The organism is Actinomyces sp., from assembly GCF_030524025.1.
Classification (GTDB): domain Bacteria; phylum Actinomycetota; class Actinomycetes; order Actinomycetales; family Actinomycetaceae; genus Actinomyces.
Genome location: NZ_JAUNHI010000018.1, coordinates 1 through 48,526 on the forward strand (window position 1 = coordinate 1; position 48,526 = coordinate 48,526).

The 48,526-nt window shown below is 71.2% G+C and carries 35 protein-coding genes, 1 pseudogene and 1 riboswitch; of the genes and pseudogenes, 21 read left to right on the forward strand and 15 right to left on the reverse strand.

Features of this window, described 5'->3' with window-relative positions; all coding sequences use genetic code 11:
- Nucleotides 1-635: 635 nt before the first annotated feature.
- Nucleotides 636-1,919 carry a chloride channel protein gene (locus tag Q4C85_RS07805; RefSeq protein ID WP_368501431.1) on the reverse strand — a complete coding sequence of 428 codons (1,284 nt, stop codon included), beginning with the start codon at nt 1,917-1,919 and terminating at the stop codon, nt 636-638.
- 194 nt (nt 1,920-2,113) lie between these two features.
- Here Q4C85_RS07805 and Q4C85_RS07810 point away from each other — a divergent pair, with 194 nt between their 5' ends.
- Together Q4C85_RS07810 and Q4C85_RS07815 are read left to right on the forward strand one after the other, a co-directional pair.
- A complete protein-coding gene (locus Q4C85_RS07810; RefSeq protein WP_303141095.1) occupies nt 2,114-3,847 on the forward strand; it encodes an ABC transporter ATP-binding protein in 1,734 nt (577 codons plus the stop codon).
- Nucleotides 3,844-5,826 (forward strand): ABC transporter ATP-binding protein, encoded by a 1,983-nt coding sequence (locus Q4C85_RS07815; protein WP_303141096.1) that lies wholly within the window; start codon nt 3,844-3,846, stop codon nt 5,824-5,826. The genes Q4C85_RS07810 and Q4C85_RS07815 overlap by 4 nt, the downstream gene beginning before the upstream one ends.
- 103 nt (nt 5,827-5,929) lie before the next feature.
- On the opposite strand, the gene Q4C85_RS07820 is transcribed toward Q4C85_RS07815, so the two are convergent.
- Nucleotides 5,930-8,287, reverse strand: coding sequence for a 6-phosphofructokinase (locus Q4C85_RS07820; protein WP_303141097.1), 2,358 nt, complete (start codon nt 8,285-8,287; stop codon nt 5,930-5,932).
- Between the two features lie 232 nt (nt 8,288-8,519).
- Here Q4C85_RS07820 and sucC point away from each other — a divergent pair, with 232 nt between their 5' ends.
- From sucC to purN, 4 genes are read left to right on the forward strand one after another with little or no spacing between them, the layout of a single operon-like run.
- A complete protein-coding gene (gene sucC, locus Q4C85_RS07825; protein WP_303141098.1) occupies nt 8,520-9,713 on the forward strand; it encodes an ADP-forming succinate--CoA ligase subunit beta in 1,194 nt (397 codons plus the stop codon).
- A 3-nt stretch (nt 9,714-9,716) separates the two neighbouring features.
- Nucleotides 9,717-10,664 (forward strand): succinate--CoA ligase subunit alpha, encoded by a 948-nt coding sequence (sucD, locus tag Q4C85_RS07830; protein ID WP_303141099.1) that lies wholly within the window; start codon nt 9,717-9,719, stop codon nt 10,662-10,664.
- Complete coding sequence (locus Q4C85_RS07835) at nt 10,661-12,034, forward strand: DUF6350 family protein (protein WP_303141100.1); 1,374 nt, start codon at nt 10,661-10,663, stop codon at nt 12,032-12,034. The genes sucD and Q4C85_RS07835 overlap by 4 nt, the downstream gene beginning before the upstream one ends.
- Entirely contained in the window at nt 12,027-12,617 is a 591-nt protein-coding gene (gene purN, locus Q4C85_RS07840; RefSeq protein ID WP_303141101.1) for a phosphoribosylglycinamide formyltransferase, read from the forward strand. The genes Q4C85_RS07835 and purN overlap by 8 nt, the downstream gene beginning before the upstream one ends.
- Nucleotides 12,618-13,026: 409 nt before the next feature.
- Here the strand turns inward: purN and Q4C85_RS07845 are convergent, their stop codons facing one another.
- Nucleotides 13,027-13,182: a hypothetical protein gene (locus Q4C85_RS07845; protein ID WP_303141102.1), complete on the reverse strand. Its 156-nt coding sequence runs from the start codon at nt 13,180-13,182 to the stop codon at nt 13,027-13,029.
- 640 nt (nt 13,183-13,822) lie between these two features.
- Nucleotides 13,823-14,539 carry a DUF6318 family protein gene (locus Q4C85_RS07850; RefSeq protein WP_368501432.1) on the reverse strand — a complete coding sequence of 239 codons (717 nt, stop codon included), beginning with the start codon at nt 14,537-14,539 and terminating at the stop codon, nt 13,823-13,825.
- A 188-nt stretch (nt 14,540-14,727) separates the two neighbouring features.
- Nucleotides 14,728-14,817, forward strand: a riboswitch (ZMP/ZTP riboswitch).
- Between the two features lie 23 nt (nt 14,818-14,840).
- Between Q4C85_RS07850 and purH the strand changes: the two genes are divergently transcribed.
- The 5 genes from purH to Q4C85_RS07875 all read left to right on the forward strand — a co-directional run bounded on the left by purH (nt 14,841) and on the right by Q4C85_RS07875 (nt 20,127).
- On the forward strand, nt 14,841-16,586 hold the full coding sequence (gene purH / locus Q4C85_RS07855; RefSeq protein WP_303141103.1) for a bifunctional phosphoribosylaminoimidazolecarboxamide formyltransferase/IMP cyclohydrolase: 1,746 nt from the start codon (nt 14,841-14,843) through the stop codon (nt 16,584-16,586).
- Between the two features lie 35 nt (nt 16,587-16,621).
- Nucleotides 16,622-16,978: a DUF3017 domain-containing protein gene (locus Q4C85_RS07860; RefSeq protein WP_368501433.1), complete on the forward strand. Its 357-nt coding sequence runs from the start codon at nt 16,622-16,624 to the stop codon at nt 16,976-16,978.
- Nucleotides 16,979-17,157: 179 nt separating this feature from the next.
- Nucleotides 17,158-18,507 carry a dicarboxylate/amino acid:cation symporter gene (locus Q4C85_RS07865; RefSeq protein WP_303141105.1) on the forward strand — a complete coding sequence of 450 codons (1,350 nt, stop codon included), beginning with the start codon at nt 17,158-17,160 and terminating at the stop codon, nt 18,505-18,507.
- A 194-nt stretch (nt 18,508-18,701) separates the two neighbouring features.
- Entirely contained in the window at nt 18,702-19,688 is a 987-nt protein-coding gene (locus tag Q4C85_RS07870) for a malate dehydrogenase (RefSeq protein ID WP_303141107.1), read from the forward strand.
- A gap of 148 nt (nt 19,689-19,836) precedes the next feature.
- Nucleotides 19,837-20,127: a hypothetical protein gene (locus tag Q4C85_RS07875; protein WP_303141108.1), complete on the forward strand. Its 291-nt coding sequence runs from the start codon at nt 19,837-19,839 to the stop codon at nt 20,125-20,127.
- Nucleotides 20,128-20,144: 17 nt separating this feature from the next.
- Here Q4C85_RS07875 and Q4C85_RS07880 read toward each other — a convergent pair whose 3' ends face one another.
- Complete coding sequence (locus tag Q4C85_RS07880; protein ID WP_303141109.1) at nt 20,145-20,645, reverse strand: hypothetical protein; 501 nt, start codon at nt 20,643-20,645, stop codon at nt 20,145-20,147.
- A gap of 61 nt (nt 20,646-20,706) precedes the next feature.
- Here Q4C85_RS07880 and Q4C85_RS07885 point away from each other — a divergent pair, with 61 nt between their 5' ends.
- Nucleotides 20,707-21,069: a GntR family transcriptional regulator gene (locus Q4C85_RS07885; protein WP_303141110.1), complete on the forward strand. Its 363-nt coding sequence runs from the start codon at nt 20,707-20,709 to the stop codon at nt 21,067-21,069.
- Nucleotides 21,070-21,147: 78 nt separating this feature from the next.
- Here the strand turns inward: Q4C85_RS07885 and Q4C85_RS07890 are convergent, their stop codons facing one another.
- On the reverse strand, nt 21,148-22,764 hold the full coding sequence (locus tag Q4C85_RS07890; RefSeq protein WP_303141111.1) for a DivIVA domain-containing protein: 1,617 nt from the start codon (nt 22,762-22,764) through the stop codon (nt 21,148-21,150).
- Between the two features lie 701 nt (nt 22,765-23,465).
- Between Q4C85_RS07890 and Q4C85_RS07895 the strand changes: the two genes are divergently transcribed.
- The 3 genes from Q4C85_RS07895 (at nt 23,466) to Q4C85_RS07905 (ending at nt 26,920) form a co-directional block, all read left to right on the forward strand.
- Nucleotides 23,466-24,902: a hypothetical protein gene (locus Q4C85_RS07895; protein ID WP_303141112.1), complete on the forward strand. Its 1,437-nt coding sequence runs from the start codon at nt 23,466-23,468 to the stop codon at nt 24,900-24,902.
- Nucleotides 24,899-25,912 (forward strand): hypothetical protein, encoded by a 1,014-nt coding sequence (locus Q4C85_RS07900; RefSeq protein ID WP_303141114.1) that lies wholly within the window; start codon nt 24,899-24,901, stop codon nt 25,910-25,912. The genes Q4C85_RS07895 and Q4C85_RS07900 overlap by 4 nt, the downstream gene beginning before the upstream one ends.
- 90 nt (nt 25,913-26,002) lie before the next feature.
- Entirely contained in the window at nt 26,003-26,920 is a 918-nt protein-coding gene (locus tag Q4C85_RS07905; RefSeq protein ID WP_303141115.1) for a tetratricopeptide repeat protein, read from the forward strand.
- A gap of 129 nt (nt 26,921-27,049) precedes the next feature.
- On the opposite strand, the gene Q4C85_RS07910 is transcribed toward Q4C85_RS07905, so the two are convergent.
- Entirely contained in the window at nt 27,050-29,413 is a 2,364-nt protein-coding gene (locus tag Q4C85_RS07910) for a glycogen/starch/alpha-glucan phosphorylase (protein ID WP_303141117.1), read from the reverse strand.
- A 313-nt stretch (nt 29,414-29,726) separates the two neighbouring features.
- On the opposite strand from Q4C85_RS07910, the gene Q4C85_RS07915 reads away from it, so the two are divergent.
- Nucleotides 29,727-30,980 (forward strand): alpha-amylase family protein, encoded by a 1,254-nt coding sequence (locus Q4C85_RS07915; RefSeq protein ID WP_303141119.1) that lies wholly within the window; start codon nt 29,727-29,729, stop codon nt 30,978-30,980.
- 93 nt (nt 30,981-31,073) lie between these two features.
- On the opposite strand, the gene glgB is transcribed toward Q4C85_RS07915, so the two are convergent.
- The 6 genes from glgB to glgX all read right to left on the reverse strand — a co-directional run bounded on the left by glgB (nt 31,074) and on the right by glgX (nt 42,581).
- On the reverse strand, nt 31,074-33,305 hold the full coding sequence (gene glgB, locus Q4C85_RS07920) for a 1,4-alpha-glucan branching protein GlgB (RefSeq protein WP_303141120.1): 2,232 nt from the start codon (nt 33,303-33,305) through the stop codon (nt 31,074-31,076).
- Nucleotides 33,306-33,418: 113 nt separating this feature from the next.
- Nucleotides 33,419-34,888 (reverse strand): phosphotransferase, encoded by a 1,470-nt coding sequence (locus Q4C85_RS07925; RefSeq protein WP_303141122.1) that lies wholly within the window; start codon nt 34,886-34,888, stop codon nt 33,419-33,421.
- A 2-nt stretch (nt 34,889-34,890) separates the two neighbouring features.
- Nucleotides 34,891-36,615: a maltose alpha-D-glucosyltransferase gene (treS, locus tag Q4C85_RS07930; RefSeq protein WP_303141123.1), complete on the reverse strand. Its 1,725-nt coding sequence runs from the start codon at nt 36,613-36,615 to the stop codon at nt 34,891-34,893.
- Between the two features lie 151 nt (nt 36,616-36,766).
- The gene (locus Q4C85_RS07935) at nt 36,767-38,842 is read right to left on the reverse strand and encodes an alpha-1,4-glucan--maltose-1-phosphate maltosyltransferase (RefSeq protein ID WP_303141134.1); all 2,076 of its coding nucleotides are present in this window, start codon (nt 38,840-38,842) and stop codon (nt 36,767-36,769) included.
- 202 nt (nt 38,843-39,044) lie between these two features.
- Entirely contained in the window at nt 39,045-40,175 is a 1,131-nt protein-coding gene (trpS, locus tag Q4C85_RS07940) for a tryptophan--tRNA ligase (RefSeq protein WP_303141124.1), read from the reverse strand.
- 84 nt (nt 40,176-40,259) lie between these two features.
- Nucleotides 40,260-42,581: a glycogen debranching protein GlgX gene (gene glgX / locus Q4C85_RS07945; protein ID WP_303141125.1), complete on the reverse strand. Its 2,322-nt coding sequence runs from the start codon at nt 42,579-42,581 to the stop codon at nt 40,260-40,262.
- Nucleotides 42,582-42,709: 128 nt separating this feature from the next.
- Here glgX and Q4C85_RS07950 point away from each other — a divergent pair, with 128 nt between their 5' ends.
- The 4 genes and pseudogenes from Q4C85_RS07950 to Q4C85_RS07965 all read left to right on the forward strand — a co-directional run bounded on the left by Q4C85_RS07950 (nt 42,710) and on the right by Q4C85_RS07965 (nt 45,422).
- On the forward strand, nt 42,710-43,468 hold the full coding sequence (locus Q4C85_RS07950) for an electron transfer flavoprotein subunit beta/FixA family protein (protein ID WP_303141126.1): 759 nt from the start codon (nt 42,710-42,712) through the stop codon (nt 43,466-43,468).
- Between the two features lie 16 nt (nt 43,469-43,484).
- Nucleotides 43,485-44,471 carry an electron transfer flavoprotein subunit alpha/FixB family protein gene (locus Q4C85_RS07955; protein WP_303141127.1) on the forward strand — a complete coding sequence of 329 codons (987 nt, stop codon included), beginning with the start codon at nt 43,485-43,487 and terminating at the stop codon, nt 44,469-44,471.
- A gap of 325 nt (nt 44,472-44,796) precedes the next feature.
- Nucleotides 44,797-45,174, forward strand: a pseudogene (locus Q4C85_RS07960) (ATP-binding cassette domain-containing protein); the annotation flags it as partial.
- Nucleotides 45,174-45,422 (forward strand): hypothetical protein, encoded by a 249-nt coding sequence (locus Q4C85_RS07965; RefSeq protein WP_303141128.1) that lies wholly within the window; start codon nt 45,174-45,176, stop codon nt 45,420-45,422. The pseudogene Q4C85_RS07960 and the gene Q4C85_RS07965, both read left to right, overlap by 1 nt.
- Before the next feature lie 12 nt (nt 45,423-45,434).
- On the opposite strand, the gene mnmA is transcribed toward Q4C85_RS07965, so the two are convergent.
- On the reverse strand, nt 45,435-46,562 hold the full coding sequence (mnmA, locus tag Q4C85_RS07970) for a tRNA 2-thiouridine(34) synthase MnmA (protein ID WP_303141129.1): 1,128 nt from the start codon (nt 46,560-46,562) through the stop codon (nt 45,435-45,437).
- 83 nt (nt 46,563-46,645) lie between these two features.
- A complete protein-coding gene (locus Q4C85_RS07975; RefSeq protein ID WP_303141130.1) occupies nt 46,646-47,950 on the reverse strand; it encodes a cysteine desulfurase family protein in 1,305 nt (434 codons plus the stop codon).
- 325 nt (nt 47,951-48,275) lie between these two features.
- Here Q4C85_RS07975 and Q4C85_RS07980 point away from each other — a divergent pair.
- Nucleotides 48,276-48,526 (forward strand): hypothetical protein (locus Q4C85_RS07980; protein ID WP_303141131.1); only part of this gene is annotated, 251 nt, incomplete at its 3' end.

Consider the following 48,526-nt stretch of genomic DNA (forward strand, 5'->3'; position numbering starts at 1 on the left):
ACTAGACCGGTGAGGTCGCCACTTGGCGGGTGAGGTCGCATGCCCGGCGTACGACCTCACCGGTCTAGTGGCGACCCGACGAGCTTCCCGAGGTGGCCCGGGCCGTGCCATCCGACGCGCGCAGGTGCCGCAGGCGTGGTGCTCCAGTGCGCCCAGCCCCACGCCGGACACGTGCGACGGAACCTGCTTCAATCAACGTGAGGTGTGATACACTTACGTACCGCACCCAGAAATGGTGTTGGAACGATCCGCAACCTGCGTGGATATCGGGTTTCTTCGTATGTGTGGGGAGCTGTAGTCGGCAACCAGCGTCTTGAGATCATTTCAAGTTGGCAAGGTCGTCTCAGCTGGGGTCTGAGTACTGTCGGACAAGGGGTGACATCATCTCAGTATCTTCAGGTAAATCTAGGTCGTAATGGAGCAGCCTATGTAACCGCGAAATGATTGATTATAGATCTTCGTGCAGTCTTTTGGCTGTGCCAACTAGAAAGGGAGCATTGCCATGGCATTGTCTTTGACCCACATTGTCGTGCTGGGAACATTCGTTGCTTTGATCGCCCTGGTTGTCGTAGTCGTCATCGCGTTCATGGGGCGCGGCAAGTAAGGGTGCTCCACGCCGGGCGGTCCGGGCCGTGTCACTCCGAGTCGGTGCGGCGGCGCAGGCGGCCTGAGGCCAACCACCACACCGGTAGGGAGATGAGCGCCATCAGCACGAGGGTCCACAGGGGCGTGCGCACGATCTCCCACACGAACACCACCCCGAAGCGGGGCGCGCTGGGTGACCGCCAGGACGGCGCCGGCCCCGACGACGGCGAGCACGGGACGCTGGTCTCCCAGCCCGCCAGACCGAGTGCGACCGCAACGGCGCTCCCCGCGCTGGCGCCCAGGGCGAAGGAGGGCGCCAGGAGGCCGCCCGTGGCGCCCGCCCCCAGGGTCAGCCCCGTGAGGAGGGGCTTGAGCACGGCGACGGCGAGCAGGGTGACCAAGGCGGAGGTCGTCGCCGGTGCCCGGAGAGCCGCCTCGAAGGCGTCCCGGCCGTTGCCCGGCAGGACCGGGAGCCACAGGGAGGCCGTGCCCGTCAGCGCCCCCGCGGCGCCGATGCCCAGGGGAAGGGTCCAGGTGTCGGTGAGCCGGTGGTTCTTGAACCACGACCACAGCCGCCGCGCCCCCACGCCGAGGCCGAGGGCCACGGGTGCCACCAGCAGGGTCCCCGTCACCGTGGCGGCATTGGGCTCCTCAACGGTCAGCTCGATCGCGGGCCCGGTGCCGGCGTGCAGCCAGGACACGGCGGTGGCGATCAGGCCCACCGGCACAGCCAGGAGCAGGCCTCGCCGTCGGGTCCCGGCCACCATCGTCATCTCGACGGCGAAGACGGCCCCTCCCAGCGGAGCGTTGTACATGGCGGCCAGCCCCGCCCCCGCGGCGGAGGCCAGTAGCAGCGCCGTCATCCCGGTGTCCAGGCCCAGCGCGGAGGAGATCCGGGCGGCCGCGGCCCCAGCGATGATCCGCGGGGCGCCCTCCCGGCCCACCGAGTTTCCCGCCCCGACCGTGAGCACCTGCACGACGCCGTCGAGGACCGGACGCACCAGGACCATCCGTCGCGCGCTCCCACCCGAGGGGTCGGCCACCGCCGCCTCGACACTGACGACGCCGCCGGTGGCCCGGAGCCACCACCACAGGAGCCCGGCCACGATCCCACCGAACACAGGGGCCGCCACCCGGCGCCACGGCGGCGCCGCCGCGACTCGCTCGGGAAGGCTCCCCGCATCGACCCCGTAGAAGATCCGCTCGATGCCCTCCAGCAGCAGGGCCATCGCCGTGCCCGCCACCCCCGCCGCGATCCCCGCCACAACCACCCCGAGGCACAGCCGTGCCCAGGAGGGCCGTGGGGCGGCTGACGGGCAGGTCGCGGAGAACATCGGCTCGACGATATGCCGGTCGCCCGCACCTGGCGACCCTCCTCATCGGATCCCCGCGTTGGTGCGAGCAGTCGTGGGCGGCGGGCGGCTGGAACGTGACCGGCGCCCCGCCGCCCAGCGGCTCTCACGGCGGTGCGAGGTTGGTAGAGTCGTGGAGTTTTCGGCAACGTGCCCCCTATCCGGACCGGAGTCCCATGCTCGTCAGTCTTCTACGCACCCGTCTACGTCCGTACCGCCTCCTGCTGGTTGGAGTCCTCGTCCTGCAGTTCGTGCAGGTGATGGCCTCCCTGTACCTCCCGAACCTCAACGCGGACATCATCGACGTCGGGGTGGCGCAGGGAGACACGGGGTACATCTGGCGCACCGGAGCACTCATGCTGGGCGTGGCCCTCGTGCAGGGCGTGTGCGCCGTCGGGGCCACCTGGTTGGCGGCGCGCTCGGCGCTGGGCATGGGCCGCGACCTGCGAGGCCTCGTCTTCCGCCGGGTCGGGGACTTCTCGGAGCGGGAGGTCTCGGCCTTCGGGGCGGGCTCCCTCATCACCCGGACAACCAACGACGTCCAACAGGTGCAGATGCTCGTGCTCATGAGCTGCACGATGCTCGTGACGGCGCCGCTGCTGGCCGTTGGCGGCGTCATCATGGCGGTGACCCATGCCCCGTCGCTGTCCTGGCTCATCGCCGTGGCGGTGCCGGTGCTGTTGGTCATTGTGGGCCTGACGATCTCGCGGATGGTGCCGCTGTTCCGCTCCTACCAGGAGAGGCTGGACGGGATCAACCGGGTCATGCGCGAGCAGCTGACCGGGATCAGGGTCGTGCGGGCCTTCGTGCGCGAGGAGGTCGAGGCCGAGCGCTTCGAGGTGGCCAACCGGGAGATCTCCACCGTCGGGGAGCGGATCGGGCGGCTGTTCATCTTCCTGTTCCCGGCTGTCATGTTCGTCCTGGACGTCACGATGGTCGGGGTCATCTGGTTCGGCGGTCACCAGGTCGGCCAGGGCGATGTCGAGGTCGGCACGCTCGTGGCCTTCATGACCTACCTCATGCAGATCCTCATGGGGATCGTCATGGCCAGCTTCATGACCATGATGATCCCGCGCGCGGCGGTGTGCGCCGAGCGCATCAGCGAGGTGCTGGCCACCGAAACCTCGCTGACGGTGCCCGCCGACGCCCAGGAGGTCTTCCCCGAGCCCGGCACGCTCGAGCTGCGTGCCGTGCGCTTCACCTACCCCGGAGCCCAGGAGCCCGTGCTCGACGACATCAGCTTCACGGCCCGTCCGGGCATGACCGTGGCCGTCGTGGGATCGACCGGCGCCGGCAAGACGACCCTGGTCAACCTGGTGGCCCGCCTGCTGGAGGTCACCAGCGGTGAGGTGATGGTCGGCGGGATCGACGTGCGCCGGGCCGAGCCCGAGGCGCTGTGGTCCCAGCTGGGCATCGTGCCCCAAAAGCCCTTCCTGTTCGCGGGCTCCGTGGCCTCCAACCTCCGGCTGGGGCGCCAGGAGGCCACTGACAAGGAGCTGTGGGAGGCTCTCGAGCTCGCCCAGGCGGCCGACTTCGTCAAGGCGATGGACGGGGGCCTGGAGGCCGAGATCGCCCAGGGCGGCACGAATGTCTCGGGCGGCCAGCGCCAGCGCCTGGCCATCGCCCGGGCGATCGTGCGCCGGCCCGCGGTGCTCGTCTTCGACGACTCCTTCTCGGCCCTGGACGTGGCCACCGACGCCCGCCTGCGCGCCGCCCTGTGGCCGGCGACCCGCGGCATCACCAAGCTCGTCGTGGCCCAGCGGGTCTCAACGATCACCGACGCCGACCTCATCGTCGTCCTCGACGACGGCAGGCTCGTCGGCTCGGGCCGGCACAAGGATCTGCTGGCCGACAACGAGACCTACCGCGAGATCGTCACCTCCCAGCTCGGAAGCGAGGCACTGGCATGAGCGCCACCGACCGCACCGCCCCCGAGGGGACCACCGCCGAGGACGATGCCCTGGCCACCGAGGCGCTGGCCTCCTCCAACGACTGGATGAACGGGCCGCCCCCGGGCAAGGCCAACGCCTTCTGGCCGTCCTTCACCCGGATGCTGGGCCTGCTGGCGCCCTTCAAGATCTCGCTGGCTGTCGCCGGGGTCTCCACGGTGGCCTCGGTGGTGCTGGCGGTCATCGCCCCCAAGGTCCTGGGCCGGGCCACCAACCTCGTGTTCGAGGGCGCCATCAGCGCCCGGATGCCCGCCGGGGTGACCAAGGACCAGGTGGTCGCGACCCTGGAGGCCCAGGGGCAGGACCAGATGGCCGACATGCTACGGGCCATGGACCTCGTGCCCGGGGCCGGGATCGACTTCGGCGCACTGGGCCGGGTCCTGCTCCTCGTGCTCGTCCTCTACACCTTCGCCTTCCTGCTGGCCTGGCTCGAGGGCTTCATCCTCAACCGCGTCATGATCAAGGCCATGTACCGGCTGCGCGCCGAGGTCGAGGCCAAGATCCACCGCCTGCCGCTGTCCTACTTCGACCGTGTCCAGCGCGGCGAGCTGCTCAGCCGGGTGACCAACGACATCGACAATGTCGCCAACACCCTCCAGCAGTCGCTGGCCAGCGCCCTCAGCTCGATCCTGACGGTGCTGGGCGTGCTGGTCATGATGCTGTCGATCTCCTGGCGCCTGACCCTGGTCGCGCTCATCGTCCTGCCGCTCATGGCCGTGCTCTTCGGGATCATCGGGCCGCGCTCCCAGAAGGCCTTCACCGTCCAGTGGGCCAAGACCGGCCGGCTCAACTCCCGTGTCGAGGAGTCCTTCTCCGGCCACGCCCTGGTGCGCACCTACGGTCGGACCGCCGAGTCCCGTGCCGAGTTCGACCAGGACAACGAGGACCTGTACCGGGCCAGCCTGCGCGCCCAGTTCCTCTCGGGCATCATGATGCCGATCATGCAGGTCGTCGGAAACCTCGCCTACGTGGCCATCGCCGTCGTGGGTGGCTACATGGTGGCCGGCGGCAGCCTGCGCCTGGGCGACGTCCAGGCATTCATCCAGTACTCCCAGCAGTTCTCCCAGCCCCTGGCCCAGCTCGGCGGCATGGCCACGGCCGTGCAGTCCGGCACCGCCAGCGCCGAGCGCATCTTCGACCTGCTCGACGCCGACGAGCAGCGCCCCGACACCGTCCCGGCCACCGGGGCCGGCACCGGCGGGGCCGGGATCATCGAGATGGAGCACGTGCGCTTCTCCTACGACCCCGACGCCGAGCTCATCCGCGACCTGTCGCTGCGCGTCGAGCCGGGCCAGACCGTGGCCATCGTCGGGCCGACCGGAGCGGGCAAGACCACCCTGGTCAACCTCCTCATGCGCTTCTACGAGATCGACTCCGGGCGCATCACCCTCGACGGGACCGACATCGCGGCCATGAACCGCCGCGACGTGCGCGCCCGCACCGGCATGGTCCTCCAGGACCCCTGGCTCTTCCAGGGCACGATCCGGGAGAACATCCGCTACGGGCGCCCCGGCGCCACCGACGAGGAGGTGGAGGAGGCCGCCCGCGCCTGCTACGTCGACCACATCGTGCGCGCCCTGCCCGAGGGCTACGACACGGTCCTGGACGAGGAGGCCGCCAACGTCTCGGCCGGGGAGCGCCAGCTGCTCACGATCGCCCGGGCCTTCATCGCCGACCCCGCCGTCCTCATCCTCGACGAGGCCACCAGCTCGGTGGACACCCGCACCGAGCTGCTCGTCCAGAACGCGATGGCCGCCCTGCGCCACGGACGCACGAGCTTCGTCATCGCCCACCGCCTGTCGACCATCCGCGACGCCGACACGATCCTCGTCATGGAGCACGGCGACATCGTCGAGCAGGGCACCCACGCCGAGCTCCTCGAGCGCGACGGCGCCTACGCCCGCCTCCACGCCGCGCAGTTCGCCCAGGCAGCCGTGTGACCCCGTGCCGGTGGGGCGGTGCGGACCGACACCGCCCCACCGGCACCGGTGAGCACCGGACGGTAGCGGCCGGATCCTGTCGCGACCCGGCCGCCGGCGTCCGTCAGTCCGCCTGCTCCTTTGCCGCCTGCTCGACCAGGGCGTGGAAGTCGGGGGCGTCCTCGACGGCGATGGGCCCGGTGTCGAGGTTGACCAGCCCGATCGCGTCGCGCAGCCCCATCCACCACTGGTGGCGCGGGCGGCGGGCCGCCAGGTCGAGCTCCTCGTCCATGCGCTCGAGGCGGTGGTGGGTGATGCGCCCCCCGATGAGGCCCACATAGCTGGAGTGCCACGAGCCCGCCTCCAGCTGGTCGGCGATGAGCTCCAGGGCGTGGGCCACCAGCTTGGTGGCCATGATCCGGTCGAAGGCCGAGGGGTCACCGCCCTGCTGGAGGTGGCCGATCGCCGCCTCCCGCACGTCGTAGAGGCCCGAGCCCTCCTCGGAGAAGATCCGGGCGAGCACCTCGCGGGTGTAGTTCTCGCTGGCCCGCTCGTTGCGCACGACGAGGTAGAGCCTGCGGCCGGCGCGGAAGGCCTCGACCATGCGATCGGTGTCCTCCCGCAGCCCGGCCAGCGTGACACCGTCCTCATTGAGGTAGACGAGCTCGGCCCCCGTGGCGATGCCGCTCATGAGCGCCAGGTAGCCGCAGCGGCGGCCCATCGTCTCGGTGACGAAGCACCGGTGCGAGGCGGCGGCTGACTGCTTGATCGAGTCCAGGGCGTGGACGGCGTTGTTGAGTGCCGTGTCCGCCCCCACGCTCAGCTCGGAGCCGGGCAGGTTGTTGTCGATGGTGGCCGGCACGCACACGATCGGGATCTTGAAGGCGGGGTAGCGGTCGCGCTCGGTGACGAGCTTGTGCGCGGCGAGGTAGGCGTTGAATCCGCCGATGACCAGCAGGGCGTCGATCTCATGGGACTCGATCGAACGGCCCAGGGCGTAGAGCTGTTCGATGGTGGGGATCTCCCGACGCGTGCCGAGCTCGGCGCCGCCGTTGCCCACCCAGCCCTCGACGTCGTCCCAGGACAGCTCACGGACATCACCGTCCAGCAGGCCGGGGAAGCCGCCGTAGACGCCCAGCATCGTAAAGTCGTGGTCGAGGCCCAGGCGGACGGCGGCACGGGCCGCCGTGTTCATCCCCGGGGCCAGGCCGCCGGCGTGGATGATCGCCACCCGCTTGTTGCGCTGGCCCTCCTTGGGCTTGGGCACGCCATAGAGGGAGGGGGGCGTGGACATGTTCTCGAAGAGCACGAGCATCTGGCCGAAGCTGGTGCCCCGCGCCTGGACCGCGCCGAGGTAGTCCCCGGCGGCCACGAGGTCCTTGACCGCCTGGGTGGCGCGGATCTGCTCCATCATCGGCAGGCGCTGGATGCGGTTGTGCCGCTCGGCGATGATGCACGGCTCGGTGCCCGCCTCGGCCGTGAGCACCTCACGGGCGGCCGTGCAGCCCAGGAGGGTCGACATCCAGCGGTCGTAGGCGCTGGGCTTGCCGCCCCGCTGGACATGACCGAGGATCGTCACGCGCGCCTTCTCCCCGAGGCGGTCGGCCAGGACCTGCTTGACGTCCTCCGCGGTGATCCTGTTGCCGGCCCGGTCCGTGGCCCCCTCGGCGACGATGACCATGGACTCGCGCCGCCCCGCCTCCCGGCCATGGGAGAGCTTGCGGCACATGTCGTCCTCCCAGCCGTCGGCCGGGGGCAGCTCGGGCACGAGCACGTAGTCGCAGCCCCCGGCCACGGCCGCCATGAGCGCCAGGTAGCCGCAGTGGCGGCCCATGACCTCGACGATGAAGGTCCGCTGGTGGGAGGCCGCGGTGGAGGAGATGTCGTCGATGGCCTCGAGTATCCGGTGGAGGGCCGAGTCGGTGCCGATGGTCATGTCGGCGCCGACGAGGTCGTTGTCGATGGAGCCCACGATGCCCGTGACGATGAGGCTCGGGTGCGCCGCGGCGGTCTCCGGGGTGATCTCGCCGGCCTCGACGAGCTCGGCGAGCAGGCCCGGCCAGTTCTTGCGGAACTCGTTGGTGCCGGTCAGCGACCCGTCCCCGCCGATGACGACGAGGCGGTCGATGCCGTGCTCGAGCAGGTGGAGGGCGGCGGCGCGCTGCCCCTCCCTCTCGCGGAACTCCGGGCAGCGGGCGGTGCCGATGATCGTGCCTCCCCGGTGCAGCACGGAGCCCACGGCGTCCCAGCCCAGGGGCCGGATGGACTCCCCACCGGCCACGGCCCCGGCCCAGCCCTCCATGACGGCGTAGGGGCGTGCCCCCATGCGCAGGGCGGTGCGCACGACCGCGCGCACGGCGGCGTTCATGCCCTGGGCGTCACCCCCGGAGGTCAGTACCCCGATGCGCACCGGGTCGTCGGGCTCCTGGCTCGGGCTCGCGCCGTCGGCCTGCGTGGGGATGAGGGCTGGACTATCGGTCATGGCGGGGTCCTTCCGTGTGCGTGCCCCTATTGTGGTCCGTTCCCGAGACCCGAGTCACGCCCCGTGGGCCCGTCATCCGTACCTGGATGCCCCCGTCCCGTCCCGTCCCGCGCCGGCCGACGGCGCTTCGTCACCGTCGCGTGGGCCGCGTCGCGTTAGGCTCGTGCCGGATGCCGCGACGGCCCGCTCCACGGGCCCGGACGCGGGTGGAACCGTGGGAGGAACGAGCCGGATGGACCTGTACGAGTACCAGGCGCGAGAGCTGTTCAGCGAGCACGGGGTGCCCGTGCTCGACGGCGGCACGGCCACGACCGCCCAGGAGGCCCGGGAGGTGGCCGAGCGCATGCTCGCCGCCGGCTCGACCCTCCTGGTCGTCAAGGCGCAGGTCAAGACCGGGGGCCGCGGTAAGGCCGGTGGGGTCAAGCTCGCCCGCAGCGCCGAGGAGGCCCAGGAGCGCGCCGCCGAGATCCTGGGCATGGACATCAAGGGACACACGGTGCGCACCGTCCTTATCGCCGACGGAGCCGACATCGACGAGGAGTTCTACGTCTCGATCCTCCTGGACCGCGCCGAGCGCCGCTACCTGGCCATGTGCTCCCGGCAGGGCGGGATGGACATCGAGGCCCTCGCCAAGGAGCACCCCGAGGCCCTGGCCCGCGTGCCCATCGACCCGCTCGAGGGCGTGACACCCGCGGTGGCCGCGCGGATCGTGGCCGAGGCCGGCTTCCCCGACGAGGGGCCGCAGGGCACGGCCGCCCGCGTGGCGGCCGTCATCGAGACGCTCTGGGAGGTCTTCACCAGCCAGGACGCCACCCTGGTCGAGGTCAACCCGCTGGTCACCACACCCGACGGCACGGTCCTTGCCCTGGACGGCAAGGTGAGCCTGGACGACAACGCCTCCTTCCGCCACCCCGAGCACGCCGCCCTGCGCGAGGCCCAGGAGGCCGACCCCCTGGAGGCGCGGGCCAAGGAGGCCGGGCTCAACTACGTGCGCCTGGATGGGCAGATCGGAGTCCTGGGCAATGGCGCCGGCCTGGTCATGTCCACCCTCGACGTCGTGGCCGGGGCGGGGGAGGGCCACGGCGGCATGCGCCCGGCCAATTTCCTGGACCTGGGCGGCGGCTCCTCGGCCGAGGAGATGGCCACCGGCCTGGAGGTGGTCGCCTCCGACCCGCAGGTGCGCGCCATCCTCGTCAACGTCTTCGGTGGCATCACCTCCTGCGACACCGTGGCCAACGGCATCGTCGCCGCCGTGGGCGCCCTCGAGGACCTCGACAAGCCGATCGTCGTGCGCCTCGACGGCAACAACGCCGAGCTCGGCCGCCAGATCCTGGCCGAGGCGGCACTGGACGGGGTCACCGTCGTCGAGACCATGGACGGCGCAGCCGACGTCGTCACCGCCATCGCCGAGAAGCTGGGGGCCTGAGCCATGAGCATCTTCCTCACCGAGACCGACAGGGTCCTCGTCCAGGGCATGACCGGGGCCGAGGGACGCAAGCACACCCGCCGGATGCTCAGCGCCGGCACGAAGGTCGTCGCCGGGGTCAACCCCCGCAAGGCGGGCACCGCCGTGGCCTTCGACATCGAGCCGATCGGACCGGGAGCGACGGGAGTGGGAGCCGGCACCGTGGAGGTGCCGGTCCACGGCAGCGTCGAGGAGGCCGTGCGGGCCACCGGTGCGCAGGTGTCGGTCGTCTTCGTCCCGCCCGCCTTCGCCAAGGACGCCGTCATCGAGGCCGTCGACGCCGCCGTGCGCCTCATCGTCGTCATCACCGAGGGCATCCCCGTGGCCGACGCCACCTACATGCGCGCCTACGCCGCCTCCCGCGGGGTGCAGATCATCGGCCCCAACTGCCCGGGCATCATCTCCCCGGGGCGCTCCAACGTCGGCATCACCCCGCCCGACATCACGGGGCCGGGCCCGATCGGCCTGGTCTCGAAGTCCGGCACCCTGACCTACCAGCTCATGCACGAGCTGCGCGACCTGGGGTTCACCACCTGCATCGGCATCGGGGGCGACCCCGTGGTCGGCACGACCCACATCGACGCCCTGGCCGCCTTCGAGGCCGACCCCGACACGCGCCTGGTCGTCATGATCGGAGAGATCGGCGGCGATGCCGAGGAGCGGGCCGCCGCCTACATCGCCGAGCACATGACCACGCCGGTGGTCGGCTACGTCGCCGGCTTCACCGCCCCCGAGGGCAAGACCATGGGCCACGCAGGCGCCATCGTCTCGGGGTCTGCCGGGACCGCGGCCGCCAAGAAGACCGCCCTTGAGGCCGCCGGGGTGCGGGTGGGACGCACGCCCACCGAGACGGCCAAGATCGCCCGCGCCCTGTACCGCGAGATCAGCGGTGCTGCGGTGCAGCCGGCGTGAGCGCGATCGTCGGCATGACGGCGCCCGGCGGCCGCGAGGCGGGCGGGCGGATCGTTCCCGCCGACTGGCCCTACGCTCTGCGAGCGGGCATCGAGTCGGTCATGGCGGGGTGGCTGGTCGTCGTCGTGCCCACCCTGGCCGTGTTCGTGGCGACCTCCTCGATGGATGCCGCCGCCGCGCTGTCCCTGGGCGCTGCGGTGCGCACCGGCACGGGGCTGTGGTCCCTGGCCTTCGGCGGCTCCTGGGGCGCCCAGGGATCCCCGGACGGCGTCCTGGGACTGCCGCTGCTGGGCATGACCTGCCTCCAGGTGCTCCTGACCGGCTGGTCGGTGCGGCGCTCGCGGCTGACCGGCCCGCTGGCCTGGGCCTGGACGGTCGGAGCGGCCGCGCTCACCGCGACCGTTCTCGTCGCCGCCGGCCCCGACGGGTCGCGCACCTGGCCGGCGGTGCTCGGCCTGGGGCTGATCACCGCCGTCGTCGCCGCCCGCCGGCTCCACACCACGGGCCGCGGGTGGCCCGCGGTGACGCGCCGGTGGCAGGACAGGCCCGACTGGGCGTGGGCCGCCGGCCTGCTCGCCCGGGACATGGCTGTGGCGCTGTCCGTGCTCGTCGCCGCGGTGTCGGTGGCGGCGGTGGTCGCCGGGGCCGGTCGGGTCTCCCTGTTGCATGACGCGCTGTCCTCCGGGGGCGTCATCGCGGTGCTCGGCCTGGCGCTCCTCCAACTCGGATGGGTGCCGACGATGTGCGTGTGGGCGCTGGCGTGGCTGGCGGGCCCGGGCTTCGCCGTCGGGCAGGGCACCCTGTTCGCCCCTGACCTGGTCGTGCCCGGCCAGGTGCCGGCCGTCCCCCTGCTCGGCCTGCTCCCGACAACCTCGCTGGGGACGGCCGGGCTCTACCTGCCGCTGGTCATCACGGTCGCAGCCATGGTGGTGGCCTGGCGCCGTCGTGAGGACCTGCGCGCCCTGACCCCGCGGCAGGCCCTGGGCGCCGCGGCGGCGACGGCGCTTATCGTGGCAGTCCTCGCACTGTTGATCATGTGGGCGGCCTCGGGCCCGATCGGCCCGGGCCGCATGGCGCAGGTCGGACCGAACCTGGTCCAGGCGCCGGCCTTCCTCGGGCTCGAGGTCGGCGTCGGCCTCCTCATCGTGGCGGCGCTCACCCACCCCGACGCCCGTGAGCTCGTGGGCCGTGGCGCCGCCGCGACCACCGGTGCGGTCGGGGCGGCCGCGCAGGAGGCCCGGCGCCGGGCCGCGGCGCCAACGGATCGGCAGAGGCCGCCGGTCGGGGGAGAGCCCGACGCGGTCACCGAGCCCCTCACCAAGGTCACGACGCCCGGCGCCCCGGGTGCCAGGAAGGACCGACATGACTGACATCCCGCCCGCCCGCCTCGTCGTCCTCGTCTCGGGGACGGGCTCGAACCTCGCTGCTTTGGTGGACGCGTGCCAGGACCCCGACTATGGCGCGCACGTCGTGGGGGTTGTGGCCGACAAGGACTGCGCGGGCCTGGAGCATGCGCGCCGGGCCGGTATCGAGGCCGCGGTGGTCGCCCTGCGCGACTACCCGACCCGCGGGCACTGGGACATCGCGCTGGCCGAGAGGGTCGGTGCTTTCGAGCCGGAGCTGATCGTGTGCGCGGGCTTCATGAGGCTGCTCGGTCGGACCTTCCTGGAGCGGTTCCCTTCGATGGTCGTCAACACCCACCCCTCGCTGCTGCCCGACTTCCCCGGTGCGCACGCGGTGCGCGACGCCTTGGCTGCCGGCGCCCTCCGCGCCGGGGCGACCATGTTCTGGGTTGACGAGGGGGTCGACACCGGCCAGCACATCGCGCAGGTCGAGGTCCCGGTCCTTCCGGGAGATGACGAGGAGAGCCTGACCGCCCGGATCAAGGCGGCTGAGACCCCCCAGCTCGTCGAGCAGGTGGGGCTCCTTGCCCGATCCCTGCGTCCCGCGTGAGCCCGGCACAGACTGACGTGCGCCGCGCCGGGAGCCGGCGGGTGGGTGCGGAGATCTGTGCTGATTCCGGGGCCGGGAGCCCCGCTTGGACCGCGCAGCCCCGCAAATGACCTACCCGGCCCCGAAATCATGTGCCTTTCTCGCCAGAGTGTGACGGTTGACGGGTGTGGATCGTTGGGGTGGTGCGGGAAGGTGGGTGTGTCGTAGGCGGGAGGCCACTGCGCCCCAGTCGACGACCGGTCAGGGGGGGACGTCGCGTTCGTACCTTGTGCGTCCAGCTCGCACGATCAACCTCCGGTCTGGAGGCAGAAGGCACGAACTCGGCGGCCGAGCGCCTGGTGAGAAAGGCTCAATGTGCCCAGGCTCGGGATGTCTGCCTCGCCTCGGTGTCGTTGCCGCGGTCTACGTCTCAGTGGCCTTGGGCTTCTTCGGCGTCGTCGGTCAGGTAGGTCACGGTGCGCACGAGGTCGAAGGGTGGGGCGCTGGAGGTGGTGGTGATGGTGCCGGTGACGTCCTGGGTGGTGCCGCCCTCGGGGGTGAAGGTGGCCTCCCAGGTGGTGGTCACCGAGATGACGACGTCGCTGCGGGTGCCGCTGTAGTCGTGGTAGACGGTGTGGTTGGGGTACGGGGCCCCCGGATCAGTGGTTCGCGTGGCCGTGCCGTCCCCCAGTGGTAGCGGTAGGACACCGGCGTGGCGGTCACTGAGATCGGTACACCGGCCACGGTCGTGGACAGCGTGCGCTGCTCGGAGCTGGTGTAGACGATGACGATCTTGTCCACCCGCGCCTCCGGGCCAGGAGGCTGGCGCCACAAACCCGACCCATCGACCAGGAGCCGCGAGACATCTGAGGCCGTTACCACCACCTGCGCAGGCTCGGAAGCCTCTGGAGCATCAACGCATTTCCAGAGTTGGTTCCCCGAAGAATTCGGATCCGGCACGCGGGACATCAGAACCATGCCGTCGCGACACAGCGCGCTCCCTGAACGATATACGAGCGACCCAGGCTGACCCGGCTCGCTTGAACCTGAGTTAGGGTCAGAAGCGGATGACTCGATTTCGCGCGACGAACCTTGCGTCGATATGCTAATCGAGTTGCCCGATCCCTCTGCATCATAATCAAACCCCGCACCAACTTCAGTGCACGCTGCGGCAGGCACAATTAGTGCAGTTAGTGTTATTGTGGTCGCAATCGAGATCGATCTCCTCACTGGACATCCCCTTCTTCAACAATCCAGTGACCCTCGCTCCAGTAGACCTGAACGTTGATCACGGTCTCCCCTCCCGCGACCGTGTGCGGCGCAATAGGGAGACCACTATACGCGGTCCGGTCAGGCGTGGCGATATGCGTCTCGAATACGAGGCGCGACGAATCGGAGGGGTCGTAACCGTAGGAGACCACCGTTATCTCCTGCTGCCAGTAGTCAGACCAGCCGCCGCTATTGTGTAACTCAGTAACGTTATCAATGACGGAACTGCAGAATATGCAGTCATCGCCACTAATCTCCCTCCATGCCGCCAGATCCCCCGTAGCGTAGACGTAAGGATAGAGGTTGAGAAAGTATCCCACCGCCTGTGACGCACCGTACGGCGAATTCTCATCCATGCCCTCCAGGCGAGTGGGCTCAGGGGTGGCCAGAGCCGCATCTCGAGCAGCCTGCTCATCGTCCGAGAGCGGCGGCACCCATGAGGGCGGGGTCGATTCGGTGTCCCCGGCAGAGGGCTGCCCCGAGGTCCCCGCCGCGGGAGAACCCGAGGCGGCCGCCGCCGTCGTGGCCGCACCGCTCACTCGGGCCTTCGGCGAGGCGGTCGCAGCCCCGCCGCCCTCATCGGCGCAACCCGCCACGCCCGCCGCCAGGACAAGTGCGCACGCGAGCGCACCCACCTGCCACCGAGGGCTCATCTTCCATGAGGACCAGAACATCAGACCACCACCATCGGGGATCAGGACGAAGCAGGGACACGCCTCACGTATGCGACGACACTGTAGGCGATCTAAGACTACACGTGACGTCGCGGCCGCGCCACCCCCGATGTGACGTCGAGAACAACCGGATGGCGTCAGCGCACCCGGCTGCCGAAGGCCGGCCCGGGGGTGAGGGTTGTAGAGTTCGGTGCGGCCGCGACTGGCGAGGGTGGAACACCACCGGGGAGCGGCCGCCGATCCATCGGAACGGGACGTCGCCCGCCTGGGCGTCCCGCCAACAGATCGCACAGGAGCGCCCGTGAGCAGCACATCCGCCCCCGCCACCGTCATCCCCACCACCCCCGTCTCCACCGATGGACTGGTCAACCCCGAGCGGGTGCCGATCGCCCGGGCGCTCGTGTCCGTGTACGACAAGACCGGGCTGGTCGACCTCGCCTCGACGCTGGTCGATGCGGGGGTCGAGATCCTGTCCACCGGCTCGACCGCCGCCACCATCGCCGCTGCGGGCCTGCCCGTCACCCCGGTCGAGGAGGTGACCGGGTTCCCCGAGTGCCTCGAGGGACGTGTCAAGACCCTTCATCCCCACGTCCACGCGGGCATCCTGGCCGACCGCCGCAAGCCCGACCACCTCGCCCAGCTCGACCGGCTCGGGATCGCCCCCATCGACCTCGTCGTCGTCAATCTCTACCCCTTCACCAGCACGGTCGCCTCGGGGTCCCCCTTCGACGCCTGTGTCGAGCAGATCGACATCGGCGGGCCCTCAATGCTGCGTGCCGCGGCGAAGAACCACCCCGGCGTCGCCGTCATCACCGACCCGCAGGACTACGGACAGCTCGCCCAGGCCCTGGCGGAGGGCGGCTTCACCCTGGCCCAGCGCCGGGCCCTGGCCGCCCGGGCCTTCGCCCACACCGCCGCCTACGACGCAGCCGTGGCCACCTGGTTCGCCCAGCAGGAGGCCGCCGCGGCCCAGGATCCCGCCGGCACCACGCCCCTGCCCGCTTATGTCGGCGCCGGGTACCGCCGCCTCGACATCCTGCGCTACGGGGAGAATCCCCACCAGCGCGCCGCCGTCTACACGCTGCCCGGCGTCGGCGGGGGAGTGGCCGGGGCCCGACAGCTCCACGGCAAGGCCATGAGCTTCAACAACTACACCGACACCGACGCCGCGCTGAGGGCCGCCTACGACCACGGGTCGGTCGTGGCCGTCGCCGTGGTCAAGCACGCCAACCCCTGCGGCATCGCCGTGTCGACCGCAGGCGATGTCGCCGAGGCCCACCGCAAGGCGCATGCCTGCGACCCCGTGTCCGCCTACGGCGGCGTCATCGCCGCCAACACGACCGTCACCGCCGCCATGGCCCGTCAGATCGCGCCGGTGTTCACCGAGGTCGTCGCCGCACCCGCCTTCGAGGCCGAGGCTGTCGAGATCCTGTCGGCCAAAAAGAACCTGCGCCTGCTCGTCGTCGAGCCACCCAGCGTCGAGGGCTACGAGATCAAGCCGGTCTCCGGCGGCGCGGTCATCCAGGAGCGGGACGCCTTCCAGGCCGGCGACGCCGATCCCTCCACCTGGACCCTGGTCGCCGGCGAGCCCGCCGACCCGGGCACCCTGACCGACCTGGTCTTCGCCTGGCGTGCCGTGCGCTCCGTGCGCTCCAACGCCATCCTCCTGGCCTCCGAGGGCGCCACCGTGGGCGTCGGCATGGGGCAGGTCAACCGCGTCGACTCCTGCCGCCTGGCCGTCGAGCGCGCCAACACCCTGGGCGCTCGAGCGACCGGCGACGCCGCCGGCTCGGCCGAGCGCGGTGCGGTGGGTGGCGCCGCGGCGGCCGAGGTGCTCACCGAGGCCGCACCCGAGCGCGCCCGTGGCGCCGTGGCGGCATCGGACGCCTTCTTCCCCTTCGCCGATGGGCTGCAGGTCCTCATCGACGCCGGGGTGCGCGCAGTGGTCCAGCCCGGCGGCTCCATCCGCGACGAGGAGGTCATCGCCGCCGCCCAGGGCGCCGGGGTGACGATGTACCTGACCGGTGCCAGGCACTTCGCCCACTGACCGGGGGCGCCCCGGGCAGCCGCTACAGTGTGCACGTGACCCAGGACCCCAGCACCGGTGAGGACTACGGCGTCCGCCCGGCGGACCCGCTCGCCGGGATCACCCCACTTCCCCAGGGTGAGCGCCGGCTCGCGCCCTACCGGAGCGTCGGCGTCGTCCTGGTTGCCTGTGCGTTGGCCGCGGTTCCCGCCCTGGCTCTCCTGGACCACGGTCGCTGGGCCGTCACCTGGCTCGGGCTAGTCGTGGCGGTCCTGGCCCTTCTGCGCCTCCAAAGACCCGAGGGGACCTGGATCGCCGCACGCGAACGACGCTTCGACGTCGTGGCGGGCCTGCTCATCGCGGCAGCCCTCCTGCTCCTGGCGCAGTACGCAGACCTTCCGCGCGTGCTGTGAGCCCCGCGGGGCCACGGCGACCCGGGGGATCTCATGCCTGGTGGCCGGTGCCCGGCCGGGAGCGGCGGACGGAGGCGGCGCTGGTACGTCTCGGCGTCACAGCCACGCCTGTGGCATGCTGCCGTGGCAAGACGACGGCGTGCCGTCGCCGTCTCCCTTCCCGCCGAAAGACCTGAGCCATGTCGAAACTCCGCGCCCACCCGGCCAAGGGCGGCATCCTCGTCTGGGTGCTGCTCGCCATCGTCCTCGCGCTGGCCCTGGGAGCCATCAAGATCGATGGCAACCATCTGGTCCCAGTCCAGATGGGCAGGATCTTCGCCACCTTCTCGGACCTGTTCAGCCAGTTCCTCTCCTTCTCCATCCCGCTGATCATCATCGGTCTGGTCACTCCCGCCATCGCCGACCTGGGGCGGGGCGCCGGCAAATGGCTGGGCGTGACAGCGGCCATCGCCTACGGATCGACCCTGTTCGCAGGATTCGTCACCTACCTCGCCTGCGCCGCGTTCCTGCCGCGGCTGCTCGCCGGGTCGACGCTGGCCGACGTCGCCGAGCCGGGTGCGTCCCTGACGACCTACTTCACCATCGAGATGCCGCCGGTCGTCCCGGTCATGACGGCGCTCCTGCTGTCCTTCGTCCTGGGCATCGGGCTCGCCATGGTGCCCCGTGGCGTCCTGCGCAAGGGAGCTATCGAGTTTCGCGCCATCATCACCCGGCTCATCGAGACGATCATCATCCCGCTCCTCCCGCTGCACATCTTCGGGATCTTCCTCAACCTCACCTACACCGGCGAGGCGTGGAGCATCATGAAGACACTCGTGCGGGTCGTCGTCCTCGTCCTGGTGCTCGAGGTCGTCATCCTCCTGCTCCAGTACATCTTCGCCGGGGTGGTCGCGCGCAAGAACCCGTTCCGCGCCCTGGTGACGATGATGCCCGCCTACCTCACCGCTCTGGGCACCTCGTCATCGGCGGCCACGATCCCCGTGACCCTCCGCCAGGCCAAGCGCGCCGGGATCTCCGACGCCGTCGCCTCCTTCACGATCCCGTTGTGCGCCACCATCCACCTGGCCGGGTCGACCTCGAAGATCTTCGCCTTCGCTTATGCCATCGCCCTGACCCAGGGCGTGGGGGTCTCCGGTGTCCACTGGATCGGCTTCATCTTCATGCTCGGCATCACCATGGTTGCCGCCCCCGGGGTCCCCGGCGGGGCGATCATGGCCGCCACCGGCCTGCTGTCGAGCATGCTGGGCTTCACCGAGGCGCAGGTCGGGCTCATGATCGCCACCTACATCGCCATGGACTCCTTCGGCACCGCCACGAATGTCACCGGCGATGCCTCGATCGCCATCATCCTGGACAGGCTGACCGGCGGCAGAATCGGACAGGAGGGCGACCCCGACAACGTGCGCGAGCTGTCCTTCGATGGAATGGCCTACCTCGATGAGGTCAGCATCGAGGGGGTCGTCAGCCCCGAAGAGCTGGAGGCGTCCTCACAGGCCGCAGGCTCGGCGAGGCCGTCTGCGACCAGCTGAGCCCGCTCCAGGGCGCCGTGCTCCCGACTACCACCGGCCGTCAAGCCCCGCGCAGGCCGGGGTGTCGCGTGGATTACACCACGCGGCTCCGGCTCTCCAGCCGATCGTCCTGGGCAGCGCCCCGGTCATGCCCGTAGGCTCGAGCCATGGGCTGCGCCCGTGCGGCCTCAGCAACGTCCCGAAGGAGTCCTTACATGGCCAACGCCCCCGTCAACGTCACCGTCACCGGTGCCGCCGGCAATATCGGTTACGCACTGCTCTTCCGCATCGCCTCGGGCGCCCTGCTCGGGCCCGACCAGCGCATCAACCTGCGCCTGCTCGAGATCCCGCAGGCGGTCAAGGCCGCCGAGGGCACGGCCATGGAGCTATTCGACGCCGCCTTCCCGACCCTGGGCTCGGTGGACATCTTCGATGACCCGACCCAGGCCTTCGAGGGCGCTAACATCGCCTTCCTCGTCGGGTCGATGCCCCGGAAGGCGGGCATGGAGCGCGCCGACCTGCTGTCGGCCAACGGCGGCATCTTCGGTCCTCAGGGTGAGGCGCTCAACGCGGGCGCGGCCGACGACGTCAAGGTCCTGGTCGTGGGCAACCCGGCCAACACCAACGCCCTCATCGCCGCCTCCCACGCCCCGGACATCCCCTCCTCCCGCTTCACCGCGATGACGCGCCTGGACCACAACCGGGCCCTGGCCCAGTTGGCCGTCAAGGCCGGCTGCCACGTCTCGGAGATCGACAAGGTCACCGTGTGGGGCAACCACTCGACGACCCAGTACCCCGACCTCACCCACGCGACCATCAACGGCGCCCCGATCCCTGAGATCCTGGCAGACCGCGCCTGGGTCGAGGAGGACTTCATCCCCACCGTCGCCAAGCGCGGGGCGGCCATCATCGCCGCACGCGGCGCCTCCTCGGCGGCCTCGGCGGCCGCGGCCGCCATCGACCACGTGCGCGACTGGTGCCAGGGCACGAGCGCGTCGTGGACCTCCTCTTCGATCATGTCCGACGGCTCCTACGGCGTGCCCGAGGGCATCATCTCCTCCTTCCCCTGCACGGCGGTCGACGGCGAGTGGAGGATCGTCGAGGGCCTGGAGATCGACGACTTCTCCCGCGCCAAGATCGACGCCTCGGCGGCCGAGCTCCTCGACGAGCGCTCCGCCGTCGCCGAGATGGGCCTCATCTGAGGCGCCACCACCCGTCAGGAGGGGCCCGTCCCTCCGGCCACCGGGGCCCGTCCGCCGCACACGACCCGCGGTGGACGGGCCCCGGACGCGCATCAGGAGCGCGCCGCGGCGGGCGGGCGAGCAGGCGCAGGAGGGATAGGGTCAACCCATGGCACGCCGCTCCTCCAGGCGCCCCTACGGGGCAGAACACCGCCCTCTTGACCTGAGGCGGCTGTCGTCGATGCCCAGGACCCAGACCGGTCCCGGCGGTGCGGAGTTCACGGTGCGCCACGTGCGCGGGAGCGACAAGCCCTACACCTGCCCGGGGTGCCACCGCATCATCGCGCCCGGCACCCCGCACGTGGTGGCCTGGAGCAACGAGTCGCTCTTCGGTGCCGACCGCGGCCTGGAGGAGCGCAGGCACTGGCACACCTCATGCTGGGAACGGGGTCTGTGGTGAGTCGGTGAGCCGGGCGCTCAGGCCAGCGGCTCCGCGGCGCGCTCCTCCCAGCCCGGCAGCAGGCGGTCCAAGGCCATGCGCAACGGCATGACGTCCCCGTCCCGGCCGCCCTCTCCCAGGGTCATGGGCACCGGTTCGCTTCTCGGTGCCGCCCCCAGGAGGCGCTCGCGCAGCCCCAGGGCCTGGACGAGCACGTAGAAGCGCCCCTCGACGTCGATCGCCACCGACCTGTCGGTGCGCAGGTACCAGCCGGTCAGGGCCGTACGCGCCGTGCCCCCGCTGTAGCCGCGAACCCGCAGGGGAACGGGCTCCAGCCCCTCGGCGCGGGCGACCTCAACGAACAGGGCGACGATCCGCGCGGCCCGCCGGTGCTCGGCGTCCTGCCGCGCCTGCAGCATCCGGGCGCGCTCGGCCGCGGCCTGGCGGCGTCGCGACGACCACTGCCCCGAGTCCGTGGCTGCGGCCGCCTGCTCGCCCGACGGGCTATGAGCGGACGGCGAGGGCGAAGGAGAGGACATGGTGTCAGCCTACGTCTCGGTTCAGGGTGCCGTGCGCCGGGAGGTGTCGCAGACTAGAAGCATGACCACCTCCGCCCGGCTGCGCATCTCCCTCGACTCGAGCTCCCCCGAGCCCGTGTTCTCGCAGGTATGCTCGGCGATCAGCTCCGAGGTCGCCTTCGGCCGGCTCCAGCCCGGAATGCGGCTGCCGACGACCCGTGCGCTGGCCGCCCAGCTGCAGGTGGCCGTCAACACCGTCGCCAAGGCCTACCGCGAGCTGGAGATCGCCGGGGTCGTCGAGGGCCGGGGACGCCAGGGGACCTTCATCGTCGACCAGTCCGGGACGGCGGGGGAGCGGGAGGCGCTGCGCTTCGCCACCTCGATGCGCGACCTGGGCATGACCCGGGAGCAGGCCCTCGCCCTCGTCGAACGCGCCTGGGGCTGATGCCTGAGTCCAACGCGCGTGCCCTCCGGTGGTCACGGGAGGGCACGCGCGTCAGTGGGTTGTGGCAGGGTGGCGGCGTCAGCGCCGGGCCGATGAGCCCCGGGGCGGGCGGGGAGCGGAGCCGCCGGAGCGCCGGCCGGAGGAGGCCTGGCGGGTGGCCGTCGTCTTCGCCGCCGCAGGTGCTGCCGACGGCGAGGAGGCCGCGGACTCGTCCTCGGCCGAGGGCGGGGGCGCAGGGCTCTCCTCGGCCGCGGCGTCCTCCGTGGATGCCTCCGCCTCGGTCGAGGCCTCCCCGTCTCCGGGAGCCTCGGCGTCTGCCTCGTCGGCGGGGTCCTGCCCGGCGTCCTGCCCGTCACCGGAGTGATCCTCGGCCTTGTCCTGGCTGGAGGGCGAGGAGGAGTCGAGGGCCTCGGAGATGACGTCGGAGAAGACCGACACGTGCGGCAGGACGTTGCCCAGGATGCCGCGCATCTCCTCAAGGTAGTTGGTCACCGAGTCGCGCTGGCGCTCCAGCTCCTCGACCTGCCTCGCCGCGGCCGACACCTCGGCGTCGGCGTCCACGCGGGCGTCGGCCATGATGCGGGTGGCCTCCTCGCGGGCCTCACGCAGCGTGTCCTCGGCCTGCCGCGTCGCCGCCTCCTGCCGGGCGCGAACCGCCTGGTCGGTCTCGGCCCGCACGGTCTCTGCCCGCGCCAGGGCCTGCTCGAGGCGCTGCTCGGCGTCGGCCGCCTGCTCCTCGGCCTTCTGCGTCATCTCCGCGAGCCTGGTGCGCGTGGCCTCGTGCGCCTCGGCATCCTCTCGCGCCGCCGTCTCCCGGGCCGCGGCGACCTCGAGGGCGGCCTGCTGGCGCAGCTCGGTGGCCTCGGTCCGGGCGGCGTCGGCCTCGGCGGCGGCCGAGCGGCGCAGGGACTCGGCCTCGTAACGTGCCGCGGACAGCAGGGTGTCCGCCTCGGCCCGCGCCTTGTCGAGGGTGAGGCGCGCCTCCTCCTCAGCGGTGGACACGGTGGCCTCGGCCTGCTCGGTCGAGGAGCGGCGCAGCTCCTCGGCCTCGGCCGCCGCGGCCTCCCGCAGGGCCGTGGCCTCGCGCTCGCTGGAGACCTCCAGCTCCGTGGCGGTCTTCTTGGCCTGGGCCACGATGAGCTGGGCGTCGCGCTCGGCCGAGGACCTCGCCTCGGCCGCCGTCGTGGAGACCTCGGAGGTCAGCTGGGCCGCACGACGCTCAGCAGTGATGACGAGCTCATTGGCGCGGGCCTCGGCGTTGGCCAGGGTCGTGGCGGCCTCGGCCTCCGAGCGTGTCCGCAGCTCGGAGGCGTCGCGCCGGGCGTCGGACAGGAGCGTGGCGGCCTCGGTGGCGCTGCGCTCTGCCAGGTGGCGGGCGTTGGAGCGCGTGCGGCTGAGCAGGGCGTTGGCCTCGGAATTGGCCTTGGACAAGATGGCGGCCGACTGCTCCTCGGCGCTGCGCAGCAGCTGCTCGATCCGGGATCCCAGCCCGGCGTAGGTGGGCTTGTCCGACTCGCGCAGACGACGCTGGGCATCAGCGAGCTCACCGGCCAGCGTCATGGCGCGCTGGTCCAGGCTGGCCACCTCCCTGCGTGCGTCGGCCAACTGCCTGCTCAGCGCCTCCAGGCGCTGGTCGACCTGGGCGCGGTCGTAACCGCGCATGGTGATGGCGAACTCCTCAGTGCCCTCAGCCACGTCACTCCTCCTCCTGGCGGGCCGAAGCGGCGCCGCTCACCGGGCAAGGTTATCTCGCTGACAGGCGTGCTTGAACCGCCTTGGCAAGGACGATGAGAGGTCGCAGGGCGCTCCTGGGCGCGGCGACGGCGCCTCGGCACCCCGGGATCCGGCGGTGATCCGCAGGCGATCTGGCCCAGGTGGCGCCGAGACTGCACGGAGACCAAGCGGATACGGCGCGGATGCCGCACGGCGACTGCGCGGAGTGCGCCGGGTGACCTGACCTGCGCCGGGGGCCCGCAGGGGCGCCGAGCCACGGACGGCGCATGGCGACCGTGACCAAACTGTGACCCTGCATGGTGGAGGTCCTTACGGGCTCCCGTCACAACAGCCACTCCAGCCACGACAGTGACCACGGTGGCGGTCGCCATGACACTCGGGCGGGCGGTTTTCGGCGCGGAGCGAGGCCCGGGCTGCAGGGCTGTTGGTGCCCGGCGGGAGAGCGCCGATCCGAGCGGGAGAGCATTGAGGAGGCCGTCCTATCGCTTCCGCTGACGGCGCAGGAACCTGTGATCTTTGCCCGGAACGGTGCGTCGAGGTCGGGGGGCGTGGGATTCTGGCGGCAGATCGTGCCGCAGCAGCGGTCGCCACTGCTTGGTGGCCGGGCACGGACCGGTAGCCACCCGGTCAGCCATGTCCACAACCACGAGGAGAGCCGCGTCGTGAACCGACGGATCCTGAGCATGATCATCGCCGTACTCGGCCTGATCGCCATCGCCCTGGCAGTGTGCTCGGCCACCATCTGGCGGCCCAGCTCCACGGCCCAGGCGAGCCTTGCCGCCGCGCCCACCCAGAACTACGTCGTCACCGAGCCCGGTGTCCTCAGCCTGGTCGACTCCGACGTCACGGTCACCGCCACTGCCTCGTCGGCCGACCAGGACGTCGTCATCGCCGTCGGACACTCCAGTGACGTCAAGGCGTGGCTGGCCACCGACCCCTACGTCTCGGTCACCGGTCTGACGGACTGGGAGAAGCTGAAGTCCTCGGAGATCACGACCACCTGCCAGATCGCCTCCGCCCAGCCCACTGCGGCAGCGACGCCGGGTGCGACGGATGCCGCCACCGGGGCCGCGACTGACGCGGCCACGCCGGCCGCCACCTCGGGGGACTGCGCCGCGCTGGAGAGCAGTGGCGCCGACCCGACAGCCTCCGACCTGTGGCTGGCGACCGAGACCGGTACGGGCAGTGCGACCCTCGAGCTCGACGCCACGGACGCCGACCTCGTCGTTCTCGTGGCAACCAACGGCTCCGAGCCCGCCCCGCAGATCTCACTGTCCTGGCCCAGGTCGGTGTCCACCCCATGGCTGGTGCCCGGCCTGGTCGTCGGCGGCCTGCTGCTGCTGGCCGGGGTCTTCCTCTTCCTCATCGACATCCAGGTCCGGCATGCCGACGCACAGCGCCGCGCCCGGGCCGCCGAGCGCGCCGCCCGCCTGGCTAGCGCCGACTCCGTTTCCACCGCTGGCATCCCGCAGGTCGCCGACCCCGACCGTCCGTTGAGCAGGCGGGAGCTGCGCGATAAGGAGCGCGCGGAGGCCGCCGGCGAGGAGTGGATCGACCCCCGCACCGGCCAGGTCTACCGCGACGGCGTGCAGGTGCCCGCAGTGCCGCAGGCTCCGCCCTTCGACGCCGAGGCGACCTCGACGTTCAACGCCGACGGGACCGCTTTCGACGTCGAGGCGACCTCCGCCTTCGATGCCGACGCCGCCTGGGCGGGCCCAGCGACACCGGCCACAGGAGCCACGCCCGCATCGCCGGGCGGTCCGGTTATGCCGGTACCCTCCCCGGGTGGGCCCGTCATGCCGGCCCTTTCGACGGGCAGCCCGGTCATGCCCGCACCTTCGACGGGCAGCCCGGTCTACCCCGTCCCGGCACCGGGGGACCAGGTGCCTGCGGACAGCTGGGTGGGTCCGGCCCGGGGAAGCGCCGTCGTGCCCGGGCTGACCGAGCAGGCGGCCGCCGCCTACCGCGCCGGCCGCATCGCTCCTCAGGCGCCGTTCTCGGTGTCCGACCAGGGGATCGAGGCGCAGGACACCCAGACGATGAGTCAGGCCGCCGACCCGGCGCCGTCCACCGACCCCTCCGAGGAGGAGCACGCATGATGACCAGCCGCCGAGCACTGCTCACCGGTGCCGCCGCGACGGCCGTCGCGGCCGCCCTGGCCGCCTGCAGCAACGAGGTGCCCGCGACCTCGGCCGCCACGACCAGCCCGTCGGCTCAGCCGGTGCTCGACTCCGAGCGCCTGACCGCCATCCTGGAGCGGATCCAGAAGGGGATGGACGCCGCCGACGCCGAGAAGTCCACCGACGCCCTCAAGGGCTACCTCGTCGGTCCGGCCTCCCGGGTCCGCGGCGAGCAGTACACCATTGCCACGGCGACCGGTGACGACACCCGGGTGCACACCTTCACGACCACCCCGAAGGCGGGGACCGTGGGCCTGACCGCGGAGTTCCCCCGCACCGCCATGGCCGTCACCGAGGTCGCCGAAGGGGACTCGGTCGAGTACCTCCTCGCCCTGACCCAGGACTCCGCGCGGGACGACTTTCAGCTGTGGGGGTGGGCCCGCCTGTTCGCCGGTGTCGTCGTGCCCGCCACCGCTGCGCCCTCCGTGGGCGCCGAGCAGGTCGATGCCGACGCCGCGGGGCTGGTGGCCACGCCGCAGGAGGTCCTGGACCGCTACGTCGACGCTCTCAACAACCCCGAGGGCGACAACGGCAAGGCCTTCGCCGATGACCTCCTGCGCCAGACCGTCGCCAACGCGCGCGCCACCGACTTCTCCGGGATGGGGGAGGCCAGCGTGACGGCAACGGCGGGCGCCGACGGGTTCAAGGGGCTGCGGACCGCCGACGGCGGCGCGCTGGTCATGACCACCCTGCGCTATGACCGCGTCTACAAGAACACGGTGGCCGGCTCGACGATCAGCGTCGATGACGCCGCAGGCGCCCTCATGGGGGACAACAAGACGGTGGTGGGCACCGTGACGACCTCCTACGACGTCATCATCGCCTTCTCCATCCCGCCCGAGGGCTCCGACACCAACGCGGTCGCGCTGGGTATGGACAGCGTCATCGCGGGCGTCACCCGCGATGACTCACAGGCGCCTACCGGCTGACCACCGACCCTGCCGCGCCCGTCCCGCAGCGCGGGGCGGGCGCGCACCTCTCCTCGAACACCCGGGCCCCGCCCGAGAAAGGTTGTGTCCATGTCCATGTTCGGAGCCGTCGACCTGTCCTCCTTGACTCCGGCGCCTGCGTCGGCGGCGCCGGCAGGCGCGCCGAAGGCCGGGACGGCCGAGCAGGACGCCCTGCCGGCGCCCCTGGTCGTCGACGTCGACGCGACCTCGCTGCGGGACGTCGCCGAGGTCTCCACCCAGGTCCCCGTTGTCGTGGTCGTGCACTCCGCCCGCTCCCAGGCCTCGGTCGAGCTCGCCGCCATGCTCGAGCGGCTCACGCGCGAGCACGCCGGCGCCTTCGAGCTCGCCCGTGTCGACGCCGACGCGGCCCCCGAGGTGGCCCAGGCCCTCCAGGTCCAGGCCGTCCCGACCGTCCTGGCGCTGCTGGCGGGGCAACCGGTTCCGATCTTCCAGGGGATGATCGCCGAGGACGAGCTGCGTGGAGTCCTCGACCAGCTCCTCCAGCTCGCGGCGCGCAACGGGGTGACCGGACGCATCCGCGTGGACGGTGAGCCCGTTGACGCCTCCGAGGAGGAGACCGAGGTCGAGAGCGAGGCCCGGCGGGCCATCGAGCGCGGTGACTGGGCCGGCGCCGAGGCCGTCTACGACAAGGCCATCACGCTGAGCCCGGGTGACTCCCAGCTCGTCGTGGCCCGCGATCAGGTCCGCCTCATGCACCGGCTCGACGGCCAGGACCCGCAGGCCCTCCTGGCCGCCGCCCAGGCCGACCCCGCCGATCTCGACGCGGCGCTGGCGGCCGCCGACGCCGCCCTGGCCCTGGGCGACGTCGAGGGCGCCCTCGACCGGGTCCTCGAGGCCGTGCGCACCCACACCGGAGCCGAGCGGGACCGGGCCCGCCTGCGAGCCCTCGAGCTCTTCGGCGTCATCGGTGCGGGAACCCCCGAGGTGGCGCGGGCCCGACGCCGCCTGTCCACCCTCCTGTTCTGACCGCGCCCATCGGCCCGCGCGGGCCCGGGGCGGAGAGCGCCGGCCCGTGCCCGCGCCCGAAGCTCGTAGACGCGGCGGGGCCGGCACCGTCATGAGGCAGTACCGGCCCCGCCGCGTCCACTGGGCTGATCAGGCGATCGGCTGAGGGCTGATCCGCCACACCTCGGCGTAGTCGCGGATCGTGCGGTCCGAGGAGAAGCGGCCCGAACCGGTGATGTTGACCCAGGCCTTGCGCTGCCAGGCGCGCTGGTCGGCATAGTCGGCGGCCATCGCGTCCTTGGTCCGGCGGTAGGCGTCGAAGTCCCCCAGGACGTAGTAGACGTCGGCCGCCTCATGACTCGACTCGAGCAGGCTGCGGCGCAGGTCGGCGAACCAGCCCGAGCCGTTGTCGTCCAGCGTTCCGTCGGTGAAGGCGTCGAGGACCCGCTTGAGCCCGGGGACGGACTCGTAGACGGCCCGCGGGTCATAGGTCTCGCGCAGAGCGGGCAGCTCGTCCTCGGTCGCTCCGAAGATGTAGGCGTTGTCGTGACCCACGGCCTCCAGGATCTCGACGTTCGCGCCGTCGAGCGTGCCCAGGGTCAGGGCGCCGTTCATCATGAACTTCATGTTCGAGGTGCCCGAGGCCTCCTTGCCGGCCATCGAGATCTGCTCGGAGACGTCGGCCGCCGGGATGATGTGCTCGGCGGGGGAGACGTTGTAGTTGTGGATGAACACGACCTTGAGGGTCTGGGAGACCACCGGGTCGTCGTTGACCAGCTCGGCCACGGCGTTGATGAGCTTGATGACGGCCTTGGCGCGAATGTATCCCGGGGCCGCCTTGGCCCCGAAGACGAAGACCCGCGGAGGCACGACGAGCGAGGGGTCCTCCTTCATGCGGAAGTAGAGGTCGAGGACATAGATCGCGTTGAGCAGCTGGCGCTTGTACTCGTGAAGACGCTTAATCTGGACGTCGAAGATGGCGTCGGGGTCGATCTCGACCCCCTCGCGCTGGGCCACCCAGGCCGCGAAGTCCACCTTGTTGGCGTGCTTGATCTCAGCCAGGCGGTCCAAAACGGTCTCGTCGGCGGCGTCGACGTAGTCGGCCAGGACCGACAGGTCCGTCACCCAGGTGTCGGAGCCCGTCACCTCGTCGAGCAGGGCGGACAGGCGGGGGTTGCACTGGCGCAGCCAGCGGCGGGGGGTCACGCCGTTGGTCTTGTTGTTGAAGCGCTCGGGCCAGATCGCGTACCAGTCCTTGAGGGTGTCGCGCTTGAGGATCTCGGTGTGCAGCGCGGCGACGCCGTTGATCGAGTACGAGGCATAGCAGGCGATCCAGGCCATCCGGACCTTGTCGCCGCTGACGGGGGCGATGTAGTCGATCGTGGACTGGTCCACGCCCCGGTCGGCGAGGTCGGTGCGGAAACGGCGGTCGATCTCCCGGACGATCTCGAGGATCCGCGGGAAGAGGCGCTCGAAGATGGAGATCTCCCAGGTCTCCAGGGCCTCGGCCAGGACCGTGTGGTTGGTGTAGGCGAAGGTGGCCGTCACCACCGCCCAGGCCTCCTCCCAGCCCAGGGAGTGCTCGTCCATGAGCAGGCGCATGAGCTCGGGGATGGCCAGCACCGGGTGGGTGTCGTTGAGCTGGACGGAGTTGAACTCGGCGAAACCGGTCAGGTCGGTGCCGTGCTGGGCGACGTAGTTATCGACGATCTCCTGGAGAGAGGCCGAGCAGAAGAAGTACTGCTGGCGGACGCGCAGGACCTTGCCCTCATAGGTCGTGTCGTTGGGGTAGAGGACTCGCGAGATGTCGGCGGTGCGCTCGCGCTCGACGATGGCGTCGGTGAAGCGCTGGGAGTTGAAGGCGTCGTAGTCGAACTCCTCCATGGGCTCGGCCTTCCACAGCCGCAGGGTGTTGACGTTGCGGGTGCCGTAGCCGGTGATCGGCATGTCATGCGGCACCGCGCGCACGGTCAGGTCGGCGTAGCGCACGATGCGCTGGGCCTCCTCACGGCGCAGGACGAAGGGATAGCCCTCCTCCATCCACGGGTCGGGGTGCTCAGTCTGGAAGCCGTCGTTGAACAGCTGCTTGAACAGCCCGTAGCGGTAGAGGATCCCGTAGCCGGCCACCGGCAGGTCGAGGGTGGCGCAGGAGTCCAGGAAACAGGCGGCCAGGCGGCCCAGCCCGCCGTTGCCCAGCGCGGCGTCAGGCTCCTCCTCGAGGATCTCCGAGAGGTTCTGCCCGAAGGAGCCCAGTGCCTGGCGCGCCTGGTCGACCAGGCCCAGGTTGCTCAGGTTGTTGAGCAGCGCGCGCCCCATGAGGAACTCCGCGGAGAAGTAGTGCTCCATCCGGCCGGCGCGGTATCGCTGCTCGGTGGCGTACCAGTCGTCCGCGATGGCATCGACGACGGCGGCGGACAGGCCCTGCCACACCTCCATCGGTGTCGAGGCTCCGGCGGGGTGACCGGAGACCGCCCTGACCTGTGAGGGCACGGTGGCGACCAGGTTCTGCGTCATTCTTCTTCCCTTGTCAGACTCTGTGGTCGGGTCGCAGTCTGGCTGCGGCCGTGTCAGCGCATGACGGGGCCGACGGCCCCATGGGAACAGGTGCCCTGACGACCGGGCCCATTCGCGGACATGGTCGAGCCTACCGGCCACGGACCCCGACCGCGCGCCGGGCTGCTGTCATTCCGGACACGACCGGGCCCGGGCGCAGGTACGTGGACGACACGTTGACGGTGCCCAAGGGCGGGCCTAGCCTTTTGCCGTCGGGCCGTGTCCACTCATGACCGGTCCGGTGGGCATGCAGATACGCGACGAGGACCTGATCATGAGCGCCTGGATTCGTCATTGTGTGTGGTGGCACGTGTATCCGCTGGGTTTCGCCGGGGTGCGGATCCGTCCGGAGGCCGACGGCGGGGGCGGCACCGAGAACCACGGCGCCTCAGCCGGCCTGGACTCCCTGGGCCCCTGGCTCGACTACCTCATCGGCCTGGGCGCCAACGGCCTGGCGCTCGGACCCGTTTTCAGGTCGCAGACCCACGGCTACGACACCGTGGACTACTACGCGATCGATCCCCGGCTCGGGGACGACGCAGCCTTCGACCGCCTCATCTCCGGATGCCACGACCGTGGGATCGCGGTCATGCTCGACGGGGTGTTCAACCACGTGGGCACCGGCCACCCTCTGTTCCGCGCGGCGATGGAGGGCGACGAGGCCGCCGGGTCCATGTTCCACCTCTCCGGGGAGGGCGTGGCGCGGGACTACCGCGACTTCGAGGGGCACCGAGGGCTGGCGGCCCTCAACCACGACTCGCCGCGGGTGGCCGAGCTCGTCGCCGACGTCATGCGCCACTGGCTGCGCCGCGGCGCCTCGGCCTGGAGGCTCGACGCCGCCTACGCCGTCGCCCCCGAGTTCTGGAACCGCGTGCTGCCGCAGGTGCGCAGGGAGTTCCCCGAGGCCTGGTTCGTCGGGGAGGTGATCCACGGCGACTACGCCGACCTCGTCCAGCGGTCAGGCATCGACTCCGTCACGCAGTACGAGCTGTGGAAGGCCATCTGGAGCTCGCTGGCCGACGGCAACTTCTACGAGCTCGACTGGTGCCTGAAGCGGCACAACGAGCTCCTCGAGACGATGGTCCCCATGACCTTCGTCGGCAACCACGATGTCACCCGCATCGCCAGCAGGATCGGCGAGGAGGCGACCCGCCTGGCGGTGGCCGTGCTGCTGACCGTCGGGGGGATCCCCTCGGTCTACTACGGCGACGAGCGGGGCCTGAGGGGCGTCAAGAGGGACGAGCTCGGCGGCGACGACGAGGTGCGGCCCGCCTTCCCGGCCGGCCCCGAGTACCTGGACCCCTCGGGCGAGCCGATGATGCGGCTGCACCAGGAGCTCCTCGCGCTGCGCCGTCGGCAGCCGTGGCTGACCGCCGCCAGGACCGAGACCCGCCACCTGGACAACCGTGCCTACGAGTACGAGGCGGTCGGAGCCGACGGGCAGGGGCTGGTCGTCGACCTGCGTCTGGACCCACACCCCTCGGCGACGATCTCCCCGCCCGACGAGCCCGTCATCCGGATCGGTTGAGGGCGCGGCCGCGCCAGGGCACGGCTCCCGGACGCCCGGGATGCCGGGAGCGGGTCCCTGGCGCAGCCGCCCCCGGCGCCCGTCTCGGCCCGCTCAGTCGCGCGTCGGGCGGAGGAAGATCGCCCCCATGGGGGGCACGCGCAGGCGCACCGAGGCGGGGCGGCCGTTCCAGGGCAGCTCCTCGGCCTCGACGTGCCCGAGATTGCCCACGCCCGACCCGCCGTACTCCGGGGAGTCGGTGTTGATGACCTCGTCCCAGCCGCCCGCGAAGGGCAGGCCCACGCGGTAGCCCTCGTGCGGGGTGCCGGCGAAGTTGATGATCGCCACGACCAGGTCTGCCCGGCCGTCGGCTCCGGTGCCCTTGCGCAGGTAGGACAGCACGTTGTGGTCCCCGTCGCCGGCCTCGATCCACTCGAAGCCCCGGTGGGAGAAGTCGTCGGCCCACATGGCCGGGGACTCCCGGTAGAAGGCGTTGAGGTCGCTGACGAGCTTGAGCAGGCCCTGGTGACCGGGGTCCTCCAGGATCCACCAGTCCAGGGAGTGGTCGGAGTTCCACTCGGCACCCTGACCGAACTCCTGGCCCATGAACAGCAGCTGCTTGCCGGGGTGGGACCACTGGTAGGCGTACAGGGCGCGCAGGCCGGCCAGCTCCTGCCAGGCGTCACCGGGCATCTTGGACAGCAGAGAGCCCTTGCCGTGGACGACCTCGTCGTGGCTCAGCGGCAGGACGAACTGCTCGGAGAAGGCGTAGACGAGGGAGAAGGTGAGCTCGCCGTGGTGGTAGCGGCGGTTGATCGGCAGCTCGTCGAGGTAACGCAGCGTGTCGTTCATCCAGCCCATGTTCCACTTCAGCCCGAATCCCAGGCCGCCGTACTCGGTGGGGGCGGTCACCCCGGGCCAGGCGGTGGACTCCTCGGCGATCATGACGGTGCCGGGGTTCTTGCGGTAGGCGGTGGCGGTGGCCTCCTGGAGGAAGCTGATGGCCTCGAGGTTCTCCCGGCCGCCGAACTGGTTGGGGTGCCACTGGCCCTCCTCGCGCGAGTAGTCGAGGTAGAGCATCGAGGCGACAGCGTCGACGCGCAGCCCGTCGATGTGGAACTCGCTGAGCCAGTACAGGGCGTTGGCCACAAGGAAGTTGCGGACCTCGTTGCGGCCGAAGTTGAAGATGTAGGTGCCCCAGTCCGGGTGCTCGCCGCGCTGGGGGTCGGGGTCCTCGTACAGCGCGGTGCCGTCGAAGCGGGCCAGCGCCCACTCGTCCTTGGGGAAGTGGGCGGGCACCCAGTCCAGGATGATGCCGATGCCGGCCTGGTGGAACTGGTCGATGAGGTACTTGAAGTCGTCGGGCGTGCCGAAGCGGGACGTCGGGGCGTAGTAGCCGGTGACCTGGTAACCCCAGGACCCGCCGAAGGGGTGCTCGGCCACGGGCAGGAACTCCACGTGGGTGAAGCCGGCCTCCTTGACGTAGGGGACGAGCTCCTCGGCCAGCCCCCGGTAGCCCAGGCCCTGGCGCCAGGAGCCGATATGGACCTCGTAGATGCTCATGGGGCCGGCGTGCGGGTCTGTCGTGGCCCGACGCTCCATCCACTCCTGGTCGCCCCACTCGTGGACGGCATCGGTGACCACCGAGGCCGTGGCCGGGGGGACCTCGGAGGCGCGGGCCATCGGGTCCGCCTTCTGGTGCCAGGACCCGTCGGCGAAGCACAGCTCGAACTTGTAGCGGGCGCCCACGCCCACGCCGGGGATGAACAGCTCCCAGACCCCGGAGTGGCCCAGGGAGCGCATGGCCGAGCCAGTGCCGTCCCAGTAGTTGAAGTCGCCCACGACGCGCACGGCACGGGCGTTGGGCGCCCACACGGCGAAGGCGACGCCCTCGACGGCGCCCATGGGGCCGGAGTAGCGCTTGATGTGCGCCCCCAGCACCTCCCACAGCTCCTCGTGGCGGCCCTCGGAGATGAGGTAGGTGTCCATCTCGCCCAGGGTGGGCAGAAAGCGGTAGGGGTCGTCGACAATCGTCGTGTCCTCGCCATAGGTCACGGCGATGCGGTAGTCGGGGATGGCCTCACCGGGGACGACGGCCACCCAGACCCCGTCCTGCTCGTGCTGGGCGGGGAAGGTGCCCTCGGCGGTGACGACGGCGACGGCATCGGCGAGGTGGCGCACGGTCCGCACCGTGACCCCGCCGGGGCTCACGTGGGCGCCGAGCACCTCGTGGGGATTGTGGTAGCGCGCGTAGGCGACGTCGGCGAGGACCCAGGGGTCGACGTGGGCGGCGGTCGGCTCGGTGGCGGAGTCGGGGGCGGGCTCGGGGTGCGTGGCGTCGGTCATGTGCTCAACTCTCCCATGGGCGTAGACGGTGGCGGGGGACTTTGTTCGGCTCGGATCGAAGGCAACCGAAGGGGTGGTCGTTAGTGAGTGAATAAAGTGTTTTTCAATCAATATCAATCGTTCAGTGGTGTGGTGAGGAGCCTCAGCGCCCTGACCGGGATCTCCAGCCAGTCGGGGCGGTTGCGGGCCTCGTAGACGGCCTCGTAGAGAGCCTTGTCGAGCTCGAGGGCCGCCAGGAGCGTGTCGGTGCGCGCCCCGCCCTGCGCCTGCTCCGTGCGCGGTTGGGAGCCCGCGGTCCGGGCGCGGGTGTACCCGGAGCGGAAGGCGGCGCGGACCGCAGGCAACCAGTCCTCGTGCCGGGCGCCCCCCACGGCGGCGGCGTAGTCGAAGGAGCGGAGCATCCCCGCCACGTCCCGCAGCGGCTGGTCGGGCTCGGAGCGCTCTGCCAGGGGGCGCAGGGGCTCCCCCTCGAAGTCCAGGACGTACCAGCGTCCCGGCTCGCCGACCTCCCGCAAGACCTGACCCAGGTGGTAGTCGCCGTGGACCCGGCTGGCCCGCTCCAGACGCGGCAGCGCCTCGAGGGCCTCCAGGACCCTGCTCACTCCCTCCTCCAGCCCCGGGACGGCCTCGCCCAGGGCCGGCACCTCCCGGCGGGCCCAGTCGGCCCGCTGCCTGAGGGCCCCGGCCAGAGCCTGGGGGGACTGCGGCTCGAAGTCACCCAGCGCGCGGGCCAGCCGCTCGTGCATCAAGGCGGTCGTCCTCCCCAGGCCCTGCGCCAGGTCCACGGCGCGGTCGCGCACCGGGCCGTCGGCGTCGTCATCGGCGGCCAGGGCGCAGAACAGCTCGAAGCCGTCGTCGGCCACCGGGATGAAGGTGCAGGCCACGGCGGAGTCGGAGGCGGCCGGCGCCCCGGTGGCGGGGTCGGTCCATGCCAGGGTCGACCAGGCCACGGGGCGGCGCACATGCTCCCAGCCCAGGCGGGCCAGGGCCACCGAGACCTCGACATCCGGGTTGCGTCCGTGCGCCAGGACCCGGAAGACCTTGACGATGAGGTCCTCGTCCAGCTCGTCCCCGCCCTCGGGCGCGGGCAGGACAACGCTGGTGTTGGACTGCTCCCCGGTGGTCACCCGCAGGTGGGCGGCCCGTGCGGCCACCGCCCGCGGCCCGGCCGGGCCCAGGCTCGTCCCGGCCCGCTCGGCGGCACCGGCCCAGGCGCGCCAGAAGGCAGGGTGGTGCGGCCCGTCGACCAGGGCCACCGGGCCGGCCGGGGTGGTGACCACGGTGCCCGCCGCTCCGGGCGGCTCCCCGTCCACCGCGTAGCGTTCGAGCGCCTCAGGTGCCTCGAGGACGAGCGGGACGTGGAGGAGCAGCGGACCCGGGCCACGGGGGCGCGGGACCGCCACGACGAGATCGCGCACGCCCGGGGCGATGGCCTCGTCGGCCACGATGCTCAACCCTTCGGGCTCGGGGGCCTTCCCGCCCTTGAGGGGGAACCAGCGCCGCCCGGCCATCCAGCCGGCCAGCGCACCGAGAAGGGCGTCGTCCTCGGGCCAGCGGACTGCCAGTGGGGGCTGGGCGCTCATCGTCATGCCTCCGGGGCCGGCTCGACCGACAGCCAGTAGTAGCCGCGCGCACCCAGGGTCAGGCTGATGCGCCCCTCCTCGTCGAGGGCGGGGAAGACGCCGCCGCCGAGGATCTCCGTCGTGCTCCGCCCGGCCAGCTCGGGAACCACGATGGTCACCGCGCGAGGGGCGTCGGCCAGGTTGGCCACGCACAGCAGCGTCTCGCCGCCGTGCTCGGGCGAGTCAGTGCGCGTGTGGGCCAGGACGGCGTCGTCGGAGGTGTCGCACAGCCGGAAGGACCCGCGGCCCAGCACCGGGTGCTGGCGGCGCAGGTGGAGCAGCCTGCGGGTGAAGTGCAGCAGCGAGGAGGGGGTGGCCAGCGCGTCGGCAACGGTGCGCTGGGCGTAGCCGGGGGAGTCGATGAGCGGCAGGGTCAGCTCCTCGGGGTCCTCGCAAGTCGAGAAGCCCATGTGCTCGGTATGGTCCCACTGCATGGGTGTGCGCACGGCGTCGCGGTCGGCCAGCCAGATGTTCTCCCCCATACCGATCTCGTCGCCGTAGTACAGGCACGGCGAGCCCGGCAGGGACAGCAGTAGGGCGTGGGCGAGCTCGAGCTCGGCGCGCGAGTCCCCCAGCAAGGGGGTCAGCCGGCGGCGGATGCCGATGTTGGCGCGCATCCGGTCCTCGGGGGCGTACCAGCCGTACATGGTGGCGCGCTCCTCGTCGGTGACCATCTCGAGGGTCAGCTCGTCGTGGTTGCGCAGGAAGGTGCCCCACTGGCCGTGGGCCGGGATCTGCGGGGTGGCCTGGAGGACCTCGCGCACCGCCCGGGAGGACTCCTCGCGCAGGGCGTAGAAGATGCGGGGCATGACCGGGAAGTGGAAGCACATCGTGCACTCGGGGGCATCGTCGGTGCCGAAGTACTCCACGACGTCCTCGGGCCACTGGTTGGCCTCGGCGATCGTGATGACCCCGGGGAACTCCCGGTCGAGCATCTCGCGCAGCCCCGCGATGACCGCGTGGGTGCCCGGCAGGTTCTCGCAGTTGGTCCCCTCGGACTCGATGAGGTAGGGGATGGCGTCGAGGCGGAACCCGTCGACCCCGGTGCGCGCCCAGAAGCGGATGACCTCGTGGATCGCTTCGATGACGTCGGGATTGTCATAGTTGAGGTCGGGCTGGTGAGCGAAGAATCGGTGCCAGTAGTACTGACCACGCACCTCGTCATAGCTCCAGTTCGACGGCTCGGTGTCGATGAAGATGATGCGCGTGTCGGCGTAGCCGGAGTCGTCGTCGGCCCACACGTAGAAGTCCCCGAAGGGGCCGGTGGGGTCGTGCCGGGAGGCCTGGAACCAGGGGTGGGCGTCCGAGGTGTGGTTGACGACCATGTCGATGACGATGCGGATGCCTCGGGCGTGGGCCTCGGCCACCAGGCTCCTGAAGTCCTCCATCGTCCCGTAGCGCGGGTCGATGCCGGTGTAGTCGGAGATGTCATAGCCCCCGTCGCGCATGGGCGAGGGGTAGAAGGGCGGGATCCAGATCGCGTCCACCCCGAGCCAGGCCAGGTAGTTCAGCCTCGAGGCCAGGCCCGCGAAGTCCCCGACGCCGTCTCCATCGGAGTCGGCGTAGGAGCGCAGGAGCGCCTCGTAGAACACGGCGGTGCGGAACCACTCGGGGTCCTCGGTCAGACCGGGCCGCGGCTGTGCGGGCAGGTCGGGGACCCCGGGAACGGCTGAGACGGAGGCGATCACGCAATGACCTCTCTTGATGGTGCGGGCGGGCGGGGCGCGCGCCCCGCTGCGGGGTCCGCGCCCTCCCGGTGGGGTGGGGGCAGAGCCGGCGTGCGCCGACGGGTGCCGGCGTGCGGGGCGGCCGGGTGGTGCCGGCGGCCCCGCACGCCGGTCACAGGGGCTCGACGCTGAGCACGTGCGCGACCTGGCCGCCGAAGGGGTCGAGCCGCACATAGTTCGTCCCGCTCCAGTCGTAGGTGCTGCCGGTCAGCTCGTCGGTGACGCGCAGGACCGGGCGGGACCCGTCGGTGCCCGGCGGCAGGCCGAGCTGGTCGAGGTTGAGGAAGACCTCCCCCTCCTGGGCCCGGTGGGGGTCGAGGTTGACCACGGTCAGGACGACGTCCTCGCTCCCGGTGGGGCTGTGGGCCGCGTCGAGGCGCTTGGAGTAGGCAATGAGCGCGTCGTTGCTCGTGGGGTGGAACCAGATGTCCCGCAGCTGCTGGAGGGCGGGGTGCGCGGCGCGGGCGGCGTTGAGGCGGGTGAGGAGGTCCTCGATGCCGTTGGCGCGGGCGGCGGCGAAGTCACGCGGCTTGTACTCGTACTTCTCGTTGTCGATCTGCTCCTCGTAGCCCGGGCGCGGCGTGGACTCGGCCAGCTCGTAGCCCGAGTAGATGCCCCAGGTCGGCGACAGCGTGGACGCCAGGACGGCGCGCAGCTTGAAGGCGGCCACCTTCCCGTTGGTCATGAAGGGCGTGAGGATGTCGTGGGTGGTGGGCCAGAAGGCGGGGCGCAGGACGTGGGCCGTGTCCTGGGAGAGCTCGACCATGTAGTCGGTCAGCTCCTCCTTGGTGTTGCGCCAGGCGAAGTAGGTGTAGCTCTGGCTGAAGCCGATCTTGCCCAGCGTGCGCATCATGGCCGGGCGGGTGAAGGCCTCGGCGAGGAAGAGCACCTCGGGGTGGGAGGCGCGCACCTCCCGGATGAGGCGCTGCCAGAACGGCAGCGGCTTGGTGTGCGGGTTGTCGACGCGGAAGATCGTCACGCCGTGCTCGACCCATGTCATGACCACCTCGAGGATGGCGCGGTAGATGCCCTCGGGGTCGTTGTCGAAGTTGAGGGGGTAGATGTCCTGGTACTTCTTCGGCGGGTTCTCAGCGTAGGCGATGGAGCCGTCGGCCAGGACCGTGAACCACTCGGGGTGCTCGCTGACCCACGGGTGGTCCGGGGAGCACTGGAGGGCCAGGTCGAGGGCGACCTCCAACCCCAGCTCCCCGGCGCGCGCCACGAGGGCGTCGAAGTCCTCGAAGGTGCCCAGGTCGGGGTGGATGGCATCGTGCCCGCCGTCGGACGAGCCGATACCGTAGGGGGAGCCCGGGTCGCCGGGGCGGGCGGTCAACGTGTTGTTCCTGCCCTTGCGGTTGGTCGTCCCGATGGGGGAGATCGGGGTCAGGTAGAGCACGTCGAAGCCCATGGCGGCGATCCGGTCCAGGCGCGCCGTGGCGGTGCGCAGGGTCCCGGAGTGCCAGATCCCCCCGGAGTCGGTGCCCGCGCCCAGGGAGCGGGGGAAGATCTCGTACCAGGAGCCGACCAGAGCCCTGCGCCGGTCGACCTGGAGGGGGTAGGTGGCCGAGGGCGAGACGAGGTCGCGCAGGGGCAGGCGGTCCAGGACCGAGACGACGGACTCGTCCAGGCCCGCGGCGAGCCGGGAGCCTGCGGGGGCCGAGCTGTCGCGCAGCGCGGCGGCCGCGGCGGTCAGGACCGCGGCGTCCTGGTCGGGGCGGCCCTCGACCCCGGCGGCGCGCTCGAGGACCCGGGCGCCCTCCTCGAGCATGAGCTCGACGTCGACCCCCGCGGGGACCTTGATGCCGGCGTCATGGGCCCAGGTGGCGTAGGGGTCCGACCAGCCCTCGACCCTCAGGCCCCAGTCGCCGGGCTCCTCGGGAGCAAGACGGGCCTCGTAGAGGTCAAGGCCGGGGGCGATCTCCCGCATGCGCGCACTGGGGCCGTCGCTCCCGTCGGGGCGGACCAGGACGGCGGTGGCGCCGAAGCGGTCGTGTCCCTCGCGGAAGACCGTGGCGCGCACGGGAATGACCTCCCCGGGCACGGCCTTGGCCGGCCATCGACCGTCCTCGACGACGGGGAACACCTCGGTGACGGGGATCCGTCCCACCGGGGAGTACGGGGCGGGACGGGGGAACACGGTTTCGGGCGCGGGGCCCTGGGACGGCGAGGTCGGGGCGTTGGACGGCATGGTCTTCACGGCGGCCTTTCGTGTGGACGCCGTGCGGCGGCGCGGCGTGCTGGGGGTCACATGACAAGCGTACGGCTCGGACGCGGGTCAGTCACATTTGTCGGACCATGCCGGGGCGCCGCGCCGGGGCGCGGTGCCGGGAGCAGCAGCCCTGGGGCCATGACCGGCTCCGGGCCCTGGGCTCCGGTGGGCGCGGAGCCGGTCAGTAGTCCATGTGCATGGCGCTGCGCACCGCGTCCAGGGTGGTCTGGGCGACCTCCCGGGCGCGGTCGTTGCCCTCGCGCAGGACGGAGCGCAGATGAGCCTCGTCGGCGACGAGCTCGGCCCGGCGGGCGCGGATGGGCGCGAAGTACTCGTTGACCGCCTCGGTGGTCAGCCTCTTGAGGGCGCCCGCCCCCGCGTCGCCGATGCGCTCGGCGATCTGCTCGGGCGTGCCCGCCCCGCACAGGGAGGCGAGGGTCAGCAGGTTGGACACCTCGGGACGGCCCACCGGGTCGTAGGTGATGAGCCGCTCGGAGTCGGTCTTGGCCTTCCTCAGCGCGGCTGCCGTCTCATCGGCGCTCATCCGCAGCTCGATGGTGTTGCGGCGCGACTTGCTCATCTTCTCCCCGTCCAGGCCCAGCAGGAGGGGGGCCTCGGACAAAAGCGCCTCGGGGCGGCGGAACACCGGGTGCTTCGCGAGGGCCCGTCCGTAGCGCTTGTCGAAGCGCTGGGCGATGAGGCGCGCCTGCTCGAGGTGGGGGAGCTGGTCCTTGCCCACCGGGACCAGGTTGGCCTGGCAGAACAGGATATCGGCGGCCTGGTGGACGGGGTAGGTCAGGAGCAGGCCGCTCATGGCCCGTCCGCCGGTGGCCTCCAGCTCGGCCTTGACCGTGGGGTTGCGATGCAGCTCGGACTCGGTGACCAGGGACAGGAAGGGCAGCATGAGTTGGTTGGCGGCGGGCACGGCCGAGTGGACGAAGACGGTCGAGCGCGCCGGGTCGACCCCCACGGCCAGGGTGTCGGCCACGAGCGACAGGACGCGTTCGCGCAGGGGGCCCACGCCGTCGCGATCGGTGATGACCTGGTAGTCGGCCACGAGGATCCAGGTGTCGACACCGCGGTCCTGGATCGACTTCCACGAGTGCATCGTCCCGAAGTAGTGGCCCAGGTGCATGTTGCCCGTCGGGCGCGCGCCGGTGAGCATGCGGTAGCGGCCCGGGTTGACCTCGAGGTCGGCCTGGATCTCGGCGCTGCGGGCCAGGGTGCGGGCCAGGGATGCCTCGTCGGTGGAGCGGGCCAGGGCGTCCTCGGCGCTCGAGGGTGTCGCCGCGGTGGGGTTCTGCTGGGTCATGCGCGTCATCCTAAGCGCGGTCGCAGCGGTCATCGTCCGCAGGTCGCGGTGTGGGGACCGGCCCGGCGTCAGGGGCACGCCGACTCACTGACCCAACGGCTCGCCCAAAGGCTCCCCGGAGAAGTAGATCCGCATCGACAGCGGGTCCAGGGTGGTCGTGTCTCCGGGCCGGTCCTGGCGGCAGTCAGCGCCGCCGCGCTCGGCACGTCTGGCCGGCGGGGGAGCGGGCCCGCGCCGCACACGCCGGGCCAGGGCGAAAGCCGAGGTCTGCGGCCGCGGCACAGCCCAGGTGGAGTCCCACACGAGGTGCCAGTCGGTGGTGTGGCCCTCGGGCAGCACGACGTCGACCTGGTCGAGCGTGCCGTTGATGACCACGAGCAGGTCATCGTCGTCCAAGGGCCGGCCGTTGCGCAGCATCTGGACCACCCGGGTGCCGGCGTCGTGCCACGCCCCGGAGTCCATGGGCGTGCCGCTCGCCTGGAACCACGCCAAGTCGGGGATGGTGTCGCCCTCGGGAACCGCGCCGGTGGCGAAGGAGGTGGGACGCAGGACCGGGTGCTCGTTGCGCAGGGAGATGAGGAACCGGGTCGTGGCGATGAGGTCGCGCTGCCAGGTCGACAGCTCCCAGTTGAACCAGGAGATCTCCGAGTCCTGGCAGTAGGAGTTGTTGTTGCCCTGCTGGGTGCGGCCCATCTCGTCCCCGCCCAGGATCATGGGCGTGCCGGCCGAGATGAACAGGGTGCCCAGAACGTTGCGCGAGGACCGGCGCCGCAGGACCTCGATGGGCCCGCCGCCCATGCCCTCGGGCACCGGCCCCTCGAAGCCGTGGTTCCAGGAACGGTTGTCGTCGGTGCCGTCCCGGTTGTCCTCCCCGTTGGCCAGGTTGTGCTTGTGGTCATAGCTGACCAGGTCGCGCAGGGTGAAGCCGTCGTGGGCGGTGACGAAGTTGACCGAGCCCAAGGGGCCCCGGCCCCCGGGGTACTCCCCGTAGGAGAACATGTCGGCGCTGCCCGACAGGCGTGTGGCCAGGTCGCGCAGGTCCATGCCGTGGCGCCCCTTGGACATCTCCATGGCGTCGCGCAGCCAGAAGGAGCGCACCGTGCCGCGGTAGCGGTCGTTCCAGTCGTGGAAGGGCGAGGGGAACTCGCCGGTGCGCCAGCCGCCCGGCCCGATGTCCCATGGCTCGGCGATGAGCTTGACCCGCTGGAGGACGGGGTCGGTGGCGATGCCGATGAGCAGGGGGTGGCGCGCGTGGAACTCACTGGCGTCCCGCCCCAGGGTGACGGCCAGGTCGAAGCGGAACCCGTCGATGCCCACCTCGGTGACCCAGTAGCGCAGGGAGTCCAGGGTGAGCTGGACCGCACGCGTGGAGCGGAAGTCGACCGTGTTGCCGGTACCGGTGACGTCGACGTACTGGGCCGGACGGTGGTTGGCGTGCAGGTAGTACTCGAGGTTGTCCAGTCCGCGCAGGGACAGCGTCGGCCCGTCGACGCCGGACTCGCAGGTGTGGTTGTAGACCACGTCCATGATGACCTCGAGCCCCGCCTCGTGCAGCAGCGAGACCATGCCGCGGACCTCGTCGAGAACCGCCTGCGGCCCCCGCCTCCTGGCTGCTGCCGTGGCGTAGGTGGGCTCCGGGGCGAAGTAGGACAGGGTCGAGTAGCCCCAGTAGTTGGTCCGGCCCCGCTGAAGGAGGAAGGCCTCGGAAAAGCCCGCGTGGATGGGCAGGAGCTCGACAGAGGTCACCCCCAGGGACTTGAGGTGGGTGATCGCCGCGGGATGGGCCAGGCCGGCGTAGGTGCCCCGCAGCTCGGCGGGTATCTCGGGCATGTCGTGGGTCATGCCTTTGACGTGGGTCTCGTAGATGACCGTGCGGTCCATGGGGACCCGTGGTCCGGGGACGATGGGGAACTGCGCACCGACGACGACGCCTCGCGCGGCGTCGTCGGCCGAGTCCAGGTCCGAGGGCATGAGGGGAAAGCCGGTGGGCTCGAGATCCTGGGTGACCGCGTGGGCGAACAGCGAGGGGCTGAGCCGGGGCGTGGTGTCGATGGCCCGGGCGTAAGGGTCCAGGAGCAGCTTGCGGGGGTTGAACAGCAGGCCCTCGGAGGGGTTCCACGCACCGTGCACCCGGTACCCGTAGCGCTGGCCCGCGCCGACGCCCTCGACATGTGCGCTCCAGGCCCCCCGCGACGGGCCGTGCATGCCCACCCGCTGCTCGGAGACGACGCGTCCCTGCGCGTCGGTCTCCACCAGGCACAGGTCCACCGCGTGCGCCCGGGGCGCGACCACGGCGAAGTCGGCGCCGTCCGCGACAAGGGTGGCCCCCAGGCGCGTGGGGTCGAGGGCGCTGGAGGCGGCGAGGGGTGCCGGCTCCGACGTGGGCAGGACGGACATGTCACCCATTGTCCGACCACTGCCCGATGAGCGACAACCGGTGGAAGGCGACAGTGGTCACCTTCAGGACGGCTGAGCGGGCAGACGTGAGACAGCACTCACCGGAGCCTGCAGAGAGATATGGCAACCTTGTCGGCATGAAAATCGTGGTCTGCATCAAGCACGTCCCCGACGTGCAGTCCGAGCGGCGGCTTGAGGACGGCCGCCTCGTGCGCGGTGAGGACGACGTCCTCAACGAGCTCGACGAGAACGCCGTCGAGGCGGCCGTCAGCCTCGTGGATGACCACGGGGGCGAGGTGGTCGCCCTGACCATGGGGCCCGAGGATGCTGAGGACGGTGTGCGCCGCGCCCTGCAGATGGGTGCCGACTCCGGGGTGATCGTGAGCGACGCCGCCTTGGAGGGGGCCGATGTCGTGACCACCGCACGGGCCTTGGCGGCGGCGATCACCCGCGTCGGCGGGGTGGACCTCGTCATCACGGGCATGGCCTCGCTGGACGCGATGACCTCGATGCTGCCCGGAGCGCTGGCCGCAGCGCTGGGACTCCCCGCCCTGACCCTGGCCAACGGGCTCGAGGTCGACGCGGGCACGGTGAGTGTGACCCGCTCGGTGGGCGCGGTCCGCGAGGTGCTCTCCTGCCCCCTGCCCGCCCTGGTCTCCGTGACCGACCAGGCCAACGAGCCCCGTTACCCCAACTTCGCGGCGATGCGCGCCGCCAAGAAGAAGCCGGTGGAGACCTGGTCCGCCGCCGACATCGGCCTTGAGGTGCCCTCGCCCGGGGTGGCGGTTGTCGACTCCCAGGCCAGGCCCGCCCGCCAGGCCGGCACGATCCGCACCGACGCCGGCCAGGCGGGCCGCGAGCTCGCTGCCTGGCTCGTCGAGTCCAAGCTCGTCTAAGGAAGAAGACACGACCATGATCGACGCACCCGTCCTCGTCCTCGCCGACCTCGACGCGGCAGGGGCCCCCACCGCACCCGCCCTGGAGCTGATCAGCGCGGCCCGAACCCTGACCAGCGGTGAGGTCACCGCCCTCGTGCTGGCCGGCCCCGACCAGGCGGCCGCGGCCGGCCCCGCGCTGAGCGGCTGCGGTGCTGTCCGGGTGCTCGCGGTCGACCCGGCCGCCGCGGTCACGGCGGCCGGCGCGGCCGATGCCGTCGTCGCGGCCGTCGGCGCCTACGCCCCGGGGGTCGTGCTCGTCACCAGCGACTACCGCGGTAAGGAGATCGCCGGGCGCGCCGCAGTCCTTCTGGACTCGGCCTGCGCCAGCGATGTCGCCGACCTCGAGATCGTCGGCGAGGAGCTGCGCGCCTCCAAGCTCGTCCTGTCGGGCTCGTGGACGACGACCCTGGCGGTGGCGCCCGGCACGGGTCGTGTCCCGGTCGTCGCGGTGCGCCCCGGCGCCGTCGAGGCCGCCCCGGTGCCTGCCCCCTCTCCGGCGCCCGTCGAGCAGCTGGCCGTCGAGCTGTCCCCGGAGGCCTCGGCCGTCACCCTCGTTTCGAGTGAGCAGACCACCGTGGCTGCGGGCCCCGACCTCGTCGAGGCGCGCACCGTCGTCGTCGGCGGGCGGGGCGTCGACGGCGACTTCGACCTCGTCCGCTCGCTGGCCGAGCCCCTCGGCGCCGCGGTCGGCGCGACCCGGGTGGCCTGCGACGAGGGGTGGATCGAGCGCAGCGCCCAGGTGGGACAGACCGGCGTGTCCATCGCGCCGCGCCTCTACATCGGTCTGGGCGTCTCGGGCGCCGTGCACCACACGAGCGGTATCCAGGGCGCGGGGACGATCGTGGCCATCTGTGACGACTCCGAGGCGCCGATCTTCGAGATGGCCGACTTCGGTGTCGTCGGCGACGTCACCCAGGTCGTGCCCCAGCTGGTCGAGGAGCTCGAGCGGCTGCGCCCCTGAGTGCCCCTGGCCGGGGCGCCGAGTAGTGCCCCATGCCAACAGGCGGCTGAACCAGCTCGCAGGATGCGACCGTGCCCCCCGGCGGGGACTGGCTGCTGCGCATTGTCGAGGCCGAACCATGCCCCCGAGCTCCGTGTCGAGCTCGGGGGCCGTTCGTCGGACTGGTCGTCGACCATCCGGGCATCGAAGCCCGTGCTCCCTCCACTGTTGCAGGACATGACGACGATCCCACGGGCCGGGAGTCGACGGTCCCGGAGGGCACCTCGTCGACGACTTCCGTCTGCGGATCGTCTCGGGCCAGTGGCCCGCCGGCGGGCCGGATCGTGGCCTCATGGGTGCCAACGGCTGCGGCAAGACCACCCTGCTCAAGATCCTTGCCGGCGTCCTGGCGGACTACGACGGCACGGTCACCATCGCCGGCCACCGCCCCGGGCACCAGAGCAAGGCACTCGCATCCTTCCTGCCCGATGCCTCCTTCCTCGACTCCGATCTCACCGCGACCCGCGCGGTGGACCTGTTCGCCCGGCTCTTCGCCGATTTCGACCCGGCCAAGGCCACCCACCTCATCTCCGACGTCGAGCCGATCATCGACTCGGTGGTCTTCATCAAGGATGGGCGTCTGCTGTTGGCGGGCGACGCCGACGACCTGCGCCAGGCCCACGGCATGAGCCTGGACGCCCTGTTCCGAAATGAGTACCGCTGATGCTGCGCACGCTGTTCGTCCAGGAGGTCCGCACCCAGGCGCCCCGCAACGCCGCCGTCCTCGGCGTGGACATGACCACCGGCGATCTGACCACCCGCATCATGTGGCCCGAGTTCCTGGAGGCCGTGAGGACCGGTGTCGATCCGACCGTTGTGGGTGCCGGCAGCGTGCTCGTCGGCCCACTGCTGGCGGCGGTACTGGTGTGGTGGGCGGTGCGCGCGATCGAGCGGCACAACTGCCTGCGCTGAGCCGGCGCGCCCTCAGGTGATGGTGGCCTGGGCCAGGACCCGGTCGCCGTCACACGGGGGCGCGCTGTCGTAGATGACGACCGACTGTCCCGCCGCGACCCCGCGCACCGGCTCGTTCAGCCCGGCGCTGAGGGTTCCGGCTCCCGGGTCGACGACGACGTCGGCGCCGACGACCCGTCCGTGCGCCCGCACCTGCACGCCCACCTGCCGCCAGCCCATGGCGGTCCCGAGTTCCTCGGGCTCGGCCAGGAGCACGAGGCCATCGCCGGCCACGGTCGAGCGGCTGAGCAGCTCGGCCGGCCCGACCACCACCTCATTGGCCTGTGGCCGGGTCTCCAGCACGTAGCGGGGGCGCCCGTCGGGGGACGGGCGGGTCAGGCCCAGTCCCTTGCGCTGGCCCACGGTGAAGCCGAAGTAGCCCTCGTGGGTGCCCAGGACCTCGCCGTCGGGGGACACGAGCCTGCCCGGCTCGGCCCCCAGGCTGCGGGTCAGGAAGCCACGGGTGTCGCCGTCGGCCACGAAGCAGATGTCGTAGGAGTCGGGCTTGTCGGCCACCGGCAGGCCCCTGCGCTCGGCCTCCGCACGGACCGCGCCCTTGGAGGGGGCGTCCCCCAGGGGAAACAGCGCACGGCTGAGCCCCGAGCGCCCGGAGACCGCCAAGACGTAGGACTGGTCCTTGGCGGTGTCGACGGCGCGGCGCAGCTCGACCCCCTGCGCCTGGCCGGGCCTGCCCGCCGCCGCCCCACCGCTGAGGCGCGCGTAGTGGCCGGTGGCCACGGCGTCGAAGCCCAGGGCGAGGGCGCGCTCGAGCAGGGCGTCGAACTTGACCCGTTCGTTGCAGCGCACACAGGGGTTGGGGGTGCGCCCGGCCCTGTACTCGGCCAGGAAGTCGGACACGACGCGTTGGGTGAACTCCTGGGACAGGTCCCACACGTAGAAGGGGATCCCGAGGATCTCGGCGGCCCAACGGGCGTCGGAGGCGTCCTCGATGGAGCAGCATCCCCGTGCCCCCGCCCGGGTGGCGGCAGGCTCCCGGGACAGAGCCATGTGGACACCGACCACCTCATGGCCGGCGTCGACGGCGCGTGCCGCGGCCACGGCGGAGTCGACCCCGCCGGACAGGGCTGCCAGTACGCGCACACGGCTCCTTCAGCAAGACGATGACGAGGACAATGAAATCGGGGCGCATCCTAACGCGTCAGTGGCCCGGTGCGGGGCAGGGCTCAGATGACACCGGCCTCGTTGAGCGCCGACATGCCGCTCTTGATCTCGAGGTGTCCTCTGTCCCGATCTCGGGGTGTCATATCTCCCGATCTCGGGGTGTGGGCACGCCTGGCGGCCGCGAGCGCGCCGGGAAGGACCGCCAGCAGGCGCTCGACGTCGGCGTCGGTGGTGTTCAGGCTCATGGACACCCTCAGCGTCGAGCGGGCCTCCTCGTGTCCGTGGCCCATCGCCAGCAGGACGTGGCTGGGGCGGCTCACGCCGGCGTGGCAGGCCGATCCCGCCGATGCGTCGATGCCCGCCAGGTCCATGCTCATGAGGAGCGCCTCGGGCGAGACCTCCTCGAACCACAGGTGGGCGGTGCCCGGAAGGTGGGGGGCCTCGGCCGGGAGCGTGGCGTGGACGCCCGGCAGAGCCGTCGCTCCCTCCAGGACCCGGCTGCGTAGCGTCTCCAGCCGCGTCGCCTCCTCATGCTGCTCGGCCACCGCCAGCTCGACGGCCAGTGCGAGGGCCCGCGCCCCCACGAGGTCCTGGGTGCCCGAGCGCAGTCCCCGCTCCTGACGTCCGCCGCCGGTGGGGCAGATCAGCTCCAGGTCGCGCCGGGCGACCAGTGCCCCCGTCCCCACCGGGGCACCGAGTTTGTGTCCCGACAGGCTGAGGGCGTCCAGCCCCCACCCGCGGACGTCGACCGGGACCCGGCCCAGGGCCGCCACGGCGTCGGAGTGGACCGGGATGTACCCGCCGCGCCCGGGACGGTCCTGGCCGCTGGCGGCGCGCACAGTCGCCACGACCGTGGCCATGTCCTGGACGATGCCGGTCTCGTTGTTGGCCGTCATGATGCTGACCAGGGCGACGGGCCCGGTGGAGACGGCCCGGGCCAGACCATCGGCGAGCACGCGGCCGGCCGGGTCGACCGGGGCCTGGACGTGCTCCGCGCCCAGGTGCTCGGCGGCGGTGCGTGCCGAGTCGAGGACCGCCGGGTGCTCGATGGGGGAGGTGACCAGGCGCGGGGCGGGCACGCCGGCGGCGCGGGCTGCCAGCACCCGGCCCGCCACGACCAGGGAGTCGGCCTCGGTGCCCCCGGAGGTGAGGATCACCTCGTGGGGGTCGACGTCGAGGGCGGCGGCGAGCCGGGCGCGCGCCTGCTCCAGCAGCGCTCCGGCTCGACGGCCCGAAGCGTGGCGGGCGGCGGGATTGGCCGAACCGGCCAGTCCGGCGGCCAAGTCCTCCCGGACCTGCTCGGCGACCTCGGGGCGCACAGGGCAGGTCGCGGCGTGGTCCAGGTAGACGCGCGCAGGTGAGCTCATGCCCGCAGGGTACGTGTGCGGGCAGCCGAACGGTGGGACCAGGATCGCAACGCTGGCCGAAACTTCATCCTGTTACCCGGGTATGGACACAGTCTTGGTGTTTCATGGGCAAGACCTGAACGGCCAACTAAAGCAGTATGCGAACCGACGGAGACACGTAATTGTGACAACAAAAAACAATCCCTATTAAACAAACCGTCCTGAATCAAGCAGGGCAAAATGCCCTTGACATAGAGCCTGACGCCGTGTTACGGTTTTTTTGCGTTATATTCAGTAGCGCATATCTGCAGATATGTCCATCACTCCAAAACAAGGAGATCGATAGATGACCAACCAGATGACATTGCCCTCCTCGAATGAGCCCGAGTTGTTGGCGAACAACGCATTCGGATCCGTCGACGAAGGTTTCGTCAACTCCCACAATCTGCCGACGATTTCAAAGTTTCGATTATCGATCGTACGGACTTACGGAGTTCCAGTGCAGGCAGAAATCCTGGTATCTGAGAAATGGAGTTCCGAACAAGGGGGGTGCCCCTATGTGGTGTGTCAAGCGGCTGTGGGTAGTTTCGTGGCTGG

Excerpts from the sequence above, each read along its gene's own strand:
- Q4C85_RS07805 (WP_368501431.1), bottom strand. The coding sequence starts at position 1,919 with ATGTTCTCCGCGACCTGCCCGTCAGCCGCCCCACGGCCCTCCTGGGCA.
- Q4C85_RS07810 (WP_303141095.1), top strand. The coding sequence starts at position 2,114 with ATGCTCGTCAGTCTTCTACGCACCCGTCTACGTCCGTACCGCCTCCTG.
- Q4C85_RS07815 (WP_303141096.1), top strand. The coding sequence starts at position 3,844 with ATGAGCGCCACCGACCGCACCGCCCCCGAGGGGACCACCGCCGAGGAC.
- Q4C85_RS07820 (WP_303141097.1), bottom strand. The coding sequence starts at position 8,287 with ATGACCGATAGTCCAGCCCTCATCCCCACGCAGGCCGACGGCGCGAGC.
- sucC (WP_303141098.1), top strand. The coding sequence starts at position 8,520 with ATGGACCTGTACGAGTACCAGGCGCGAGAGCTGTTCAGCGAGCACGGG.
- sucD (WP_303141099.1), top strand. The coding sequence starts at position 9,717 with ATGAGCATCTTCCTCACCGAGACCGACAGGGTCCTCGTCCAGGGCATG.
- purN (WP_303141101.1), top strand. The coding sequence starts at position 12,027 with ATGACTGACATCCCGCCCGCCCGCCTCGTCGTCCTCGTCTCGGGGACG.
- Q4C85_RS07850 (WP_368501432.1), bottom strand. The coding sequence starts at position 14,539 with ATGTTCTGGTCCTCATGGAAGATGAGCCCTCGGTGGCAGGTGGGTGCG.
- Q4C85_RS07865 (WP_303141105.1), top strand. The coding sequence starts at position 17,158 with ATGTCGAAACTCCGCGCCCACCCGGCCAAGGGCGGCATCCTCGTCTGG.
- Q4C85_RS07870 (WP_303141107.1), top strand. The coding sequence starts at position 18,702 with ATGGCCAACGCCCCCGTCAACGTCACCGTCACCGGTGCCGCCGGCAAT.
- Q4C85_RS07875 (WP_303141108.1), top strand. The coding sequence starts at position 19,837 with ATGGCACGCCGCTCCTCCAGGCGCCCCTACGGGGCAGAACACCGCCCT.
- Q4C85_RS07880 (WP_303141109.1), bottom strand. The coding sequence starts at position 20,645 with ATGTCCTCTCCTTCGCCCTCGCCGTCCGCTCATAGCCCGTCGGGCGAG.
- Q4C85_RS07885 (WP_303141110.1), top strand. The coding sequence starts at position 20,707 with ATGACCACCTCCGCCCGGCTGCGCATCTCCCTCGACTCGAGCTCCCCC.
- Q4C85_RS07900 (WP_303141114.1), top strand. The coding sequence starts at position 24,899 with ATGATGACCAGCCGCCGAGCACTGCTCACCGGTGCCGCCGCGACGGCC.
- Q4C85_RS07905 (WP_303141115.1), top strand. The coding sequence starts at position 26,003 with ATGTCCATGTTCGGAGCCGTCGACCTGTCCTCCTTGACTCCGGCGCCT.
- Q4C85_RS07910 (WP_303141117.1), bottom strand. The coding sequence starts at position 29,413 with ATGACGCAGAACCTGGTCGCCACCGTGCCCTCACAGGTCAGGGCGGTC.
- Q4C85_RS07915 (WP_303141119.1), top strand. The coding sequence starts at position 29,727 with ATGAGCGCCTGGATTCGTCATTGTGTGTGGTGGCACGTGTATCCGCTG.
- glgB (WP_303141120.1), bottom strand. The coding sequence starts at position 33,305 with ATGACCGACGCCACGCACCCCGAGCCCGCCCCCGACTCCGCCACCGAG.
- Q4C85_RS07925 (WP_303141122.1), bottom strand. The coding sequence starts at position 34,888 with ATGAGCGCCCAGCCCCCACTGGCAGTCCGCTGGCCCGAGGACGACGCC.
- Q4C85_RS07935 (WP_303141134.1), bottom strand. The coding sequence starts at position 38,842 with ATGCCGTCCAACGCCCCGACCTCGCCGTCCCAGGGCCCCGCGCCCGAA.
- trpS (WP_303141124.1), bottom strand. The coding sequence starts at position 40,175 with ATGACCCAGCAGAACCCCACCGCGGCGACACCCTCGAGCGCCGAGGAC.
- glgX (WP_303141125.1), bottom strand. The coding sequence starts at position 42,581 with ATGGGTGACATGTCCGTCCTGCCCACGTCGGAGCCGGCACCCCTCGCC.
- Q4C85_RS07950 (WP_303141126.1), top strand. The coding sequence starts at position 42,710 with ATGAAAATCGTGGTCTGCATCAAGCACGTCCCCGACGTGCAGTCCGAG.
- Q4C85_RS07955 (WP_303141127.1), top strand. The coding sequence starts at position 43,485 with ATGATCGACGCACCCGTCCTCGTCCTCGCCGACCTCGACGCGGCAGGG.
- Q4C85_RS07965 (WP_303141128.1), top strand. The coding sequence starts at position 45,174 with ATGCTGCGCACGCTGTTCGTCCAGGAGGTCCGCACCCAGGCGCCCCGC.
- Q4C85_RS07975 (WP_303141130.1), bottom strand. The coding sequence starts at position 47,950 with ATGAGCTCACCTGCGCGCGTCTACCTGGACCACGCCGCGACCTGCCCT.